This window comes from Phenylobacterium sp., from assembly GCF_036264965.1.
Taxonomy (GTDB): domain Bacteria; phylum Pseudomonadota; class Alphaproteobacteria; order Caulobacterales; family Caulobacteraceae; genus Phenylobacterium.
The window spans coordinates 1-47,321 of the sequence record NZ_DATAPY010000121.1 but is presented as its reverse complement, the minus strand read 5'-3'; the positions used below and the strand labels follow the sequence as shown (position 1 = coordinate 47,321).

The following is a 47,321-nucleotide window of genomic DNA, read 5'->3' as shown; positions in this document are numbered from 1 at the left end:
CTGCTCGCGCGCCTGCTCATCTTCCCTCCGACACAGAAGCCCTACATCATCGCCTGGTCACTATGGCGACGACGACACCAGGCGGCCGCGACCCTCTGCCACTATCAAAGACGCAAATATGCGCAACTGTAGTACTAGGCGGTTCTTAGGCGCGGGCGGCTTCGCGCTTGGCGCAGGCGCGCGGGCGGCCGCCGTCAGCGCGCTGACGTTCGGGATCCTGCTGGCCGGCGAACGGCGCCTGTGGGCCACCGCCGCCGTCCTGGCCGGCGTCGCCGTCCTGGTGGTCCTCGACCTGATGCGCAGCATCCGGGCGGCGGACCGGACGCTCGCGCAATTCGTCGAGGGGGTGACCGCAGAGGGTTATGAGCGGCCGACGACCCCGGTCGGCCTGCGCGCGCTGGGCAAGGCGATCCAGACGGCGCTGGACCGGCTCGCCGCGGTGCGCGCCGAGCGCCAGCAGCGCGCCGACTTCCTGGAAGCCCTGGCCGACACGGTGAGCGCGGCCCTGTTGGTCGTGGACGACCACGGTCTCGTGACAGGCGTGAACCGCGCTGCGCGGATCAGCCTCTCGGCGAGCGCCGGTCCTCTGAACGCCATCCCGGCCCTGGGCGCCGAGACCGTCGAACGCCTGCTCGCCCTGCCGGCCGGGGCGCGGGAGATCGTGCGGCTGGCCGACCAACGTGCGATCCTAGCCACGGTCTCGGGTTTCACCGCGGCCGGCGCGGCGCGCCGCCTGATCGCCCTGCAGAGCCTGGCCGGCGACCTGGACGCCGTGGAGGTGAAGGCCTGGCAGGACCTGGTGCGGGTGCTCGCCCACGAGATGATGAACTCGCTGACCCCGATCTGCTCGCTGTCCGAAAGCATCGCCGCGCGGCTCGGCGAGCCGCACAGCCCCGCAGCCGAGGCTGAGATCATCGAGTCTGCCGAGGTAATCGCCCGGCGCGGCCAGGGTCTGATGGCGTTCGTGGAACGCTATCGGCAGCTGACAGACACGCCGGCCGTGGTGAAGGCGCGCGTCCCCGCCACCGGGTTTGTCCGCCGGCTGGACCGGCTCGCCGAGGCGATGATCGGGGCCGACGCCATCGCCTGGTCCAGCGCCGTGCAGCCCGCCTGGCTGACGCTGGACGCCGATGCGGACCTCCTGGAACAGGCAGCCATCAACCTGATCAAGAACGCCTTCGACGCCGTGCGCGGCCGCCCGGACGCGCGGGTGAGGCTGAGCCTGACGTTGGAGGAGGAACAGGCGGTGCTGAACGTGGCCGACAACGGCCCCGGCCTGCCGACCGACGATCCGGAGGGCGTCTTCGTGCCCTTCTTCACGACCAAAGACGGCGGCTCGGGCATCGGTCTGACCCTGGCGCGACAGATCGCCTTGGGCCACGGCGGACGGCTGGAGCACCGTGCGGCCTCGCCAAACGGCGCCGTCTTCCAGCTGACCCTGCCGGCCGGCTAACCCGAGATCAGGGCCGCGCGCTCGGCGTCGGTGAGCACTCGCCACCGGCCTTCGTGCAGGTCGCCCAGCCGCAGGGCGCCGATCCGGATGCGGACCAGGTCCATGACGTGCATGCCGACCAGTTCGCACATCCGCCGGATCTGGCGGTTGCGGCCTTCCTTGAGGATGAAGCGAAGTTCCTGGCCCTGGACGACGCTGACCTTGGCGGGCTTCAGCTGGCGGCCGTCCATAGTCAGGCCGTGACAGAGCCGGGCGATCTTCTCCGGCGTGATCTTGCCGGTCACCCGGACCAGATATTCCTTCTCCAGGTCGGACTCAGGGCCGATGATCGCCTTGGCCAGCACCCCGTCGTCGGAGAGCAGCAGCAGGCCACGGCTATCCATGTCCAGGCGGCCCAGCGGCGCCAGGCGCGTGTCGCGGTCAGGGATCGTCGGGCTCTCGCCCACCAGGGCCGCCTTGGTCAGCAGTCGCACGGCCGGCGTCTGGCCGGGCTCCGGCTGGGCGGAGACAACGCCCATGGGCTTGTGCAGCACGACGCTGAGCGGCGCGGGGCCCGATCCATCGGCCAGCGTCAGCGTCTGGCCCGGCAGGATCTTGCGGCCGGTGTCGGTCACCACCTCGCCGTCGATGGAGATCAGGCCGCGTTCGATGAAGCCCTCGGCCTCGCGGCGCGAACAGACGCCGCTCTGGCCCAGCCACTTGTTGACCCGCTGCGGCTCGGCCTCGTCGTAGCGCCCGGTCCAGGCCATCAACTGGCGGCTTTCGGCGGATAGGCGTGGCGGCGGCCTGCCGGGTCCTCGACGCTGCCGTCCGCCAGGTACTCCGGTCCGACCGGCACCTTTCCGTGGCCGCCGGGGATATCGAGGATGTAGGTCGGCTGGCAGAGGCCGCTGACGGCCCCACGCATGGCCCGCATGATCGCCTGGCCGGTCTCGACCGAGGTCCGCAGGTGACCGGTGCCCAGCGCCAAGTCCGCGTGGTGCAGATAATAGGGCTTGATCCGCGTCTCGACGAAGGCGCGCATTAAGGCGGTCAGCGTCTCCGGATCGTCGTTGACGCCCGCCAGCAGCACGGTCTGGCCGAGCATGGGGACGCCCGCGTCGACGATCCGGGCGCAGGCGGCGCGGGCTTCGGCGGTGAACTCGCGGGCGTGATTGGCATGCAGCGCGACATAGACCGCCTTGCCCGGCGCCTGGAGCGCGGCGACCAGCTCATCGGTGACGGTCTCGGGCTGCACCGCCGGGACGCGGGTGTGGAAACGGACCACCTTCACGTGGCCGATCTCGCCGAGACGGCCCATCACCTCGCGCAGGCGGCGCGGCGACAGGATGAACGGATCACCGCCGGTGACGATCACCTCCCAGATGTCCGGCCGCTCGGCGATGTACGCCATGGCCGCGTCCAGGGCGGCCGGCGACAGCGAACGAACGCCCTCGGGCCCCACCATCTCGCGGCGGAAGCAGAAGCGGCAGTAGACCGCGCAGGCGTGATTCAGCTTCAGCAGGCAGCGGTCGGGATAGCGGTGCACGATCCCCTCGACCGGCGAATGCGGCAGGTCGCCGATCGGGTCGGCGGACTCCTCGGGCCGAAGCTCCAGCTCAACCTCTGTTGGCATGAACTGGCGCGCGATGGGATCGTGTGCGTCGGCGGAATCGATCAGCTCGGCCATCGGCGCGGTGATCGCCACTGCGTACTGCGCCGCGACCCGCTCCAGCGCCGGCAGGCGATCGGGTGCGATCAGGCCAGCCTGAACCAGGTCCTGCACAGAACGGAGCGTCTTGGTGGTCATCGCGCGGGCTTATGGGCTGCGCGGGGCCCGCCGTCAAAAATGTGCAGTTCACGCGGTGGCCGAAGCGCCTAGCGTAATCGTGGAATTCGCGGGGTTGGTAATGGACGAGGCGCTCGATCAGGTCGCGGACGGCTTCGTGCCGCGCGGGCTCGCGCCCCACTGGTACCTGCCCATCTATCTGCCGTTCGGACTGACCGGCGGATTTGTCGGCGTCACCATGGGCTATCTGCTGGCGCACCATGGGGTCAGCGTCGCCGCCGTGGCCGCCTTGCTCGTGCTCTATGGCCTGCCCACCACGTGGAAGTTCGCCATGGGTCCGGTGCTGGACACCAGCCTCTCGCCTCCCAAGTGGTATCTGATCAACCTGGCGATCGCTGTGGCGGCGTTGGTCGCACTGGCGTTCACCCCGCTGTCCATGTCCAGCATGCCGCTCCTCAGCGGATTGGCCCTGCTGATGGGAGTGGCGATGAACGCGATGACGTCATCGGCGACAGCCGGCATGGCGCTGACCACGCCGAACGAACAGCGCGGCGCCGTCGCGGGATGGCTGCAATGCGGTCAGTTGGGCGGCGCGGGCCTCGGCGGCGGGCTCGGCCTGTGGCTGGCCGAGCACGCGGGCGGACAGGCCACCGCCGCCCTGGTGCTGGCTGGCCTGTGCGCACTCTGCGCCCTGCCGATCCTGCACCTTCGCGTCCCGCCGCGCTTGGCCGGGGTCTCGGTCCGTCACCGGCTTCTGGATGTCGTGGGCGCGCTCTGGACCCTGACGCGCACCCGCACCGGCGTCCTTGCGATCCTGGCCAATGTCCTGCCGGCCTCGTTGGGCGCCGCGACCACCTTGCTGCCGACTGTGGCGGGCGATTGGCATGCATCGGCCGATACCGTCGCCCTGGTGCTGGGCGCCATCACCGGGATCGCGAACCTCCCGGGCTGCATTATCGGCGGCTATCTCTGCGACATCTTCCCGAGGCGGACGGTGTATGTCCTCTCAGCCCTGGCCTGCGCCTTGGGCGAGGCGGCGATGGCCTTTGGACCTCATACGCCGCTCTCGTTTGGCGTTTTCGCGATCCTCAACGCGGTGCTGCTCGGCCTTTCCTGGGCGGCTGTCAGCGCGGTCTGCTTCGAGCAGCTCGGCGCGCGGGCCGCCGCCACTGTGGCCGCCGTGCTCAGCAGCATCTCCAACCTGCCCGTGGTGATCATGGTGGCGATCGTTGGATCCGTGCAGGGCAAGCATGGATCGACAGGCATGTTGTTGGTCGAGGCCGCGTTCGGTGTGGCCTCAGTGGTCGTCTATGTGCTGATCGCTTCGGTCTGGAAATCCGCCCCGGCGGTCAATCTCAACGCGGCTCCGGCTCCCGCCTAGGTCTCCGCCACTGGCCCCCAGAGCACCTGCTCGATGCGCCGCGCGCCAGTCGCCAGCATCACCAGCCGGTCGAGCCCCAGAGCCCCACCGCTTGCCTCGGGCATGGCCCCCAGGGCGGCCAGGAAATCCTCGTCGATGGGGTAGCGCTCGCCGTAGACACGGGCCTTCTCCGCCATCTCGGCTTCGAAACGGCGGCGCTGTTCGTTGGGATCGGTGAGTTCGCCGAAGCAATTGGCGAGCTCGACGCCGCAGGCATACAGCTCGAAACGCTCAGCCACGCGCGGATCGGAGGTCTTGGGCCGCGCCAGCGCCGCCTCGCTGACCGGATATTCGCAAAGGATCGTCGCCCGCTCGCGGCCCAGGCGCGGCTCGATCTTCTCGACCAGCACGCGGCTGAAGACGTCGGCCCAGGTGTCGTCGGGCGCCGTGCGAACGCCCTGCCCCATCGCCTCGGCGGCCAGGGCGTCGCGATCTCCGAGGCGAGCGAGAAGGTCGATCCCCGCGAACCGGTCGAAGGCCTCCGCCAGGGTCACCCGCTCCGGTTCGGCCAGCGGATCGATGCTGCAGTCCCTATGGATGAGCGCCTTCGCCCCGGCGGCCTCGGCGGCGACCGCCAGCAGGCTCGCGCAATCGGCCATCAGCGTCTCGTAGGGCTCACCCGCCCGATACCACTCCAGCAGCGTGAACTCCGGATGGTGCAGCGGCCCGCGCTCGCGGTTGCGCCACACCCGCGCCAGCTCGAACATCCGGGGCTCGCCGGCGGCCAGCAGCTTCTTGGCCGCGAACTCCGGCGAGGTGCGCAGATAGAGCGGCGCCCGCTCGCCGGCGATCCCCACCGCCTCGGTGGCGAAGGCGTGCAGGTGCGCCTCGTTGCCCGGCGAGACCTGAAGGGCGGGCGTCTCAACTTCCACGAAATCCCGGGCTGCGAACCATCCGCGGATCGCCGCGGTGACCCGCGCACGGCTCATCAGATAGGGCCGACGGTCGGCCAGACGGTCGGGCGTCCACCAGGGCGAGGGCTTGAGTTCAGGCAAGGGTGCGACCGCTCTGCGGCTTTGGAGGGGGGTGGCGATTTCGCCGCCAATCGCTATAGGGGCGCGACAAGAAATTCATCAGCGGAATCGCGCGACCTCAGATCGCCGCCGCCGTCATCGAGGAAGACCGACTTTGAAAGTGATCGCCAGCTCGCTGCGCAAGGGCGCCGTCGTCGACATGGAAGGCCGCCTCTATGTCGTGCTCACCGCCGAGAACATCCACCCCGGCAAGGGTACGCCGGTGACCCAGTTGAACATGCGCCGCATCTCCGACGGGGTGAAGGTGTCGGAACGCTGGCGCACGACCGAGCAGGTCGAGCGCGCCTTCGTCGACGACCGCAACTTCACCTTCCTCTACCAGGACGGCGAAGGCTTCCACTTCATGAACCCGGAAACCTACGACCAGGTGGTCTGCACCCCTGAAGTGGTCGGTGACGCGGCGGTCTGGCTACAGGACGGCATGACGGTGATGCTCTCGACCCACGACGGCGTGCCGATTGCGCTGGAGCTGCCGCGCCTGCTCACCTTGGAAATCACCGAGACCGAGCCGGCGGTGAAGAACCAGACAGCGTCTTCGTCCTACAAGCCGGCGATCCTGTCGAACGGCGCGCGCATAATGGTGCCGCCCTACATCGCCGCCGGGACCCGCGTCGTGGTCCTGACCGAGGACTTTTCCTATCACGAACGCGCCAAGGACTGATCAGGCGGGCGCGGGGGCGTCTGGTCTCGGGGCGGCGCAAACCCCACCTAGATCGCATTGTGTTGGAGTAAGCCCATGCGGACCACCCTCCTCGACATCCGCAAGATGAAGGCGGCCGGCCGACGGATCGCCATGCTGACGGCCTATGACTACCCCTCGGCCAAGCTCGCCGACCGGGCCGGCGTGCCGCTGCTGCTGGTCGGTGACTCCCTCGGCATGGTGGTGCACGGGCACGAGACGACGCTGCCGGTGACCTTGGACGACATGGTCCGCCACGCCGCCGCCGTCGTGCGCGGTTCAGAGCGGGCCTTGGTGATCGCCGACCTGCCCTTTCTGACCTACGCTACGGCGGACGACGCGGCGGCCGCGGCGCGGCGGCTGATGCAGGAGGCTGGCGTCCAGGCCGTCAAGCTGGAGGGCGGCGCCCATGTCGCCCCGATCGTGCGCCACCTGACGCAGTTCGGCGTGCCGGTGATGGCCCATCTCGGCTTCACCCCGCAGTCGCAGCACACCCTGGGCGTCCGGGTCCAGGCCAAGGAGGCGGCCTGCGCCAAGCGATTGATCGAGGACGCCCTGGCGCTGGAGGCGGCCGGCGCGTTCGCCGTGGTGCTGGAACTGGTCCCCGCGTCCCTGGCCGCCGAGGTGTCCAAGCGGCTGCGCGTCCCGACCATCGGCATCGGAGCCGGGGCCGGCTGCGACGGCCAGGTGCAGGTCTGGCACGACCTCTTGGGCCTGTTCGAGACCTCGCCGCGTCACGCCAAGCGCTACGCCGAGGTCGGCGCGGCCATCGACCAGGCGCTGCGCGCCTATGTGAGCGATGTCGAGGACGGCCATTTCCCCACCGACGCCCAGAGCGCGCGGATGGACCCCGACGAACTGGCCCGCGCCCTGGCTTGAGCCCGGCCCATGCAAGTCCTCAAGACCGTCGCGGCCTTCCGCGCCGCCCGCGCCGGGTGCGGCGACCTTGGCCTCGTGCCGACCCTGGGTTTCCTCCACGAAGGGCACCTGAGCCTCGTCGCCCGCGCCAGAGCCGAGAACGCCGCCGTGGCGGTCAGCATCTTCGTCAACCCCACCCAGTTTGGCCCGAACGAGGACCTCGCCCGCTACCCCCGCGACCTGCCCCGCGACCTGCGGCTTCTGGAGGCGGCCGGCGTCGACCTGGTCTTCGCGCCGGCGCCCGCGGAGATGTACCCGCCCAGGTTCGACCTCAGCATCCAGGTCGGCGGCGTCACGGACGTGCTGGAAGGCGCCGTGCGGCCCGGCCATTTCGCCGGCGTCGCCACCGTGGTCGCCAAGCTGTTCAACATCGTCCAGCCGACCCGGGCCTACTTCGGCCAGAAGGACGCCCAGCAGTGCGTGGTGATCCAGAAGCTGGTCCGCGATCTGGACATGCCGGTCGAGGTGATCGTCGCGCCCACGGTGCGCGAGGCGGACGGTTTGGCGCTCTCCAGCCGCAACAGCTACCTGACGCCGGAGCAGCGGGCCGTTGCACCGGCCATCTTTCGCGGCCTTCTGGCGGCCGAGGCCTTGTTCGACGCCGGTGAGCGCGACGGTGACGCGCTGCGTCGGGCCGTGCGCGCGGCAATCGAAGCCGAGCCGCAATTCTCCGTCGACTACATCAGCGTCGCCGATCCGGAGACCTTGGCCGAGCTGGACCGCGCAGGCGCCTGCGCTCTCGTGTCGATCGCCGCACGGCTGGGGACCACCCGGCTGATCGACAACATCCTGCTGGGCTAAGGCCGCACGATCGTCCCGCCGGTCATCGGTGTGGGGACGCCCGTCGTCTTGGGGAAGCTGATCGGCAGACCCTTAGCCGTGCGCGCGGCGAGGTAGGCGAAGGCTTCGGCCTCGATGGAATCGCCGCGCCAGCCGTGGTCCTCGGCGGTCTTCACCGGCATCGGCAGGCGCGCGCTGAGCGCCTTCATGATCTCCGGGTTGTGCCGGCCGCCGCCGCAGACGATCACCTCGGTGGGGTTCTGCCCCATCATCTCGAAGCCCAACCGTACCGCCTCGGCCATAAAGGCCACCAGGGTGGCGGCGGCGTCTTCCAGCTCCAGAAGCTCCAGCGGCTCAAGGGAGAAATCAAAACGATCCAGTGACTTGGGTGGAGGTGCTGAGAAATACGGATGCCCCAACAGGCCCGCCAGGACGCCCTCGTTGACCCGGCCCACGCTGGCGTACCGGCCCTTGTCGTCGAAGCGACCGGCGCCCCTGGCCTGCACCATCAGGTCGATCATGCCGTTGCCGGGCCCGGTGTCGAAGGCCGCGATCTCGTCACCGCCGGACCAGAAGGTGACGTTGGCGACGCCCCCGATGTTCAGCACGGCCAGCGGCGCGCTCAATCCTGAAGCGACGGCCCGGGCCAGGTGGTAGATCGGCGCCAAGGGCGCGCCCTCGCCGCCCGCGGCCACGTCGGCGGTGCGGAAATCGTGGGCCACGGGCACGCCGGTCTTGGCTGCGAGCCAGGCCGCGTCGCCCAGTTGCACCGTGCGCCCTACCCGGCCGTCTTGCGGGCGTTCGTGCAATACCGTCTGGCCGTGCATGCCGATCAGGTCGATGTCCGCCCACTTGAGGCCGTTGGCGGCCAGGAACTCCTCGGCGGCGGCGAAATGCTCCTCGGCGCCAGCGCGCGCGGCCTCGGCAAAGATCACCGGCTCCGGCGCGCCCCGCGGCCACGCCAGGGCCTGTTTCGTCGCTTCCAGCATCACGTCGCGGGTAGCGTCGCTCAGCTTGCGCTCGCCCGCCGGGCCGAAGGCGGAAATGGCCTGCCCATCGGTCTCCAGCACCGCCATGTCGACGGCGTCGAGGGAGGTCCCGGTCATGAATCCCAGCACACGCATCCGGCTTGACTGCCATGCGCCGCGCCCGTAGTCAGCCGCCATGTTCGGAAACGCCGCCCGCTTCGGCCGCTACTACCGCCTGCCCTAGCCGCAGGCGACCGATCCCTCGCGCCTGCCCTCACCCGGCTGGCGCTCTCCATCAGATCAGAGACAAAGCGCCGGCCTCCTTCCCACCGGAGTCCCGTGATGTCCCTCGAAACCGCCGACAAGGCCGTGCTAGAGCGCAGCGGCTCGTTCTTAGAGAATCCCCGAATGACCGACGTCGCCTTCCAGTCGAAGTTCCTGCAGGTCCTGCGCGACCGCGGCTACATCCACCAGATCACCCATCCGGAGGAGCTGGACGCCGCGGCGAAAGCCGGCCCTGTCGCCGCCTACATCGGCTTCGACGCGACGGCGCCCTCGCTGCACGTCGGCAGCCTGATCCAGATCATGATGCTGCGCCGGCTGCAGCAGACCGGCCACAAGCCGATCGTGGTGATGGGCGGCGGCACCACCAAGGTCGGCGATCCCTCGGGCAAGGACGAGAGCCGCAAGCTGCTGACCGAGGCGGACATCCAGGCCAACATCGCCTCGATCCGCACGGTCTTCGAGAAATTCCTGAAATTTGGGAACGGACCGACTGACGCAATCATGGTCGACAACGACGAGTGGCTGTCGAAGCTCGGCTACATCGATTTCCTGCGCGACTACGGCGTGCACTTCACGATCAATCGGATGCTGGCGTTTGACAGCGTGAAGCTGCGGCTGGAGCGCGAACAGCCGCTGACCTTCATCGAATTCAACTACATGCTGATGCAGGCCACCGACTTCCTGGAACTGAACCGCCGCTACGGTTGCGTGCTGCAGATGGGCGGCTCGGACCAGTGGGGCAACATCGTCAATGGCGTGGAGCTGATCCGTCGCGTGGACCAGAAGCCGGCGTTCGGCCTGACCACGCCGCTGCTCGCCACCGCGTCGGGCGCGAAGATGGGCAAGACCGCCCAGGGCGCCGTGTGGCTCAACGCCGACCTGCGCAGTCCTTACGATTACTGGCAGTTCTGGCGGAACACCGAAGACGCCGACGTGGGACGCTTCCTGCGCCTGTTCACCGACTTGCCGCTGGACGAGATCGCGCGCCTGGAAGCCCTGCCGGGCGCCGAGATCAACGACGCCAAGAAGGTGCTGGCCAACGCGGCGACGACCCTGCTGCACAGCGCGGAGGAAGCCGCCAAGGCCGCCTCAGCGGCGGAGGCGGCCTTCGAGCAAGGCAAGCTCTCCGACGACCTGCCGACGCACGAGGTCCCAGCGGCAGAGCTCTCGGCCGGCATCGTGCTGGCGACGCTGGCGGCGGACGTCGGCCTGGCCGGCTCACGCGGCGAAGCCCGGCGCCTAGCGCAGGGCGGCGGCCTGCGGGTCAACGACAAGGCCGAAACCGACGCCAACCGTCTGGTGACCGACACCGATCTGGTCGAAGGCGTCGTCAAGCTGGCGGCCGGCAAGAAGAAGATCGTCCTGGTGAAACCGGTCTGAGGAGAGAGACGATGGGCAAGATCGCCGAGGGCGCCAAGGCGCCGGACTTCACGATGGAGAGCGCAGCCGGCCCGATCCGCCTGGCCGACTTCGCCGGCAAGACCTTGGTGCTCTATTTCTATCCGAAGGACGACACGACCGGCTGCACCAACGAGGCCAAGGATTTCAGCGCGCTGAAGCCTGCGTTCGACAAGGCCGGCGTGGCCGTGGTCGGGGCCTCGAAGGACAGCCTCAAGAGCCATGAAAAATTCACCGCCAAGTACGGCTTGACCATCTCCTTGGGCTCCGACCCTGCAGGCAAGGCGATCGAGGCCTTCGAAAGCTGGGTCGAGAAGAAGCTCTACGGCCGCGAATATATGGGCATCGACCGCTCGACCTTCCTCATCGAGGACGGCGTCATCCGGCGCCTCTGGCGCAAGGTGAAGGTGGCCGGGCACGCCCAGGCGGTGCTGGACGCGGCGAGGGCGCTGTAGCGCGGCGTGCGCCCCGTCCGACCTCCGGATTTCGGCGAATCGGATATCCGAAATGCGCGATCCTTAACCTTCCATCAAGCACGAACGTAAACCGTCTTGCGCGCCCCGAATTTCTCATTGCATATCGCCGGGGTTCCACGGGGATGGGGACTTCAGCCACCGCATGCAACGCTTAGCGCGCCTCCGCCGCTCGCTTCTTGAGCTGTTTCCCGAACGCCATCTCTATGTCCGCTCGGGCGGGGAGATGAAGGGCTACGTCCTCACGCCGAAGACCCAGATGCTGGTCGCCGCCGGGATTTCCGCCGCGGCGCTGTGGATGGGCGTCTGCAGCGCGGCCATGCTGGTGAACATGATGTCGGCCTCGTCGACCGACCGCGAGATCGCCCGCACCCAGGCCAAGTACGAACGCTGGATTGCCGATCGCCAGGCGCGGCTCAACTCCGCGGTGGCGCAGCTGAACGCCGGCGGAAACACCGCCAACGCCGGCGTCGCCGCCGACATCGAAAAGCGCCATGCGGCCCTGGCCATGCTGCTGACCGACATGAAGAGCGCGCCCGGCGCAGCCGCCGCCCTGACGCCGGTGATCGAGAAGGCCGTGGCCTCCAACGACCGTAACCCGGCGCACATCGTCGAGGCCGTGCGGGTCAGCCAGGAACAGCTTCTCGACGCCGCCGACACCTTCGCCAAGAGCCGCGCCGACAGGCTGCGCCTGGCCTTCCGGCTCGCCGGCCTGACACCATCGGCCTATGTGCCGCAGGGCGCCGCCCTCGGCGGGCCGTTGATCGAGTCCAAGGACCCCCGCGCGCTCGCCGCCGTGCTCGACGTGGATGAGGGGTTCGCCGACCGCATCCAGCACGCCGCCAGTGACATGAGCGAAGCCCATGCCCTGGAGCAGGCGGCGCATGGCCTTCCCTTCGCCAATCCCACGCCGGGCGCAGAGCGGTCCAGCGGGTTCGGCGTCCGTGTCGATCCCTTCACGGGCCATCCGGCCTATCATTCCGGCCAGGACTTCTCCGGCTCGCGCATGGAGGCGATCCACGCCACCGGCCCGGGCGTCGTCTCCTTCACCGGCGTTCGGTCCGGCTATGGCAACACCGTTGAGATCGACCACGGCAAGGGGCTGAAGACCCGCTACGCCCACCTGGCGGCGATCTCCGTGGCCGTCGGCCAGCAGGTTGCGGTCGGCCAGCGCCTGGGCGGCATGGGCTCGACCGGCCGCTCCACCGGCACACATCTGCACTACGAGGTGTGGCTGAACGGCCGCGCCATGAACCCGGATCGTTTCCTCAAGGCAGGCGACTATGTTCAGCAAGCCGAATAAGCCCGCGAACACCTCCAGCCGCCCGGAACCGGCCGACGCGGCGCGCAAACCGATCGCCATGTCGCTGATCGCCGAGAACGTCAGCGTCGACGGCGACATCGCCAGCGACGGCGACATCCAGCTGGACGGCGCGGTGCATGGCGACCTGAAGGTGGCCCATCTGTCGATCGGCGAGACCGGCCAGGTCGAAGGCGCGATCACCGCCGACGCCGTGGAGATCCGCGGCCGGGTGGCGGGCGCGATCAGCGCCCGGACCGTGCGCCTCTTCGCCACCGCCAGGGTCGACGGCGACATCACCCACAGCCAGCTTTCCATCGACGCCGGCGCCCATTTCGCCGGCCGCAGCGCCAGGCTGGGCGAGCCGCAGCAGGAACAGCTCAGCCTGTCGATGGCGGCGGAATAGCTACTCCCGCGTCACGCCCACGCGCTGGGCGAGCGCCGCGCCCATGAACGGGTCGAGGTCGCCGTCGAGGACGCCCTGGCTGTCGGAGGTCTCCACCTCGGTGCGCAGGTCCTTGACCATCTGATAGGGCTGCAGGACGTAGCTGCGGATCTGGTGGCCCCAACCGATGTCGGTCTTCTGGTCTTCCAGCGCCTGCTGCGCCGCTTCGCGTCGCTGCAATTCCGCCTCGTAGAGCCGCGCGCGCAGCATCTTCCAGGCCTCTTCTCGGTTCTGGTGCTGCGAGCGGCCGGCCTGACAGGCCACCGCGATCCCCGTCGGGATGTGCGTCAGGCGCACGGCCGAGTCAGTCTTGTTGATGTGCTGGCCGCCGGAGCCGGAGGCCCGGTAGGTGTCGGTGCGCACGTCGGCGGGGTTGATGTCGATGACGATGGTGTCGTCCACCACCGGATAGACCCAGACCGAGGCGAAGCTGGTGTGTCGTTTGGCGGCGGCGTCAAAGGGCGAGATGCGCACCAGACGGTGCACGCCCGCCTCGGTCTTCAGCCAGCCGTAGGCGTTGGGGCCCTTGATCTGCAGGGTCGCCGACTTGATGCCGGCCTGGTCGCCGGAGGTCTCTTCCAGGAAGTCGACCTCCATGCCGTGGGCGTTGGCCCAGCGGGTATACATGCGCAGCAGCATGCCGGCCCAGTCGCAGGACTCGGTGCCGCCGGCGCCGGAGTTGATTTCCACGAAGGCGTCGTTGCCGTCGGCCTCCCCGCTGAGCAGGGCCTCCAGCTCGGCGCGGCCGGCGCGCTCCTTGATACCCTTCAGCTGGGCGCGGGCCTCTTCGAGCGAGGCCTCATCGCCCTCGTCGTCGGCCATCTCGGCGTAGCCCAGGGCGTCGGCGAGGTCGCGCTCCAGCCCCTTCACCGCGTCGATCTGGCCGGCCAGCCGGGTGCGCTCGCGCATCAGGGCCTGGGCGGCCTCGGCGTTGTCCCAGAGGGTCGGGTCCTCGACCCGGGCGTTCAGTTCGTCCAGACGGCGGAGCGCGGGCTCCCAGTCAAAGACGCCTCCTGAGCAGTTCGATCGACTGCTCGATGTCGGCCTTGGCGGCCTCGACATCCAATCTCATGGGGACACTCCAGATAGCGGACGCGCCAGATAGGCTGGCCGAGCAAGAAGGTCGAGACCTTCTTGCTCAAGATTCCTGCAAAGATTCGAGCGCGGCCAGCCGCGCTCGGGGCTCAATCGTACAAGCCGTTGACCTCGTCCTTCTTGGCCGGCGGCTTCGGCGGGACCGGCGCCAGAGGGTTCACCGCGGCCGCGGCGTTGGGCGCGCCGGTGACCCCATTGCCGAACACCTGGTCGTAGGGCTGCGGCCCGGTGAGGCTGTCATCGACGAGCTTGGGCTCGGTGCCGGGCTTGAACGCCTCGCGGATGCCGCGGACCATGGCGTAGCGGGCGTTGGGCGGCGCGCGGAAGTCGTCGGGAGCGAAATACTTGTTCGCCTCCTGCATGAAGCCGATGAAGATTGGCAGGGCTGCGCGGGCCCCCTGCTCGCCCTCGCCGAGGCTGCGATTGTCGTCGAACCCGATGTAGGTGCCAACCACGATGTGCGGCGTGAAACCCACGAACCAGGCGGAACGGAATTCGCTGGTGGTGCCGGTCTTGCCGCCGGTCGGCCGGCCGAGAACGCTGGCGGCGGCGCCGGTGCCCCGCTGGACGACGCCCTGCAGCATCGAGGTGATCTGGTAGGCGGTGATCGGGTCCCAGACCTGAGCGCCGCTCGGCGGGACGCGCGGGCTCTCGTCGCCGTTGAAGCCCATCGTGCAGCGGTCGCAGTCGCGCTGGTCGGCCTTGAAGATGGTCTTGCCCTCGCGGTCCTGCACCAGCTCGATCAGGTGCGGCTCGATCTTGCGGCCGCCGTTGACGAAGGCGGAATAGGCTCCGGTCAGGCGGAACACCGTGGTCTCCCCGGCGCCCAGCGCCATGGCCAGCACGTTCTCCATTTTGGTCACCACGCCCAGGCGGATGGCCGAGGCGCTGATCTTCGGCATGCCGACGCCCTGGGCCAGGCGGACGGTCATGGTGTTCAGCGACAGCTCCAGGCCCTTGCGAAGCGGCAGCGGGCCCAGGTACTCGTGCTCGTAGTTCTCCGGTGTCCAGGCTTGGCCGTTGGCGCCGGGCAGCGAAATCGGACCGTCAACGACGATGCTCGCCGGCGTGTAGCCGCTCTCCAGAGCCGTGGCGTAGACGATGGGCTTGAAGGCCGAGCCCGGCTGACGGAAGGCCTGGGTGGCGCGGTTGAAGCTGGAGAGCGAGAAGGAATAGCCGCCGACCATGGCCAGAACCCGGCCGGACTCGGGGTCCATGGCCACCAGGGCGCCGTTCACCGCCGGCACCTGCTTCAGGCGGAAGTCCGCGCCGCCCTTGTCGTCGGGGGCCACGAAGATCAGGTCGCCAGCGCCGATGCCCTTGCCGGCCCGCGCCCAGGCGACATCCTCTGGCGACAGCATTCCGGACTGCCCCTCGACGGTCTTGATCCGCACGCCGCCCTTGACGTCTTCGACCACGGCGGCGCGCCAGGTGCGGCGCTCGGCGGGCGTCACGGTGTTCTTCGCCACTTGCTCCCACCCGGTCAGCGTCGCCACATGGCCCCAGGCCCCGCGCCAGCCGTGGCGATGATCGTAGCGCTCCAGCCCGTCCATCAGCGCCGTGCGCGCTGCGCTCTGCAGGCGTGGATCGAGCGTCGTGCGCATGTAGTAGCCACCCTCGGTCAGCTTCGGCCCGAGCGTGGCCAGCCCCCGGCGGCGGACCTCTTCGACGAAGTAGTCGGCGTCACGGTACTTGGCCCGCGTCGGCTCCGGCTGGACGACCAGGTCTTCCTGCTTGGCGGCGTTGGCCTGGGCGCGGGTCACCCAGCCGGCCTCGGCCATCTGGTCCAGCACCCAGTTGCGCCGCTGCATCGCCTGCGCCTTGCGCCGGATCGGATGATAATTGTCCGGCCCCTTGGGCAGCGAGGCCAGATAGGCCGACTGGGCCAGGTCCAGGTCGGTGATCGACTTGCCGAAGTAGTTGTAGGCCGCCGCGCCCACGCCATAGGAGCGGTAGCCCAGCCAGATCTCGTTCAGATAGAGCTCGAGCACGCGCTCCTTCGACAGCGTGTGGTCAAGCTGCTGGGCGATCAGCGCCTCTTTCAGCTTGCGCCCGATCGTCGCGTCGTTGGTCAAAAGGATATTCTTGGCCACCTGCTGGGTGATCGTCGAGCCGCTCTCCAGCCGCCGCCCTTGCGCCAGGTTGATGATGTCCTTGGCGCTGGCGCGGATGATGCCGGTGTAGTCTAGGCCCGCGTGCTTGAAGAAGTTGCGGTCCTCCGCCGCCAGGAAGGCCTGGGCCAGCTGCGGCGGGATGTTGTCGTAGGGCACGAAGATCCGCCGTTCGCGGGAGAACTCCCCGATCAGGGTGCCGTCCCAGGCATAGGCGCGCGTCGCGGTCGGCGGGCGGTAGTCGGCGAGGTCGGAGGCGTCGGGCATGTCGTGGAACAGCCACGCGGCCCAGATGGCGACGGCGAAGCCCGCCACGGCGATGAGGCTCAGCACCGTCACGCCGGCGATCGCGACCCATCTTTCGCGGGGAAAATCCAATGGACTAACGGCCTCCAGAGGCGCCCCGCCCCTATAGGGCCCGGTCTAACCGGCTTCGGATGCGGCGCCAACGGGCGCGCGCGGCGCCTGCGTCAGCGCGACGCGAGTCGCGTCGCTTCGGCGAAGTAGTCGTCGATGGCGTCGCCGACTGAGCTCATCAGCCGCTTGCGCTGCGCGGGGTCGCGCAGGAACTCTTCGTCCTCGGCATTGGTGACGAAGCCCATTTCCAGCAGGACGGCCGGCACGTCGGGGGCCAGCAGCACCATGAAGCCGGCGTCGCGCTGGCTGCGGCGCAGCAGGGGCGTCTTGCCGTCGATGTGGCTGACCAGGGTGTTGGCGAAGGCCGCCGAGCGGTTCTTGGTGTTGCGCTGAGTCAGGTCGAAGAGGATGTCCTGCACCCCGCGGTCGCCGGTCAGGCTGGCCTTCATGAACCAGTCGTCCTGCTTCACGAAGCGGGCGGCGCGGTTCGAGGCCTTGTCCGAAAGCGTATAGACACTCGCGCCCCGCACGCTGGCGTCGCCGCCCGAGTCGGAGTGTAGCGAGATGAAGAGATCGGCGCCGGCCCGTTGCGCGATCCGCACCCGGTCCTGCAGCGGCACATAGGTGTCGTCGTTGCGGGTCAGCACCACCTGGTAGCGGGTCGAACGTTCCAGCCGCTCCTTCAGCGCCATCGCCGCCGCCAGGTTCACGTCCTTCTCGAAGCCCTGCGCGCCGGACGCGCCGGGATCGTGGCCGCCGTGGCCCGGGTCGATGACGATGACCTTCTTCAGCGAAATCGGCGCGGCGTGGGTGATCGTCGGAATGATCTGCGGGCGCAGCTTCAACGCCACCGGGATCGCGGAGACCTTGGCGCTGGTCATCCGCACCTGGCCCGGCTGATAGATCACATCTACGACATAGCGGTAGTGATCGACGCCGTCGGCCGGCGGCAGCAGGAAGCGGCCCTTGATCCTGGCGTCGGGCGCCAGGTCCAGCTGCAGGCGCGCGCCGCCGGACGTCTGATCGACGGACCAGGCCTTCACCAGGCCCTGGCCCAGCCCCTGAAGCCCGCCCGCGGCGGAAATGGTCGGCAGCACAAGGACAACATGGCCGTCATCGGCGCCGTCGGCCACCAGACGCGCGCTGGCAGCCTGGTCGATATCCATCACGAGACGGGTCTGTTGGGAATCGCCGCCCAGACGCACCTTGAGCAGGCCGCCTACGGCTCCGGCCGCGTGCGAGGCCACGGCGCCGGCCAGGCCCACGGCCACAGCGGCCGCCGCGGCGATCGCCACGCGCCCCCGGTTCCGCATCAGGACCCCTGCCCCCAACCGCATTCGACTTCAGCCCCTGGAGGAGTTCTTCAATTCCTCAATACAACAGCCATATACGCGCTGAGCCGGTGGATAAAAGATTAACCACACCTTGCCGGGTGCGACCTTTGCGGTTCGGCTTTCCTTTTGCCGCCTGGTGTTGCAATGTCCCTTCGCGCGCCAAACCGCCTCTCGCGTCATGCGGGGCGAAGGGTCGCGCGAACAAAAGCCCGCGTCAGCTGACCGTTTTCCGGCGAGCGACGCCCTATCCGATCCGCGCCATTCCGGCGCGCCTAGGAACACACTCGATGGGCAGCGCTGCTCACGCCACATACCGGCCTCAGGCCTCCGGAGACGCCGTTCGCGGCGCCCTCTCCGCCGGCGCGCGCGTCCATCCCACAAACAGCGAGCTGCGCCTGGTCCGAAAGCCCAGAGCGCGCTGCGGAGATAATTTGAATGTCCAAGAACATGTTGATCGACGCTGCCCACGCGGAAGAAACGCGTGTGGTGGTGGTCGACGGAACCCGCGTTGAAGAGTTCGATTTCGAAAGCTCAAACCGTAAGCAGCTCAGAGGGAACATCTATCTCGCCAAGGTGACGCGCGTTGAGCCGTCGCTGCAGGCGGCCTTCATCGAGTATGGCGGCAATCGCCATGGCTTCCTGGCCTTCAACGAAATCCACCCCGACTACTACCAGATCCCGGTCGCCGACCGCGAAGCGCTGATGCGCGAGGAAGCCGAGGAAGAGGACGAGCATCACGAGCCGCGCGGCCGCCGCAAGGCCGCCGACGCCTCTGAGGGCGCGTCCGACGATGAGGACGAGGATCACGAAGCCGCCTCCGAGGACGACGACGACGTCATGGAGGAAGAGGTTGCGCGCCGCCGCCGCCGGCTGATGCGCAAGTACAAGATCCAGGAAGTGATCCGCCGCCGGCAGATCATGCTGGTGCAGGTCGTCAAGGAAGAGCGCGGCAACAAGGGCGCGGCCCTGACCACCTACCTGTCGCTGGCCGGCCGCTATGGTGTCTTGATGCCCAACACCGCCCGGGGCGGCGGCATCTCGCGCAAGATCGAGACCGCCACCGACCGCCGCCGCCTGAAGGGCATCGTCCAGAGCCTGGACGTGCCGCAGGGCATGGGCCTGATCGTGCGCACCGCCGGCGCCAAGCGGACCAAGGCCGAGCTGAAGCGCGACTACGACTACCTGCTGCGCCTATGGGAAAATATTCGCGAGACCACGCTGCACTCCATCGCGCCGGCCCTCATCTACGAGGAAGAGGACCTAGTGAAGCGGGCGATCCGCGACCTCTACGACAAGGACATCGACGGTGTCTTCGTCGAGGGCGCGGCCGGCTTCAAGGAAGCGCGCGAGTTCATGCGCATGCTGATGCCCAGCCAGGCGAAGAAGGTTCAGCACTACACCGAGCCGACGCCGCTGTTCGTCAAGCACCGGGTCGAGGATCACCTCAGCCAGATCTATTCGCCGGTCGTGCCCCTGCGCTCGGGCGGCTATCTGGTGATCAACCAGACCGAGGCCCTGGTGGCCGTCGACGTGAACTCCGGCAAGTCCACTCGCGAACGCAATATCGAAGCCACCGCGCTGAAGACCAACATGGAAGCGGCCGAAGAGGCCGCCCGTCAGCTTCGCCTGCGCGACCTAGCCGGCCTGATCGTCATCGATTTCATCGACATGGATGAGTCGAAGAACAACCGCGCCGTCGAGAAGAAGCTGAAGGACTGCCTAAAGGACGACCGCGCCCGCGTGCAGATGGGCAAGATCTCCGCCTTCGGCCTGATGGAAATCTCCCGCCAGCGCCGCCGCAGCGGCGTGCTGGAGGGCACCACCCATGTTTGCGAGCATTGCGGCGGCACCGGGCGGGTCCGCTCGGTGGAGTCCAGCGCCCTGGCCGCCCTGCGCAGCCTTGAGCTTGAGGCCCTGAAGGGCGGCGGTGAGGCGACGCTGAAGACACCGCGCGCGGTCGGCCTCTATATCCTCAACGAAAAGCGCGCCCACCTGGCGCGGCTGCAGCAGACCCTGGGCCTGTTCGTCACCGTCATGGTCGACGACGACATGACCCAGGCCGACTGCCTGATCGAACGCACCTCGATGGAACAGCGGCCCGACCACGCCGTGGTCGCCGCCCCCGCCGCGGCCTATGCGCCGATGGTCGACGACGGCTACGATGACGAAGCCTTCGAAGACGAGGAAGAGGAAGAAGAAGACGAGGAGGCCCTCGAGCGCGAGGACACCGACGACGACGAGCCGCACGCCCGCGCCGAACACCCGCGCCGCGACGACGACGGCGAGCAGGGCGAAGGCGCCCACCGCGGTCGCCGTCGCCGCCGTCGCGGCCGCCGCGATGGCGAACCGCGCGAGCCGCGCGAAGCCACCGCCGGCGGCGCGCCCCGTCCCGCCGAAGGTCCGCGTGACGACAGCGAAGGCGGCGAAGGCCGCCGCCGCCGCCGCGGCCGCCGCGGCGGTCGCCGGATGCGCGACGACAGCCGCCCGACCGATGCCTTCTCCTGGACCCGGCCCTGGGTGCCTTATGGCGACGATCCGTTCGTCTGGTACGACCCTTCGGAAGACATGAAGAAGGCCCAGGCGCCCGCGCCGGCCCCAAGCCCGGCCAACGACGTGCGCGAGGCCCCGCGGGTGGCGGCGGAGGCTGCGGCCCCCGCCCCGACCACAACGGCCCGCCGCGCCGACGGCGGCGACGAAGAAGTGTGGGTCGAGCTGCCCGCCGCCGACGACCGGCCGAAGCGTTCGCGCCGTGGCCGTGGACGTGGACGTGGCGGCGCTGAGCCTGCCGAGGCCGAGGCGCCGAGGTCCACGCCGGAACCTGAAGCGGTCGCCGCGCCGGAGCCCGAACCCGCGCCGGAACCGGAGCCGATGATGGCCGAGGCGGCGCCGGCCGCCAAGAAGCCGCGCGCCAGCCGCGCCAAGGCCAAGCCGGTCGTGGCCGAGCCGGCGCTGGAAGTGGTCGCCGAGCCCGGGCCGTCAAAGGCGCCGCCGGAACCGGAACCGGCGCCTGTGGCGATTGCGCCGAGCGAGCCGGACCCGGCGGAGATCTCCGCCCCGCCCGTCGCGCCACGCAAAGGCTGGTGGCGGCGCGGGTGACGCGCTAGGTTCCGGACGGGGGGCGTCGTCGAGAGTTGAGCATGGCCGCTCCTGCCCGTCCGGTTTTCCGAATCGCACTCGCCGCGACCCTGGCCTTCAGCACCGTGCTGAGGCCGGGGATCGCCGCGGCGCAGTTCTTGCCGGGCGACAGCCTGATCCGCGACACCGAGATTGAGGAGATCCTGCACCGCGACGCGGCGCCGATCTTTACGGCCGCCGGCATCGACCCCAAGGGCATCCAGGTGGTCCTGGTCGGCTCCAAGGAACCCAACGCCGCCGCCGCTCCCGGGGTGATGATGGTCACCACGGCCCTGATCCTCGAATCGGACAATCCCAACCAGCTTGAGGGCGTCATCGCCCACGAAATCGGCCACCTGGCCGGCGGCCACAGCTTCCGCTCCGGCGACTATCAACGAGCCGGCATGGTGCCGATGATCCTGACCATGGGCCTGGGCGTCCTGGCGGCGATCGCCGGGTCCGGCGAGGCCGCTGCCGGCCTGATTTCAAGCGCGCCCTATTTCGGTGCCCTGGGCGCGGCCGGCTTTGGCCGCGAGCAGGAGGCCCGCGCCGACCAGGCCGGCGCCACCTATATGGAAAAGGCCGGTCTGTCCGGCCGCGGCCTCGTCGAGTTCTTCGACAAGTTCCGCTACCAGGAGGTCTTCGCCCAGTATCGTCGCTACAAGTTCTTCATCGACCACCCGCTGTCCTCGGACCGGATCGAGGCGCTGCAGGTCCGGGTGTCGGCCATGCCGCACTACTACAAGAAGGACAGTCCCGAGGCGGTCTCCGAGCACGAGATCATGAAGGCCAAGCTGGAGGGGTTCATCAATCCGCAGGCCTCGCTCAACAAGTTCGACGAGAAGGATATGTCCTATCCCGCGCGCTACGCCCGGGCGATCGCCTACTACCAGTTGAAGGAGCCGGAGAAGGCCCTGAAACGGGTCGACGCCCTGATCGCCGAGCAACCGGACAACGCCTTCCTCTACGAGCTGAAGGGCCAGATCATGTTCGAGTTCGGCCAGGTCGAAGGGGCCGAGGCGCCGCAACGCAAGTCCGTGGAATTGCGTCCCGACGCGCCGTTGCTGCGGATCAACCTCGGCCAGACCCTGATCGCGCTCAACAGCCGGCCGAAGACCGAGGAAGCCATCGCCGAGCTCAAGAAGGCCCTGACCCAGGAGCAGGACAACGCCGCCGCCTGGCGGGTCCTCGCCGAGGCTTATGACAAGCACGGCGACGAGGGGCTGGCCCGTCTCGCCACAGCCGAGTTCCAATTCAACGTCGGCAACATGGTCCTGGCGCGCCAGTTCGCCATCCGCGCCCGGGACCGGCTGCCGAAGGACAGCGCCGACTGGCGGCGCGCCACCGACATCGTGCTGGTCGCCCAGCCCACCGGCGACGAGCTGCGCCGCGGCGGCGGCCAGGGCCTGACGATCACCAGCCAGGTCCATTGACGGCGAAGCTGGATCGCCTCGCAAAAGGCGCCGATCCGTCCTATCTGGCTGGCATGAGACCTTTGCTTCGCGGCCGCCTGGCCCCTGCCCTCGCCATTCTGGCCCTGTCCGCCGCCGGCCTCTCCGCCTGTCAGAAAGTCGATGACGCCGCCTTCGACAAGCGGGTCCACGCCTATCTGCTGGCCCACCCGGAGGTGCTGCGCGAGGCCGGCGAGAAGCTCGCGGAAAACGATCGTCTCGCAGCGACCAAAGCCTCCACCGACGCCATCGCCAAGTTCCGCGGCCAGCTGGAGCACGACCCGCGCGACTTCGTGGCCAATCCCAACGGCAAGGTCACGGTGGTGGAGTTCTTCGACTACCGCTGCGGCTACTGCAAGCTGGCCGCGCCGGAGGTGGTCAAGCTGATCGATCAGAACCCCGACGTGCGCTTCGTCTTCAAGGAATTCCCGATCTTCGGCGAGGTCTCCGACACCGCCGCCAAGGTCGCCCTGACCCGTGAGGCCAAGGCCAAGGGCGTGCAGCTCTACCAGGCGCTGATGAGCGAGAAGGCGCTGGACGACGCGGCCCTCGACCGCCATCTCGCCGAGATTGGCGTCGACGCCGCCGCGGCCCGCAAGGACGGCGAACATCCGCTGATCGAGCGCCAGCTGCTCGACACCCATGCGCTCGCCGTGAACCTGAAGATCGAAGGCACGCCAGCCTTCATCGTCGGTGACGTCATGATCCCCGGCGCCGATATTCCCGCGCTCAAGGCCGCCATCGCCGCGGCCAAGGGTGGCTCCGGGCCGGTGAAGAGCGCCAGCTGAGTGAGACGCGGCGCCTTGACCCAGAGGCAGGCCCAACTTGGCGTAGTCTGCGTCCCTGAGACGCGGGAGCGGGCGAAATGACCCAACGGGTGCTGGTGATCGGCGCCGGCATGGCCGGGCTCTGGACGGCGCTGGCGCTGGCCCCGACCGGGCGGCAGGTCACCTTGCTGGAGCGCGATCCGCCGCCGCCGGAGGGCGGCGCGGACGCGGCGTTCGACAACTGGGCGCGGCGCGGCGTCGGGCACCTGCGCCACAGCCACGCCTTCCTGGCCCGCCTGCGCCTGCTGATCCGCAACCAGCATCCTGAGTTGCTGGAGGAGCTGCTCACCGCCGGCTGCCGCGACCTTGGGTTCGAGGGCGGCCTGACCGATATCCACAAGCGCAGTTACGCGCCCGAGCCGGTGGACCGCGACCTGGCGGTGCTGACCAGCCGGCGCACCACGCTCGAACTGATCATGCGCCGCTATGTGGCCCGCCAACCCAATCTGGTCATTCGTTCGGGCGCGTTCGTGAAGGCGCTGACGATCGCCCCGGGCCCGATCCCAAGGGTGACCGGCGTGGTCGTAGAAGACGCCGAAGGAACGCACGAACTCTCTGCCGACATCGTCGTCGACGCCGCGGGCCGCACCTCCGACGCCATCGAGCAACTTCGCGAAGCCGGCGCCGCGATCTCCGAGGAATCTGAGGACTGCGGCATCCTCTACTTCACCCGCCACTATCGGCTGAACCCTGGCGTCGCCGAGCCGCCGCGCGGCAAGGCGCCGCTGACCGGCGATCTGGAATACCTGAAATTCGGGGTCTTCCCGGCGGACAACGGCTGTTTCTCAGTCACGCTCTGCGTGCCGCAGGTCGAGGAAGAGTTACGCAAGAAGATCGTCGATCCGGTGACATTCGACGGCGTCTGCGCCCGGTTGCCGGGCCTGGAGCCGTGGGTCGATCCTGCAACGGCGACGCCGATCAGCCGCGTCTTCGGCATGGGTGACCTGCAGAGCCGCTGGCGGGACTTCGCGCCGGGCGGCAAGGCCGCAGTCCTCGGCTTCTTCCCGGTCGGCGATAGCCATGTGCGCTCGAACCCGCTCTATGGCCGCGGCTGTTCGTTCGCGGCGGTCAGCGCGCATCTGCTGCGTGACGCGGTGCAGATGTTCGAGGATCCCGCCGCGCGGCTGGAGGCCTATCAACGCCGCGTCGAGACCGAGCTTGGCCCCTATTACAAGGCCATGCGCGACGCCGACCGCAGCGCCATCCGCCGGGCCCGCCAGGCGTTGACGCCCGGCTATCAGCCCAGTCTGAAGAGCCGCGTCACCAAGGCCTTCCTGGAGGACGGCGTGGCCATCGCCGTCCGCTCCGACGTCGACCTGTTCCGCGCCGCCCTGCGCGGCTTCCACATGCTCGAGGACCCGCAGGCCTGGCTGAAGCGGCCCAGGAACCTGGTCAAGGTGCTGGGTTACTGGGCGCGCGGCAAAGCCCGCAACGCCGCGGCCTACCGCCCGCGGGGCGGGCCGGAGCGCCAGGAGATGCTGTCAGGTCTCGGCCTGTCGCCGGACCTCGACATCCAGCGGGTCGCCCAGGGCGCGCAATCCGCCTAAGCTCGGCCGATTGTCCCCAGAGGTTCGCCCGATGCGTCGTGTTTCCTTGATCGCCGCCCTGACCCTGTCGCTCGCCGGCGCCGCTCTGGCCGCGGGCGCCGACATCAAGGCCGAGATGAAGGCCGTGGTCGATCCGGCCACCACCACCATCTTCGCGGTCGGCGGCGACGTCGATCCGGCCAACGGCCCGGACGCCGCCAAGGTCTCCGCGGCGCGCTGGGCGGAGGCCCTGGCGGCGGCTCAGAAGCTGAAAGCCCCGGCTGCCAACCTGAACAGCGCCGAGAACAAGGCCAAGGGCCCGGTCTGGGCCAAGTCCGCCGCCGATTTCGCCAAACTGACCGGCGACGCCGAAAAGGCCGCGATGACGAAGGACGGCGCGGCCTTCTCCAGGGCCGCCAACGACCTCGGCGACACCTGCACCGCCTGCCACTCGAAGTTCAAAACGCAGAGCTAGATCAGCCCCGCCATCGGCGAGGAGGGATCGGCGTAGGACTTCCTGGCCATCCGTCCGGCGAGGAAGGCTTCGCGCCCGGCGATCACCGCGTGCTTCATGGCGACCGCCATGCGGATCGGGTCCTTGGCGCCGGCGATGGCGGTGTTCATCAGCACCGCGTCGCAGCCGGCTTCCATGGCCAGCACCGCGTCCGAGGCCGTGCCGACGCCGGCGTCGACCAGCACCGGCACCTTCGCCTGCTCGATGATCAGCCCGAGGTTCAGGAAATTCTGGATGCCGCGGCCCGAGCCGATGGGCGCCGCCGCCGGCATGATCGCCGCGGCCCCGGCCTCCTCCAGCTTCAGCGCATAGACCGGGTCGTCCGAGCAATAGACCATCACCTGGAAGCCGTCGGCGATCAGCAGTTTGAGCGCCCGCAGCGTCTCTTCCATGTCCGGCAGCAGGTGCTTGGTGTTGGACAAGACCTCCAGCTTCACCAGGTCCCAGCCACCGGCCTCGCGGGCCAGGCGCAGGGTGCGGACCGCCTCCTCGCCGGTGAAGCAACCGGCGGTGTTGGGCAGGAAGGTGAAGCGGTCGGGCTTCACATAGTCCACCAGCATTGGCTGGCTGGGATCCGAGAGGTTCACGCGGCGCAGCGCCACCGTGACGATCTCCGCACCCGCGGCCTCCGCGGCGGCGGCGTTCTCGGCGTAGTCCTTGTACTTACCGGTGCCGACGATCAGCCGCGAGGTGAAGGTGCGGCCGGCGACGGTCCAGGTGTCCGGCGCTGCGTGGGTCGATCCGTCCATGTCAGCCGCCTCCGATGAAGTGCACGATCTCGATCCGGTCGCCGTCGGCGAGCGCGGTCTTCAGATAGGCCGAACGCGGCACGATCTCCAGATTGCGCTCGATCGCCACCTTGCGCCCATCGAGCCCCAGCGCCGAAACCAGAGCCGCCAGGTGCGGCAGCGGCTCGAAAGTGCGGGGCTCTCCATTGACGGTCAGGTTCATGCTTGGCCCTCGAAATCCACTAAGCTTGTGACCCCGACGCCCTACCGGTACAAGACGGCGGAATCGACGGCGGAGCCGAATGTCGAAACCGATCTATGTGCTGAGCGGGCCCAATCTCAACCTCCTGGGCGCCCGCGAGCCGGAGATTTACGGACATCAGACCTTGGAAGACGTGCGCAGGCTCTGTGAAGCCCGCGCGTCGGCCTTGGGCCGCACCGTCGTGTTCCGGCAATCGAACCACGAGGGCGAGTTGATCGACTGGATCCAGGAAGCCCGCGAGAAGGCCTCCGCCGTGGTGATCAACCCGGCCGGCTATGGCCACACCTCGGTGGCGATCCTCGACGCGCTGAAGATGGTCGGCGTGCCGGTGATCGAGTGCCACCTGTCGAACCCCGCCGCACGCGAGGCGTTCCGCCACCAGACCTACGTCTCCCTCGCAGCGACCGGTGTCGTGTCGGGTTTCGGCGCCGCGAGCTATGAACTGGCCGTCGAGGCCGCCGCGGGCCTCACCCGCCAAGCTTAAAAGATAAGAAGCGAAGGTATTTCCATGGCTAGCCCCCCCAAGGCCCCCGCCGCCGATCCGATCGACGCGCGCTTGGTGCGCAGACTGGCCGACATCCTGACGGAAACCGGCCTGTCGGAGATCGAAGTCGAGCATTCCGGCCTGAAAATCCGCGTCGCCAAGACCCTGACCGCGGCGCCGATGGCCTATGCCGCCGCGCCGGCCGCGCTCGCTGCGCCTGCCGCCGCCGCAGCGGCTCCGGCTATGGGCGTCGAGCCTGCCGTGCCCGCCCGCGCCAGCGGCGACGAGGTAAAGTCGCCTATGGTCGGCAGCGTCTACCTGCAGCCCGAGCCCGGCGCGGACCCCTTCGTCAAGGTGGGCGACACGGTGGCCGCGGGCCAGACCCTGATGATCATCGAGGCCATGAAGACTATGAACCCGATCCCCGCGCCCAAGGCCGGCAAGATCGTGGCGATCCTGGTGGAGGATGGCCAACCCGTGGAGTTCGGCGAGCCGCTCGCGGTCATCGGCTAAGCTCATGTTTGAGAAGATTCTCATCGCCAACCGAGGCGAGATCGCCCTTCGCGTGCACCGCGCTTGCAAGGAGATGGGCATTTCCACCGTCGCCGTGCACTCCGAGGCCGATAGCGGCGCCATGTGGGTGCGGCTCGCCGACGAGAGCGTGTGCATCGGCCCGCCGTCCGCGGCCAAGAGCTATCTGAACATCCCCTCGATCATCGCCGCCGCCGAGATCACCGGAGCTCAGGCGATCCATCCAGGCTACGGTTTTCTTTCGGAAAACGCGCGTTTCGCCGAGATCGTCGGCGCCCACGGCTTCACCTTCATCGGGCCCAAGCCCGAGCACATCAAGATGATGGGCGACAAGATCACCGCCAAGCAGGCGGTGAAGGCCGCCGGCATCCCGGTGGTGCCCGGCTCCGACGGGGCGGTGACCACGGAAGAGGAAGCCTTCGCGGCGGCCAAGGACATCGGTTTCCCGGTGCTGATCAAGGCCGCGGCCGGCGGCGGCGGGCGTGGCATGAAGGTCGCCCAGACCCAGGACGATCTCTACGAGGCGGTCTCCACTGCCCGTTCCGAGGCCAAGGCGGCGTTCGGCGATGACGCGGTCTATATGGAGCGATACCTCCAGACGCCGCGGCATATCGAGGTGCAAGTGATCGCCGACAGCTTCGGCAATGTCTGCCACCTGGGCGAACGCGACTGTTCGCTGCAGCGGCGCCACCAGAAGGTGCTTGAAGAGGCGCCCTCGCCCGCCATCGACGCCGAGACTCGCGCGAGGATTGGCAAGGTGGTCGTCGACGCCATCAAGGCGATCGGCTACCTCGGCGTCGGGACCATCGAGTTCCTCTACGAAAACGGCGAGTTCTTCTTCATCGAGATGAACACCCGCCTACAGGTGGAGCACCCCGTCACCGAGGCCATCACCGGCATCGACCTGGTGCGCGAGCAGATCCGCATCGCCGCAGGCCTGCCGCTCTCCTTCGCTCAGCGGGACGTGGTCTTCGAGGGTCACGCCATCGAGTGCCGGATCAACGCGGAGAACCCGAAGACCTTCGCCCCTTCGCCGGGCCTGGTCACCGACTACCACGCCCCCGGCGGTCTGGGCGTGCGGATGGATAGCGCGCTTTACGCCGGCTACACGATCCCGCCCTTCTACGACTCCCTGATCGGCAAGCTGATCGTCCACGGGCGCGATCGCGCCGAGTGCATCGCCAGGCTGAACCGCTGCCTGGGCGAGATCGTGGTGGCCGGCATCGACACCAATATCCCGCTCTTCCAGGAGCTGCTGGCCCAGCCGGACATCATGACCGGCGACTACAACATCCACTGGCTGGAAAACTGGATGAAGGCCCAGTCCGCGGCCTGACCGGTCGGCCTTCCGGCGCACGACGCCTTGCCTTACGTTCGCGGAAACTCTGGGGGCGGACGATGAAGACAGTGCTGGCGTGGATTGTGGCCGTGGCCGTGGCTGTGGCCGTTCTGGCCGGCGGCGCCTCAGCGATCGCCCAGCCCACCGCGCCACCCATCGTCGTCAAGGGAACCGTTCCGGCGCCGCTGTTCACCTACCAGGAAATCATGGTCCCGATGCGCGACGGCGTGCGGCTGCAGACCGTGATCATGGCGCCGACCAACGCGACTGGCCCCCTACTGATCCTGCTGCGCCGCACACCCTACGGCGTGCCGGACAAGGCCTATACCGAGGTCCCTCACGGCCTCGCCTCGCTCTACGCCGACGGCTACATCTTCGTGATCCAGAACATCCGCGGGCGCTTCAAGTCCGAGGGCGAGTTCAGCCTCTCGGAGGACTCCAAGGTCGAACCGGGCAAAGGCACCATCGAAACCCGTGACGCCTATGACACCGTCGACTGGCTGGTGAAGAACGTCGCCGGAAATAACGGCCGCGTCGGCATCTACGGCGTCTCCTATGACGGCATGACCGCCGGCGTGACCCTGCTCGGCCCGCATCCGGCGCTGAAAGCCGTCAGCGAGCAGGCCTCGCCCGTCGACCAGTGGATGAACGACGACGATCACCGCTTTGGCGCGCTGCGGCTCAGCTACGACTTCGAATATGCGGTCTATGAAGAGGCGGACAAGAACGCCAACACTCACTTCGCTTTCGACAAATGGGACACCTACGAATGGTACCTGGCCGCCGGGCCGCTCTCGACGCTCAACGACGCCTACACCCACGGCAAGATCCGCTACTGGAACGAGACGATCGAGCACCCGGACTACGACGACTTCTGGAAGAACCAGGCCTGGGTCCACGCCCTGCACGCCTCGACCGTTCCGAACCTCAACGTCGCCGGCTTCTGGGACCAGGAAGACCCCTGGGGTCCCTGGCAGATCTTCCGCCACGCCGCGGAGAACGATCCGAAGCACACTAACCTGATGGTCGCCGGGCCCTGGTTCCACGGCGGCTGGCGGGCCGGCGTCTCGACCCTCGGGGCGATGCCTCTGGGACAGGACACCAGCCTCGCCTTCCGGGAGAACATCGAGGCGCCGTTCTTCGCCTACTGGCTGCATGACAAGGGCCAGAAGCCGGCCTGGGCGGCGACCATGTTCCAGACCGGGTCGAACACCTGGAAGACCTACGCCGCCTGGCCGCCGGCCGCCGCCAAGCCGACCAGCCTCTATCTCCACGCCAACGGGACTCTGAGCTTCACGGCCCCTGGCCCAGGCGAGGCCGGCGCGCACCGCGCTTACGTCTCCGATCCGGCCAATCCCGTGCCCTATCGGGCCCGTCCGATCTCGCCCACCTATCCTGGCGGCGATTGGCGCTATTGGGAATCCGCCGACCAGCGGTTTGTCGACCATCGCCCCGACGTGCTGACCTATGTCAGCGCGCCACTCACGGAGGACCTGACCGTCTCCGGACCCGTGGCGGCGGAGCTCTTCGCCTCGACCTCGGGCAGCGACAGCGACTTCGTGGTCAAGCTGATCGACGTGACGCCGGAGGCCGGCCAGAAGGCCCCCTGGTCGGCGGACGACGGTCCCCTGCCCGGCATGTTCGCCCGTAGCGCCAACGGCTATGAGCTGCCGATCGCCATGGAGGTGCGTCGCGGACGCTATCTGGCGAGCTACGAACACCCGCAGGCGCTGACCCCCAACAAGCCGGTGAAGTGGGACGTGCCGCTGCGCGACCGCGACCATGTGTTCAAGGCGGGCCATCGGATCATGGTGCAGATCCAGTCGAGCTGGTTCCCGCTGATCGACCGCAACCCGCAGACCTTCACGCCCAGCATCTACGCCGCCAAGGCCGGTGACTTCGTCACCGCGACCCAGAAGGTCTACGCGGCGCCGGACATGGCCTCGCGAATCGTCCTGCCCGTCGTTCCGCCCGGCGGCTAGGCTCGCCCCGCGCCGCCGAAGCCCTGTAGAGTTTGGCCATGGCGCAGTTCGACGCCCGCGATCTCCTGTCCTGCTACGCGCGCGGCGTCTTCCCGATGGCCGACGCGCGCGAGGACGAGCGCGTCTTCCTGATCGACCCGGAACGGCGCGGCGTGATCCCGCTGGATGGGTTCCACGTCGCCCACCGCCTGGCGCGGACCGTACGGGGCGAGCCCTTCGAGGTCCGGACCGACACCGCCTTCCGCGCGGTGGTGCAGGCCTGCGCCGCCGCCGGGCCGGGGCGGCTGGAGACCTGGATCAACCATCCGATCGAGGACCTCTACGTCCAGCTGCACGAACGGGGCTTCGCGCACACCGTCGAGTGCTGGCGCGACGGCGAGATGGTGGGCGGGCTCTACGGCGTGTCGCTGCATGGCGCCTTCTTCGGCGAGAGCATGTTCTCCCGCGCCCGCGACGCCTCCAAGGTGGCCCTGGTCCACCTAGTCGCTCGGCTGATCGCCGGCGGCTATCGGCTGCTGGACGCCCAGTTCATGACTGCGCACCTGACCCAGTTCGGCGCGGTGGAGATCTCACGGCGCGACTATCACCGGCGGCTGGCGACGGCGATGTCGGCGGAGGGTGATTTTCAGGGCGCCGGCGCGCTCGGCGGGGTCGCGGCCCTGCAGGTGATCAGCCAGGCGTCGTAGACCGGGTGCTCCAGCGGATGCAGGCCGGGCGATGAGGCGTACATCCACCCCTTGAAGGCCTGGCGCGGCGCCAGCGGCGACTTGCCGGGCTCCGGGCGCGGCTGGGAGTCGACGGTGACATAGGCGATGGCGTCCTCGACCGCCTCCTCGGGCGCCGAGCGCTCGCAGGCCTTCACGGTGAAGACCAGGCTCTTGTAGCGGACCGGCCGGCCCACGGCGGCTTCGAAACGCAGGCTTTCGGCGGTCACCTTGTCCAGCGCCTCGATCACCGCAACGTCGTAGCGCGCGCGGCGCACAGGGACCGGCGGCGGCTTAGCCTCGGTGGACGGCGACGGGGCCGCCTCCACAGCCTTGTCGGAGACCGACGGCGCCGGCGCCGGGGCGCTGGCGGGCGGCGCAGGCTCGGCTGGGATCGCCTTGGGCGCGGCCTCGGTCGGCGCGGGCGCAGGCGCGGGTTGCGCGACGGCCAACCCGGCCATGGCGACGCCGGCCAGCGCCGCCAGGCGGAAAAGCGATCTCGATGTCGGTCGGGGGGACAGCGGACCTGACCTGACTAAGGGACCCAGGCCTCGTAGTCGCCGGTGGCCTTCTGGCGCTCGCCGCCCCGCGAAAGCGCGCCCTGCGGCCGGTAGGCGTGGATCGTGCCGGTCATGTTCGGCAGATGGTCCTTTTCCCAGGACTTGATCAGGAACGGTTCGACGGTCGGCGGCTCGTCGAAGGTGTAGTGCAGCCAGCCATGCCACTCCGCCGCCACCTTCGAGGCGTCCGCGTAGCCCTTGTAGAGCACCCAACGGCGCTTGCGCCCGTCATAGCTGTCGGAGTTGTCGCGCGCTTCGAAGTACCGGTTGCCGCCCTCGTCCTGGCCGACATAGACGCCGCGGCGGCCGATGTGGAAACGCGCGCCGATCGTGGCGCCGTTCCACCAGGTGAAGATCGACTTCAGGAAATTCAGCACAGGCGACGTCTCTGGGAGGGGAGGAGTTGCGGCCGGACTATAGGCGGGGCGATTTGGAGCGTCCAGCGCCACGCCGGACCATCGCGGACTGCAAGATGTTGGGGATGAACCCGCCCGTGACCGCAACATCTATTGCTCGCGCCCACCGGAGCGCCCTAGGCTCACCCGAGGGAGTCGTCGGATGGCGCGCGAAGCATCGCGGACGAGAATCGAGGCGCGGATCGTGGAACACGGCGGACGCGTCGTGGAGGCCCAGGCGCCAGCGCACTGGACCAATGCGCGGCTCGACGCCTGGATCGACTGGGCCAGCGGCGAAACCGATCTCCCCGCCGCCATCGCCGAAGTTGTCGAGCAGCTCACCGTCCGCGCCCAGGCCAAGGGGCTGGTCAAGGACGTCCGCGCTCGCACGCACTTTCGCGACAGCCTGACCGAGGCCCTGCTGAGCGGGACCATCGCGATCTCGCCGCCGGCGGCGCACGCGGCCACGCCGGTGGTGGACGCCGGCTCGCCGCTGATCCCACAGGCGGTCGCGGCGCACCGGGGCCAGGTCGCGGCTCAGGCGTCCGCGCTGGAGCTTGGCCGACGGCTGCAAGCGGTGATGGACGCCGTCCTGCGCTGCGAGGGCGACCGAGAGGCCTGCGCCGACCCGCAGGCCAACCCGAGCCTGGCCCGCGCCGCCGAGGCGGCCCGCGCTGCCGGCGCTCCGGACGGCATGATCCTGGAGGCCGTGGCGCTCGCCCGTGACGGCGAGAGCGCCTGGGACGCCGCCGCGCCCGAGATCGCCATCGAGCCGCGCCTGGTGGTCGTGGGTCCCGCCGACGCCGGCGTGGCGCGGGCGGCCTGGGCGACCGGAGCCGTGGTGCTGGCGCAAAGCCGCTCGGCCGCCGAGACGATCGCCGCGGCCAACACCGCCTGGCGCGGCGGCGTCGACCTGATGGGCTTCTGGTCGCCGGACGGTTTCGACATCGACGCCTTCGAGGCCGCCACGGCGCTCCTGGCTGCGGCCCTGGCGGCATCCGGCGACGGCGAGGCGGTGGTCGGGCTTGGCGGTCTGGGCGAATGGCTGGTGGCCCACGGGCTGGACTACGACAGCGACGCGGCCCGCGAGACCGCCCGCGAACTCTACCTCGCCGCTGCCGCGGCCATTGAGGGCGCCGGCGCGAACCTGGCGCTGTTCTGCGATCCGGAGCTCGAGCTGCGCCTGGGGGGCGGACGGCTGTCCGGTGAACCCTGGGGCGGTCCGGTGTCCTTCGCCGAGAGCGCCGACGGCGAGCCGGTGCGGAGCCTGAGCGAGGCCGCCACCCGCGGCCTGGCGCTGGCCGGCGTCGAGGTCGCCGAGGCCCACGCCCTGCTGCTCGGCCGCGCCGACCTGAGCGCCGCGCCGGGCGTCAATCACGCGGCCCTGCTGGCCCGTGGCTTCACCGATCACGAAATCGCCGCCGTTGAGGCCGCCTTGCCTCTGGTCGGGCGTCTGCCCGCGGCCTTCGTCCCGGCGGTGATCGGCGAGGGCTTCCTGCGCGACGTGATGGGCGCCACGCCCGAGCAGCTGGCCGACCCGCAGTTCGATCTCCTGGCCCTGATGGGCTTCAGCCTCGCCGATGTCGCCGCCGCCGAAGCCCACGCGCTGGGCGGCGACAGCCTGGCGGAGGCGGAATTCCTCACGCCGATCACCCGCGCGGTCTTCCGCAGCGCCGCCGAGCTGGGCGAAGCGCCGGTGCGCGCCATGGCCCAGGCGCTGGACCTGGCGCTGGGTGTTCCGCGGATCGCCGAGGTGGAGCTGACCTGGAACGCCACGCCCGCCGAAGCGCTGGCGGCCCTCAACAACGCGACCGGCGCGGTTCTGGTGCGCCGCGCCGCGCCGCCCGCCGACCTGTTCCTCGACCTGCCCAGCCTCGGCGATGCGCGCCCGTCCCGCGCCGCGCCGGAGCCCGAGGAACGCATCGTCGAGCGGGTCATCGAGCGCGACCGCACGCGGCGCAAGCTGCCCGACCGCCGGAAGGGCTATATCCAGAAGGCCGCGGTGGGCGGTCACAAGGTCTATCTGCACACCGGCGAGTATGACGACGGCGAGCTCGGCGAGATCTTCATCGACATGCACAAGGAAGGCGCCGCCTTCCGCTCGCTGATGAACAATTTCGCGATCGCGATCTCCATCGGCCTGCAATACGGCGTGCCGTTGGACGAGTTCGTCGACGCCTTCGTCTTCACCCGCTTCGAGCCGGCGGGGCCGGTGACCGGCAACGATACGGTCAGGTCCGCGACCTCGATTCTCGACTACATCTTCCGCGAACTGGGCGTCTCCTACCTGGGCCGCAAGGACCTGGCGACGAGCGATCCCGGCGAGCTGAACGCCGACGGGATGGGCCGCGGCAAGGCCGACGCGCTGGACGGCGAGGCGCCTGAGCCCGAGGGTCCGCAGCTGGCCTCGCGGTTCATTTCGCGCGGTTTTTCGCGCGGCGCAGCTCCGGACAACCTGGTCTTCCTCCCCAGCGCCAACCGCGCCAGCGGCCCGGCGGCGCACGAAGCGGCCGACGTCTGCGCGGCCTGCGGCGATGTGTCCGTGGTGCGCAAGGGCGTCTCGCTAATCTGCGAGAGTTGCGGGGTCCGCGCCGGCCGCTTGGGCGAGGATCTGGGCGCCTGAAGCTTAGACCCTGTCCCGGCTGACTTGAATCAAGTCAGCCGGGATAAAACAGGGTCATCGTCTACGCCTGGAGCCCTTCTTGTCCACTCACGATGATCCATCGTGAGTGGGAGGGGCTCTACCTAGTTGATAGGCGTTCGCGGCTAAGCCCTTAACAATTACCGCGAATTAAGTGGCGTCCTGGATCACCGGCGGGCACATGGAACCTGCAAGTTCAAGGATAGCTGCCGAGTGGCTAAGACGACCTTACCCCTGCTGATCGCACTGACGGCCCTGACGTTGGCCGCGCCGATGGCCGCCCAAGCCGGCGGCGGCGGCGACCGCGAAGTGCCGCGCTCCAACACCTTCGGCGGCGATTGCGTGAAGTGCGAGTTGTCGGGCCGCCGGCTGCACGGCGCCCATTTCATGAACGCCAATTTCTCCGGCGCGGCCCTGGTGGGCTCGGACCTGCGCGAGGCGCACTTCATCTCCTCGACCTTCACCGGCGCCGACCTGACACGCGCCGACCTGACGGATTCCCAGATCCTTGGCGTGAACTTCTCCAACGCCATCCTGACCCACGCGAAGCTGCGCGACACCCAGGCCAGCGGCAGCATCTTCTCCGACGCCAATCTGTCGGGCGCGGACTTCACCGACGCCGCGGCCCAGGGCTCGAACTTCAACCAGGCCCAGATGGTCGGCGCGATCATGCGCAACACCGACCTGACCGGCGCGAACCTGAACAAGGTGGTCGCCCACGGCGCAGACTTCCATGATGCGACCCTGCGGGCCGCCAACCTGAGCTATGGGCGCTTTGAAAAGGCGATCTTCCGCGACGCCGTGCTGGAGATCGCGGTGCTGATGGGTGGGAATTTCGACGGTGCAGACTTCAAGGACGCCGACCTGCACCGCGCCCAGATCGGCGACGCCGACCTGTCACATGCGCGCGGCCTGACCCAGGATCAGCTCGATGACGCCTGCGCCAACAGCCGCACGCGCGTCCCCAGCGGACTGGTCGCCAAGCCCTGCTCCGGCTCGGTGCACATTCCGATGCCGCATATCCATGTGACGATCCCGGCGATCCCGGCGCCGCCGGCCCCACCCGCGCCTCCGGCGCCGCCAAGCCCATACCGCTATCTCGCGGCGCCGCCGCGCCTCGTGCTCTAGCTCGACGCCTTGATCGGCGGCGCGAGCCGGATACTCAGCTCTTTCAGCTGCTTGTCGGAAACTTCTGAGGGCGCGTTCATCATCAGGTCCTGACCCTGCTGGTTCAGCGGGAAGGCGATGACCTCGCGGATCGCCGTCTCGCCGGCCAGTAGCATGACGATGCGGTCGATGCCCGGCGCCAGACCCCCGTGCGGCGGCGCGCCGTGACGGAAGGCGTTCAACATTCCGCCGAATTGCTCCTCGACCACGTTGGGGCCATAACCCGCGATCTCGAAAGCCCGCAGCATGATCTCCGGCAGGTGGTTCCGCACTGCGCCGGAGCACAGCTCATAGCCGTTGCAGACGATGTCGTACTGGTAGGCCAGGACGTCGAGCGGGTCCTTGGCGTTCAGGGCCTTCAGCTCGCCCTGCGGCATCGAGAACGGGTTGTGGCTGAAGTCGACGCGGTGGGTCTCTTCGTTCATCTCGAACATCGGGAAGTCGACGATCCAGACGAACTCGAAGCGGGCCTCATCGATCAGGCCCAAGTCGGTTCCCACCTTGGTCCGCGCGGTCCCAGCGAACTTGGCGAAGGTCTTGGGGTCGCCAGCCACGAAGAAGGCCGCATCGCCCTGCCCCATGCCGATCTGGCCCATGACCGCGGCCGTCAGCTCGGGCCCCAGGTTCTTGGCGATCGGGCCGCCCCAACCACCCTGGTCCTCACTCCAGAAGATGTAGCCCAGGCCCGGCTGGCCTTCGCCCTGCGCCCAGCTGTTCATGCGGTCGCAGAAGGCGCGGCTCCCGCCCGTCGGCGCGGGAATCGCCCACACCGCGTTCTTGGGGTCTTCGAGGATCCGCGCGAACAGGCCGAAGCCGCCGCCGCGGAAGGGCTCGGAGACGTCCTGCATGACGATCGGGTTGCGCAGGTCGGGCTTGTCGGTGCCGTACTTGGCCATGCACTCGCGGAACGGGATGCGCGGGAACGGATACGGCGTCACCGGCTTGCCGTCGGCGAACTCCTCGAAGACCCCGTGCATGACGGGCTCAATGGCGGCGAACACGTCTTCCTGGGTGACGAAGCTCATCTCGACGTCGAGCTGGTAGAACTCCAGGCTGCGGTCGGCCCGCAGGTCCTCGTCGCGGAAGCAGGGGGCGATCTGGAAATAGCGGTCGAAGCCGGAGACCATCAGCAGCTGCTTGAACTGCTGGGGCGCCTGCGGCAGGGCGTAGAACTTGGTCGGATGCAGGCGCGACGGCACCAGGAAGTCGCGCGCGCCTTCCGGAGACGAAGCCGTCAGGATCGGCGTCTGGTACTCCAGGAAGCCCTGGTCGATCATCCGGTTGCGGATGGAGTGGATCACCTTGGAGCGCAGCACGATGTTGCGGTGGAGCGTCTCGCGGCGCAGGTCCAGGTGGCGGTTCTTCAGCCGGATCTCTTCCGGGTAGTCGGGCTCGCCGAAGACCGGCAGCGGCAGCTCGCTGGCTGCCGATAGGACGTCGACATGCCGCACCCGGATCTCGATCTCGCCGGTGGGCAGGTTCGGGTTCACCGTGTCGCCGGAACGGGCCACGACCTCGCCATCCACCCGGATCACGCTCTCGGCGCGGACGTGCTCAACCAGGTCGAAGCCGGGGGTTTCGGGCGAGAGCACCAGCTGGGTCAGGCCGTAGTGGTCGCGCAGGTCCACGAACATCAGCCCGCCGTGGTCGCGCTTACGGTGGATCCAGCCTGAAAGGCGGACCGTCTTGCCGGTGTCGGCGGCGCGAAGCGCGCCGCAGGTGTGGGTGCGGTAGGCGTGCATTTACCTGGAAAAATCGGCTGTTTTACGAGGCGCGGAAGGGCGCACGGAGGGGGGCGAAAGTCAAGGCGGTGGGCATTCCCTCCCCTTCATGGGGAGGGTGGCCGAGCAACGCGAGGTTGGGTGGGGAAGTATGAGCCGGAGTGCGGACTCAGGACTCGAACGGGACTTCCCCACCCCGGCCAGCTCCGCCGGCTCGACCCTCCCCATGAAAGGAGAGGGAAAAGGCCTCTACTTCTCCGGATGCAGCAGCGCCTGATAGGTCAGCGTCCGGGCCATGGTGCCCAGGTCATCCCCGCCGGTGCCGCCCATGCGCTGGATCATGCCTACGAACAGGACGTCGTTGGTGGGGTCGATCCAGAACCAGGTGCCGGCCGCGCCGCCCCAGCTCATGGTGTTCTTGCCCTCCAGCGAACCGGCCCGGCGCGGGTCGTTCTCCACTTGGAAGTCGAGGCCAAAGCCCACCGCCTCGTTGAAGCGGATGCCGCTTGTTCCGTTGGTGGTCACCAGCACGTTGTGCGGGATGACGTTGGTGTCCATCAGCTCGATGGAGGCCGGCGAAAGCACACGCACGCCGTCCAGCTCACCCTTGTTGAGCATCATCTGGCAGAAGCGGGCGTAGTCGATGGTGGTCGAGGTCAGACCGCCGCCGCCAGACTCCATCGCGGGGGGCTTGGAGTAGTCCGGCATCTTCTGGCCGAAGAGCTCCTTGGCCTCGTGGATCTTGGTTTCGCCCTTTTCGGCGACGTAGACAGCGGCCAGGCGGTTGGCCTTGGCGGCGCCGGTGTAGAAGGCGGTGTCCTTCATCTTCAGGGGCGCGAAGACGTTCTCCTGCAGGAACTGGCCCAAGGTCTTGCCGGTGAGTTTCTCGACGATATAGCCCTGAATATCGACGGCGCTGGAATAGGACCAGCTGGTCCCCGGCTGGTACATCAGCGGGATCTCGGCGGTTCGCTCGATCATCTGATGCAGGCCGGCCGAGCCCAGCACCTGGTTCTTGCGATAGAGCTTGTCGACCGGATGCTCGTCGCCCAGGCCGTAACCGAAGCCGGCGGTGTGGCTCATGATCTCCCGCATGGTCGGCGGGCGTTTCATGGGCTCGGTCTTGGTGATGTTCCCGTCCTTGTCGGCCTCGACCATCACCTTGAGGTTCTTGAACTCCGGCACGTAGCGGGTGACCGGGTCGTCCAGGCGCCATTTGCCCTGCTCGAACAGGATCATCATGGCCACGCCGGTCAGCGGCTTGGACATGGAGTAGATGCGGAATATCTCGTCCTTCGGCATGGCCTGGCCGGTCTCGAGACTGGTCTTCCCGTACGTCTTGAACTCTACGACCTTGCCGTGGCGGGCGAGCAGCGTGGTCATGCCGGCCACGCGGCCGTCAGTGACCACCTTGGCCATGTAGTCATCCAGGGCCGTCAGGCGCTTGGAATCGAAGCCCACCGCCTCCGGCGCGGTGGTCGCGGACAGGTCGCGGACGGCCGAGGCCTTAGCGGCCGGCTTCGCAGCGGCCGGCGCATCGGCGGCGGCGCAGGCGCCCGCGACCAGCAGAGCCGCGGTCAGAGCCGAGGCGAAATAGGATTTGCGGCGCATATTTGAAATTCCCCCAATATTATCCGCCGAGCTTAGAGCCGCGCAGGTCCCGCGCAAGCAGGGTTGCGTTTCGCTGCCGTAATGCGCGGCGCGCGGCGGATCGCGCCGCGCCAGCAAAGAGCTTCGCTCACCCCTGTCGCTTGCACGCGCCTGCCGGAGCGGAGGTTGCGCGACCAGCGCGAAGGCTTTGGCTCCGGGATTCGCTACATCTGACGTGGAGGATTGACACGGCAAGCCCGGTGATGACCAGTTTAGTTGTCATTTTGAAAAAGATACATGTCATGGCCAAAGCGCCAAAATTGGTGCGGGGCGCGCTTTGGATTTTGCCCCTCGCGCTCGTCCCGGTCGCATTCGTTGCGGCCATTCCGTGGCTCAGGACGATCAGCCACCCGATGGCCATCCTGGTCGCCGCCGCGTTGGTGATCTTCGGGATGAGCTACGCCAACTACCTCTCATTCCGCGCGCAGCGCGGGCTGGACGAAGTGCAGAAGGCGGGCGGTGCGTTCGCCGGGCAATGGGGCGCGCCGGCCGGGCAGGCCGCATTCGGGCTGCTCCTGGTGCTGCCGCCGTTCAGGGACTTCGCGGTCGCCGTCGTCAGCAAGTTCCCAGTCCGTCCCGGCATGACCGTGGACGGGTCCGTCGTCGTCGTCTCATTGGCGTTCGGGCTCTGCGGGATCGTGTTGTTGCAGGCCATCGGAACGGTCGTCGTCCATACGATCTGGTGGAGGGTCAAGCGGTGAGCCCACGGCCCCGGGGCTCGACATGAAGAACCGCATCCGCGTCCTCAGGGCCGAGAAGGGCTGGAGCCAAGCCGAACTCGCCGAAAAGGTCGGTGTTTCGCGCAACTCGATCAACGCGGTCGAGAACGGCAAGTTCGATCCGTCCCTCCCCCTTGCGTTCCGCATCGTCGAGCTCTTCGAGCTTAAGATCGAGGACGTGTTCCTGAGGGAGGAATAGGTCACAAGAGCCTGAGGGGTCAGTTTCCCACCGAGGCTGTGTAAAAACGTGGATCGCGCAAATTTGGAAGCAACAGTTTGCCCGGTATGCCGACGGTAAGCCTCGCACACGCAAGGCCTGACTCAGGAAGGTTCGACTGGCGGTAGAATCTTGCGCGGGATTTTCGTCCGCCCGAGTTTTTACACAGCCTCCACCCATTGCCGACCTTCCGAGAGTCCGCGATCCCGCCTGGCGGCCGGCTTGCCGGCGGCGAGTGAGCTTTGTTTTTGGAAGGAATGCCCCGGCCGAGGTGTGACGGCTCCAGCCGGGGCAATATCTCGCGCCAGCGACTGGGATGCTGGCGGGCCGATTGCTCGGCCTTCATCCGTCGTGCGCAGAAGGCGGCCACGCCCGACTGCTACAGTCTAGCATCGCCGAGCGCCCACGCCAAATGGTCCCGTGAAACAGGCGGCACGGCGCGACCCTAGACGTCTCTCCTCGTCAGGGTCGCGCAGGCCGGACATAGCGCGGTTTGGGCTCGGGACGCGCTACGTTGCCTAAGACCTGCACACTCGGGGAAGCGTGAGGGTCGCAGCTGAGACGTCGCGGGCCGCGCCAACCCCTAGGTCGGGCACGAAAAAATCAGTGGGCGGCGAAAAGCGTGAAGCCAAGCGTCCGCGGGCGCTGCGGCGTGACCTGCTGGGTGAGGTTCGGATTGAAGGGGTTTCCGAAGGCGAAGGTGTCGTTGAAGGCGTTGGTCGGGTTGGTCAGAAAGACCTGCAGGCCGACGGCCTTGCGGCGGATCTCCACCAGCAGTTTGGTGCGGACATACCCGCCCATCTCTGGGAACCGGGTGTCGAAGTTCACGTGGCTGCGGCCGACGTAGGTGGTTTCGCCGACCAGGGTCAGGCGCCAGTCGCCGCCCAGGGTGCGCTTGTAGGTCAGCACGCCGCCGCCCGATGCGTTCGGGGCGTCCGGCAAGCCATCGACGAAGGCCGAGGTGAAGATCGGGTTGGCGTTGGTGAAGCGCGTACGATCGATACGCCCGTTGAGCACCGCCGACAGGTTGTCCGTGAGCTGGATTTGCGCCTCGGCCTCGAGGCCCAGGATGCCGGCGTCGCCAGCGTTGGTCGTGAAAGGGATGCCCGAGGCGCGGAACTGGTCGGTCTGGATATCCTTCCACACATCGTAGAAGACTGCCGAATTGAGCGCGACGCGGTCGTCCCAGAGCCGCAGCTTCACGCCCACCTCGTAGTTGGTCAGCTTATCGGGCGCATAGGTCTCCTGCAGCGCCGGCAGCGGCACTGCCCCGCCCGAGTTGATGCCCCCTGTGCGCTGGCCTTGCGACATGACCGCGTAGATCAGATCGCCGGCCGAAAGCTCCCGCTGCACCGATATCTTGGGCGCGAAGCCGCTGAAAGTGACCTGCTGGTCCAGGCTGCGCGGGGCGAAGTTTTCCGAGACCACCTCCGAGGTCGTACGGGTGTGGATGTTGAACGCCCGGCCGCCGACTGCCGCCAGCCAGCGAGGCGCGAAGGCCCAGGAAGCCTCGCCGTAGGCCGCGATCTCGTCGATCTTGTCGTGGCGGTCGTCGCCGTAGACCGGCACACCCTGCGGGACGAAGGAAAGCTGGGCCAGGAACTCGGTCGGCGAATGCTCCTGGGTGCTCGAGCCGTAGACGCCGGCCAGCCATTGGAACGGTCCGGCCCCGTGCGAGGTCAGGAAGGCGTCCTGGACGTACATCGTGACCCGCGCCTTCTCTGAGTAGGCGGAGGTCTCGGCGTGGGTGGTGTAGAGGTTCTGCACCGCCGTCGCGTCGTAGAAGCTGGCATAGTCGTGGCGCACCACGCCGCTCGTGGAGGTGAGATCACCCCAACCCCAGGATTTCCGCACGGTCGCGGTGACGAGGCCGATGTCGTTGACGTGGGGCTCGGCGATGCGGTTGTCGCGGTTCAGGCCGAGGCCTGGGGTCGTGTACTGGGTGTCGTTGGAGCGCAGATGCTGGGCGGCGACGGTCAGCTCCACCGACCAGTCGCTCTGCGGCTGCAGCAGGAAGATCGAGCGCACGCCGCGCCGTTCGGTGCGGTTGGCATCGTCCTTTTTCAGGACCACGTCGTTGAGGTAGCCGCCATCGAGTTCGTCGTAGGCCGACACCCGCATGCCGACCACGTCGCGCCAGAGTGGGGCGTTGACATAGCCCTCCACGTCGCCGCTGGGGCTGCCGTGTTCGGTGATCGAGCTGGAGGCGCTCAGTTCGGCGGAGAAACGGCTCAAGTCCGGCTTGTGAGCGACGATGCGGTAAAGGCCGCTCAGGAAGCCCGCGCCGAACAGGGTGCTCTGCGGGCCGCGCGCGATCTCGACGCGCTCGACATCCACCAGGCGCAGGTCCGGGTCCGGCGCGTTGTAGTTGATCGGGAGGTCGTCGAGGTAGGTCGCGACGGTGGAGCGGGCCCGGCCCGTGTAGGCGCCGTCGGAGAGGCCGCGCAGCAGCAGCTTGTCGCGGCCGGGGCCGAGGTTGGTCGACAGGATGTCCAGCTGGGCCGCGCCCTCGGCGGCGTCGCTGGCCCCGGTGGCCTTCAGGTCGCTGCCGCCGACCGCGGTCATCGAGACGGCGAGCTGGCGCGGGTCGCGCACCCGCTTGGTGGCGGTCACCAGGAGTTCGGAGACGGCCGGCGGCGCCGCCGCGGTCCCGGCGGTCCGGGCGAGCGGGCGGATCTCGACCGCGTCGGGCGAAAGCAGCTTCCAGGCGCAGGGCGCGCCGCCGAGCAGCTGATCGAGAGCCTGTTGGACGGTGAAGCTGCCGGCCAGGGTGGTGTGCAGCGCCGCGCCGTCGCAGGCCCCGGCGCCGATCAGGGTGACGTTCGCCTGCTGGGCCAGGTCGAGCAGCGCCTCGGACAGACGCTTGGGCTCGATGTGGAAACGCACGCGCGGGGCCCCCGCCTGGGCGGCGCCGGCGGCTGCCACGACGGCGATGGCCAAAGCGGCCGCAAATCCCCGACGCCCCACGCTAGACAGCTTCGCCCCCGAATCTGGGCCTCACTTCCGAAGAAGGGTCAGCCCTTTGTCGGAAACTACCGTCCTGATCGGAAGCATCAAGCTCAGGCGCGCCATGACAGCACGCGGATTATCCAGAACGACCACACCGGTGATGGGCGTCTTGCCGAGTTCGGGGTCGGAAATCTGCGTCTGCTCGACGAACTGGCGGTTCAGATCGGCCACAACTTCGTCGAGCGGACGGTCGCGGTAGACCAGGCGCCCGGCGCGCCAGGCGAAGGTCTCCGCCGGGTCGACCAGGCTCATCTGGGCGGCGCCCGAGGGCGCGATCTCCACCCGCTGGCCGGGGTCGAGGACGATGGCGCGGCTGAGGGTCGCGCCGCCCTCGGAGCTGATCTCGACCCGGCCCTTGGCGACAGTCACGGTGACATCGGCGCCGCGCTTACGCACGTCGAACTGGGTGCCGACGTCGCGGACCACGCGGCCGCCGGCGTGGACGGTGAAGGGCCGCTTCTCGTCGTGGACGACGTCGAAGATGGCCTGGCCCTCGGCCAGCGCGACCCGGCGCTCGGAGCCGGACATGGTGACGCTGATCTTGGTTTCGGCGTCGAGGTCGATGCCCGTGCCGTCGGCCAGGGCGACGTGCTGATGCTGGCCTTTGGCGGTGGTGAAGGTCTGCACCGTCGGCTGCGTGAACACGTTCGGCATGACCGCGAGCGCCAGGCCGGCGGCGAGCGCCGCGCCGCCGGCGCCGACCCACCAGCCGGACGCCACGGACCGGCGCGCCGCGCGCGGGACCAGGGTCACGACGGGCGCGGCGGGCATTTCGAGATCGGTGTCGGGAAGCTCGGCCAGCACGTCGCCCGCGCGGGCGCCGAACTCGTGCCAGAGGCTGAGCGCGCGGCGATAGGCCGCGGCGTTGGCGGGGTCGGCGGCCAGCCAGGCGTCGAAGGCCTCGCCGTCGGCGGCGTCCAGCGACAGGCGCGCAATCCAGGCGCCGGCCTGAATCATCGCGTCTTCGTCTCGCGGCACTGCACTGCTCATCGGCTTACCCGCCCGTCCGGCGCCGAACACGCGGGACAGTCATGCAGACGGCGCCAAGCCGACATATCCCTAGGTGGCCGCCCAAATTCCGCGCGCCTCATGACCGGAGCCTCTCGGCCAGGCGGCGGATGGCGACCGCGATGTGCTGTTCGACCATCTTCTGGGACACCCCCATCGCCTCGGCGGTCTGGGCCTGGGAGCGGCCTTCCAGCTTGTGCAGGCGGAAGGCGCGGCCCATCTGCGGCGGCAGGTCGGCGACCGCCTCGGCCAGCAGCCGTGCGCGGTCCTTCTCCATCAGCTGCTCGTCGGCGGCCGGCTCGGAGACCAGGTCGAGGCTGCCCAGGGTCACCCGGGTGTCCACGCGCCACTGGGCGTTGCGGCGCGAGGCGCGCTGGTCGGAGCGCACATGGTCGACCACCAGATTGGCGGCCATCCGGTAGAGCAACGCGGTCGGCGACTGGACGGCTGCATCCGCCGGCATGGCGGCGATCTTCAGATAGAGGTCCTGCACCAGGTCCTCGGCGGCCGCCATCGAACGCATCCGCGCGGCGACGAACAGCACGAGGCTCCCGCGCTTCTCGAGGAAGGCCGCCAGCAGCGGTCCCGCCGCTGCGCGCCGTTCGGACGGCCCAGACGAGGCCAACGCCATCTCCCCCGCTCTTCCCCGCCGCGATCTCGCGTCGCGAGCGGGCAAGTCTGCGATATGGCGCGGACGGAAGGAATAGCCAACCTTGTCGCGGGCCGTCGGCGCGCCGGCGGCGCCAAATATGTGCAGGTGCGGCGACCGAACCGGGTTCTATGATGGCGCCGGGCCAGGGAGTCGGGGCGGATGATCGACAGGCGTAGTCTTTTCGCGGCGGCCGGCGCGCTGGCGGCCTGGCCGGCCGGCGCGAAGCCCGCCCCTGCCCCGCCCGCCGACCTGACCGGCGCCTGGACCAACGCCTGGTACACCAAGCTCCAGCGGCCCAAGGCCTTCACCGCCCTGGTCGCCACGCCCGCCGAAGCCCAGGCCTATGAGACGCCCCGCCGCAAGCTCAGGGGCGAACTCAGCGTCAAGGAAGACGAGCTCGGCCAGAACGAGAGCGAAAACCCGGACAACGGTCCTGGCCTGGCCCGCATCGGCGGCCAGATCCGCACTTCCTGGATCACCGATCCGGCCGACGGGCGCATCCCCTACCGCCCCGACGTCCCCAAGGCCGTGCACCTGGACCTGGATACCGGCGACTATGACAACGTCGAGGCCCGCGACACCGACGAACGCTGCCTGACCAACGCCAGCGGCGCCGCCCCGCTGGTCAATTCGCACGACGCCAACCTGATCCAGATCGTACAGACGCCGTCCTGGGTCGCGATCGTCGGCGAGAAGGATCACGAGGCCCGCATCGTCGAGATCGCGGGCCCCGGCCGCGACCCGCCGCGCCGCGCGGGCCGAGGCAGTTGGACCGGCGCCTCGGTCGGCCATTGGGAGGGCGCGACCCTGGTGGTAGAGACCACGGACCTGCGTCCCGGCCTCACAAAGATCGGCCTCGGCCTCTTCCTGTCGGAGCATTCCCGGGTGACGGAGCGCTTCACCCGCACCGGCCCGACGACGGTCGCCTACCAGTTCGAGGTGAGCGACCCGACCCTGTTCACCCAGGTCTGGCGCGGCGAGGAAGTGTTCCGCACCGCCGAGGGCCTGATGTACGAATACGCCTGCCACGAGGGGAACTACTCGCTGCCGACCATCCTGCGCGCGGCGCGGGCGGCGGACGGCAAGCCGGCGGCGAGCGGCAAGTAGCGTCCACCTATGTCCCTGAGGACACGGACAAGACCCACGGCCAAGCTTCCGCCGTCGCCAAATTGCGTATTCGCGGCATCGTAGCATCCTCATCTTCACGGCAGAGCTTGATTTCATCTGCCGGTGAAATCTTTTTCACCTCCCCGCCCCGCATCCCACCCCGTTCTATTCAGCCAGCGTTCAGCCGAAGACTTCCAACCTTGCCTCCAACATCGGTTCACGCGCGCCTCGTCCCCCTGACATCGGACGGCGCGTCACGGAGGCATCCTATGACGACCAGAGTCTCGAAACCCGGCCGGATCGCGGCGATCGCGGCGGGCTGCATGATGGCGATCGCCGCCCCGGCGTTCGCCGAGGGCCACGGCGGCGGCCACGGCGGCGGCGGTGGCGGCGGCGGCCATGGCTTCAGCGGCGGTGGCGGCCATAGCTTCAGCGGCGGCGGCGGACGCGGATTCAGCGGTGGCGGCCGTGGCTTCAGCGGCGGCGGCGGGCACTGGGGCGGCGGCGGCTGGCGCGGCGGGCGCGGCGGCTACGGCGGCTGGGGCTACGGGGGCGCCTTCGTAGGCGGCCTGGCCCTCGGCTACGCGCTCGATGCGCCCTACTACGGCGGCTATTACGACGGCTACTATGGCGACTACGGTCCGTGCCTGGTCGAACGCCGGATCTGGGACCCGTACGCCGGCCGCTACATCCTGCGCGAGATCCCCTGCTAGGGCCCACGGGATAGTGAAATCCTTTTCACTCGCCACCGGCAATCGCGGGCGTAGATTCCGGACCTAGGTGGGCAACCACCTCTTTTCCGGTCCTTCCCCCTCTGGCACGGAAAGGCGCCCGCTCCGGCCACCACCCCCACGCAGGGCCGGAGCGGGCTTCCGTCGCGGCGACAGTCGCGATCAAGCTTCCGAGGCTCCGCGTGAGCGGAGGCTCAGCTATTTTGAACCACCAAGGACACCAAGTTCGCCAAGGGGCCGCGGGTCTATCAGGCTCCATGCATGCGTCATCACCGCCCTCTTGGCGATCTTGGTGTCCTTGGTGGTTGAATGACTCGCGCGCTGCCGCGCGCAGTTAGCCGGTGTCGGCCAGCGGGGGCTGGCGCGATCCTTCTTCCCCACGCTCGGTAGACGTCTCGCAGAGGCTTAAGGTGAGGTCGCCGGAGAGGTTCATGTCGGCGATCATGCGGCGGGCCAGGACCTCG

The 47,321-nt window shown here is 68.6% G+C and carries 41 protein-coding genes; 25 read left to right on the top strand and 16 right to left on the bottom strand.

Annotation, left to right across the window (positions count from 1 at the left end; all coding sequences use genetic code 11):
* Positions 1-118 precede the first annotated feature (118 nt).
* A complete protein-coding gene (locus VHS75_RS16190) occupies positions 119-1,453 on the top strand; it encodes a sensor histidine kinase (RefSeq protein ID WP_329639646.1) in 1,335 nt (444 codons plus the stop codon).
* Here VHS75_RS16190 and VHS75_RS16185 read toward each other — a convergent pair.
* Together VHS75_RS16185 and VHS75_RS16180 are read right to left on the bottom strand one after the other, a co-directional pair.
* Positions 1,450-2,202 carry a pseudouridine synthase gene (locus VHS75_RS16185; RefSeq protein WP_329639645.1) on the bottom strand — a complete coding sequence of 251 codons (753 nt, stop codon included), beginning with the start codon at positions 2,200-2,202 and terminating at the stop codon, positions 1,450-1,452. The genes VHS75_RS16190 and VHS75_RS16185 overlap by 4 nt on opposite strands.
* Positions 2,202-3,242, bottom strand: a complete 1,041-nt coding sequence (locus VHS75_RS16180; RefSeq protein ID WP_329639644.1) for a lysine-2,3-aminomutase-like protein — start codon at positions 3,240-3,242, stop codon at positions 2,202-2,204. The genes VHS75_RS16185 and VHS75_RS16180 overlap by 1 nt, the downstream gene beginning before the upstream one ends.
* A gap of 100 nt (positions 3,243-3,342) precedes the next feature.
* On the opposite strand from VHS75_RS16180, the gene VHS75_RS16175 reads away from it, so the two are divergent.
* Positions 3,343-4,602, top strand: a complete 1,260-nt coding sequence (locus VHS75_RS16175; protein WP_329639643.1) for an MFS transporter — start codon at positions 3,343-3,345, stop codon at positions 4,600-4,602.
* Here VHS75_RS16175 and epmA read toward each other — a convergent pair.
* Positions 4,599-5,570 (bottom strand): EF-P lysine aminoacylase EpmA, encoded by a 972-nt coding sequence (epmA, locus tag VHS75_RS16170; protein ID WP_329639648.1) that lies wholly within the window; start codon positions 5,568-5,570, stop codon positions 4,599-4,601. The two genes, VHS75_RS16175 and epmA, sit on opposite strands and share 4 nt — an antisense overlap.
* A gap of 199 nt (positions 5,571-5,769) precedes the next feature.
* On the opposite strand from epmA, the gene efp reads away from it, so the two are divergent.
* From efp to panC, 3 genes are all read left to right on the top strand, one after another.
* Entirely contained in the window at positions 5,770-6,336 is a 567-nt protein-coding gene (efp, locus tag VHS75_RS16165; RefSeq protein ID WP_329639642.1) for an elongation factor P, read from the top strand.
* Positions 6,337-6,411: 75 nt separating this feature from the next.
* A complete protein-coding gene (panB, locus tag VHS75_RS16160) occupies positions 6,412-7,233 on the top strand; it encodes a 3-methyl-2-oxobutanoate hydroxymethyltransferase (RefSeq protein WP_329639641.1) in 822 nt (273 codons plus the stop codon).
* 9 nt (positions 7,234-7,242) lie between these two features.
* Complete coding sequence (gene panC, locus VHS75_RS16155) at positions 7,243-8,073, top strand: pantoate--beta-alanine ligase (RefSeq protein WP_329639640.1); 831 nt, start codon at positions 7,243-7,245, stop codon at positions 8,071-8,073.
* On the opposite strand, the gene VHS75_RS16150 is transcribed toward panC, so the two are convergent.
* A complete protein-coding gene (locus VHS75_RS16150; RefSeq protein ID WP_329639639.1) occupies positions 8,070-9,176 on the bottom strand; it encodes an anhydro-N-acetylmuramic acid kinase in 1,107 nt (368 codons plus the stop codon). The genes panC and VHS75_RS16150 overlap by 4 nt on opposite strands.
* Before the next feature lie 252 nt (positions 9,177-9,428).
* Between VHS75_RS16150 and tyrS the strand changes: the two genes are divergently transcribed.
* The 4 genes from tyrS to VHS75_RS16130 all read left to right on the top strand — a co-directional run bounded on the left by tyrS (position 9,429) and on the right by VHS75_RS16130 (position 12,882).
* Positions 9,429-10,685 (top strand): tyrosine--tRNA ligase, encoded by a 1,257-nt coding sequence (gene tyrS, locus VHS75_RS16145; RefSeq protein ID WP_414694345.1) that lies wholly within the window; start codon positions 9,429-9,431, stop codon positions 10,683-10,685.
* Positions 10,686-10,696: 11 nt separating this feature from the next.
* Entirely contained in the window at positions 10,697-11,158 is a 462-nt protein-coding gene (locus tag VHS75_RS16140; RefSeq protein WP_329639637.1) for a peroxiredoxin, read from the top strand.
* 163 nt (positions 11,159-11,321) lie between these two features.
* On the top strand, positions 11,322-12,479 hold the full coding sequence (locus tag VHS75_RS16135; protein ID WP_329639636.1) for a M23 family metallopeptidase: 1,158 nt from the start codon (positions 11,322-11,324) through the stop codon (positions 12,477-12,479).
* Positions 12,460-12,882: a polymer-forming cytoskeletal protein gene (locus tag VHS75_RS16130; RefSeq protein ID WP_329639635.1), complete on the top strand. Its 423-nt coding sequence runs from the start codon at positions 12,460-12,462 to the stop codon at positions 12,880-12,882. Before VHS75_RS16135 ends, VHS75_RS16130 begins: the two co-directional genes overlap by 20 nt.
* Here VHS75_RS16130 and prfB read toward each other — a convergent pair.
* The 3 genes from prfB to VHS75_RS16115 all read right to left on the bottom strand — a co-directional run bounded on the left by prfB (position 12,883) and on the right by VHS75_RS16115 (position 17,797).
* Positions 12,883-13,993 (bottom strand): peptide chain release factor 2 gene (gene prfB, locus VHS75_RS16125; RefSeq protein WP_329639634.1). Its coding sequence is split into 2 segments (ribosomal slippage): positions 12,883-13,923 and positions 13,925-13,993, totalling 1,110 coding nucleotides; the frame shifts between segments, so codons are not numbered across the junction. It lies immediately after the preceding gene.
* A gap of 112 nt (positions 13,994-14,105) precedes the next feature.
* A complete protein-coding gene (locus VHS75_RS16120) occupies positions 14,106-16,466 on the bottom strand; it encodes a penicillin-binding protein 1A (protein ID WP_414694344.1) in 2,361 nt (786 codons plus the stop codon).
* A gap of 131 nt (positions 16,467-16,597) precedes the next feature.
* Entirely contained in the window at positions 16,598-17,797 is a 1,200-nt protein-coding gene (locus VHS75_RS16115) for an N-acetylmuramoyl-L-alanine amidase (RefSeq protein ID WP_329639632.1), read from the bottom strand.
* 456 nt (positions 17,798-18,253) lie between these two features.
* Here VHS75_RS16115 and VHS75_RS16110 point away from each other — a divergent pair, with 456 nt between their 5' ends.
* The 5 genes from VHS75_RS16110 (at position 18,254) to VHS75_RS16090 (ending at position 25,211) form a co-directional block, all read left to right on the top strand.
* Entirely contained in the window at positions 18,254-20,914 is a 2,661-nt protein-coding gene (locus VHS75_RS16110) for a ribonuclease E/G (RefSeq protein WP_329639631.1), read from the top strand.
* A 41-nt stretch (positions 20,915-20,955) separates the two neighbouring features.
* Complete coding sequence (locus VHS75_RS16105) at positions 20,956-22,365, top strand: M48 family metalloprotease (protein ID WP_329639630.1); 1,410 nt, start codon at positions 20,956-20,958, stop codon at positions 22,363-22,365.
* Positions 22,366-22,418: 53 nt separating this feature from the next.
* A complete protein-coding gene (locus tag VHS75_RS16100; RefSeq protein ID WP_329639629.1) occupies positions 22,419-23,171 on the top strand; it encodes a DsbA family protein in 753 nt (250 codons plus the stop codon).
* A gap of 77 nt (positions 23,172-23,248) precedes the next feature.
* Complete coding sequence (locus VHS75_RS16095; protein ID WP_329639628.1) at positions 23,249-24,757, top strand: FAD-dependent oxidoreductase; 1,509 nt, start codon at positions 23,249-23,251, stop codon at positions 24,755-24,757.
* 31 nt (positions 24,758-24,788) lie between these two features.
* Positions 24,789-25,211 carry a hypothetical protein gene (locus tag VHS75_RS16090; protein WP_329639627.1) on the top strand — a complete coding sequence of 141 codons (423 nt, stop codon included), beginning with the start codon at positions 24,789-24,791 and terminating at the stop codon, positions 25,209-25,211.
* On the opposite strand, the gene VHS75_RS16085 is transcribed toward VHS75_RS16090, so the two are convergent.
* Both VHS75_RS16085 and thiS read right to left on the bottom strand, forming a co-directional pair.
* Positions 25,208-25,999: a thiazole synthase gene (locus tag VHS75_RS16085; RefSeq protein WP_329639626.1), complete on the bottom strand. Its 792-nt coding sequence runs from the start codon at positions 25,997-25,999 to the stop codon at positions 25,208-25,210. The genes VHS75_RS16090 and VHS75_RS16085 overlap by 4 nt on opposite strands.
* Before the next feature lies 1 nt (position 26,000).
* Complete coding sequence (gene thiS, locus VHS75_RS16080) at positions 26,001-26,201, bottom strand: sulfur carrier protein ThiS (protein WP_329639625.1); 201 nt, start codon at positions 26,199-26,201, stop codon at positions 26,001-26,003.
* A gap of 79 nt (positions 26,202-26,280) precedes the next feature.
* Here thiS and aroQ point away from each other — a divergent pair, with 79 nt between their 5' ends.
* The 5 genes from aroQ (at position 26,281) to aat (ending at position 31,262) form a co-directional block, all read left to right on the top strand.
* On the top strand, positions 26,281-26,724 hold the full coding sequence (gene aroQ / locus VHS75_RS16075; protein WP_329639624.1) for a type II 3-dehydroquinate dehydratase: 444 nt from the start codon (positions 26,281-26,283) through the stop codon (positions 26,722-26,724).
* A 24-nt stretch (positions 26,725-26,748) separates the two neighbouring features.
* Positions 26,749-27,237, top strand: a complete 489-nt coding sequence (accB, locus tag VHS75_RS16070; RefSeq protein WP_329639623.1) for an acetyl-CoA carboxylase biotin carboxyl carrier protein — start codon at positions 26,749-26,751, stop codon at positions 27,235-27,237.
* A 4-nt stretch (positions 27,238-27,241) separates the two neighbouring features.
* Positions 27,242-28,591, top strand: a complete 1,350-nt coding sequence (gene accC, locus VHS75_RS16065; RefSeq protein ID WP_329639622.1) for an acetyl-CoA carboxylase biotin carboxylase subunit — start codon at positions 27,242-27,244, stop codon at positions 28,589-28,591.
* Between the two features lie 62 nt (positions 28,592-28,653).
* Positions 28,654-30,576, top strand: coding sequence for a CocE/NonD family hydrolase (locus VHS75_RS16060; RefSeq protein WP_329639621.1), 1,923 nt, complete (start codon positions 28,654-28,656; stop codon positions 30,574-30,576).
* Positions 30,577-30,614: 38 nt separating this feature from the next.
* Entirely contained in the window at positions 30,615-31,262 is a 648-nt protein-coding gene (aat, locus tag VHS75_RS16055; protein ID WP_329639620.1) for a leucyl/phenylalanyl-tRNA--protein transferase, read from the top strand.
* On the opposite strand, the gene VHS75_RS16050 is transcribed toward aat, so the two are convergent.
* Both VHS75_RS16050 and VHS75_RS16045 read right to left on the bottom strand, forming a co-directional pair.
* Positions 31,202-31,741 (bottom strand): DUF2155 domain-containing protein, encoded by a 540-nt coding sequence (locus VHS75_RS16050; RefSeq protein ID WP_329639619.1) that lies wholly within the window; start codon positions 31,739-31,741, stop codon positions 31,202-31,204. The genes aat and VHS75_RS16050 overlap by 61 nt on opposite strands.
* A gap of 74 nt (positions 31,742-31,815) precedes the next feature.
* Positions 31,816-32,205 carry an NADH:ubiquinone oxidoreductase subunit NDUFA12 gene (locus tag VHS75_RS16045; protein ID WP_329639647.1) on the bottom strand — a complete coding sequence of 130 codons (390 nt, stop codon included), beginning with the start codon at positions 32,203-32,205 and terminating at the stop codon, positions 31,816-31,818.
* A gap of 193 nt (positions 32,206-32,398) precedes the next feature.
* Between VHS75_RS16045 and VHS75_RS16040 the strand changes: the two genes are divergently transcribed.
* Together VHS75_RS16040 and VHS75_RS16035 are read left to right on the top strand one after the other, a co-directional pair.
* Positions 32,399-34,858, top strand: coding sequence for a ribonucleotide reductase (locus VHS75_RS16040; RefSeq protein WP_329639618.1), 2,460 nt, complete (start codon positions 32,399-32,401; stop codon positions 34,856-34,858).
* A gap of 231 nt (positions 34,859-35,089) precedes the next feature.
* A complete protein-coding gene (locus tag VHS75_RS16035; protein ID WP_329639617.1) occupies positions 35,090-36,004 on the top strand; it encodes a pentapeptide repeat-containing protein in 915 nt (304 codons plus the stop codon).
* Here the strand turns inward: VHS75_RS16035 and aspS are convergent.
* Entirely contained in the window at positions 36,001-37,785 is a 1,785-nt protein-coding gene (gene aspS / locus VHS75_RS16030; RefSeq protein WP_329639616.1) for an aspartate--tRNA ligase, read from the bottom strand. The genes VHS75_RS16035 and aspS overlap by 4 nt on opposite strands.
* A gap of 228 nt (positions 37,786-38,013) precedes the next feature.
* Positions 38,014-39,375, bottom strand: a complete 1,362-nt coding sequence (locus VHS75_RS16025) for a serine hydrolase domain-containing protein (protein ID WP_329639615.1) — start codon at positions 39,373-39,375, stop codon at positions 38,014-38,016.
* Between the two features lie 281 nt (positions 39,376-39,656).
* Here VHS75_RS16025 and VHS75_RS16020 point away from each other — a divergent pair, with 281 nt between their 5' ends.
* Positions 39,657-40,115, top strand: coding sequence for a hypothetical protein (locus tag VHS75_RS16020; RefSeq protein WP_329639614.1), 459 nt, complete (start codon positions 39,657-39,659; stop codon positions 40,113-40,115).
* A gap of 22 nt (positions 40,116-40,137) precedes the next feature.
* A complete protein-coding gene (locus VHS75_RS16015) occupies positions 40,138-40,332 on the top strand; it encodes a helix-turn-helix transcriptional regulator (RefSeq protein WP_329639613.1) in 195 nt (64 codons plus the stop codon).
* Between the two features lie 621 nt (positions 40,333-40,953).
* Here the strand turns inward: VHS75_RS16015 and VHS75_RS16010 are convergent.
* From VHS75_RS16010 to VHS75_RS16000, 3 genes are all read right to left on the bottom strand, one after another.
* Positions 40,954-43,290, bottom strand: coding sequence for a TonB-dependent receptor (locus VHS75_RS16010; protein WP_329639612.1), 2,337 nt, complete (start codon positions 43,288-43,290; stop codon positions 40,954-40,956).
* Positions 43,291-43,347: 57 nt separating this feature from the next.
* Positions 43,348-44,316 (bottom strand): FecR family protein, encoded by a 969-nt coding sequence (locus VHS75_RS16005; protein ID WP_329639611.1) that lies wholly within the window; start codon positions 44,314-44,316, stop codon positions 43,348-43,350.
* Positions 44,317-44,446: 130 nt separating this feature from the next.
* The gene (locus VHS75_RS16000; RefSeq protein ID WP_329639610.1) at positions 44,447-44,998 is read right to left on the bottom strand and encodes an RNA polymerase sigma factor; all 552 of its coding nucleotides are present in this window, start codon (positions 44,996-44,998) and stop codon (positions 44,447-44,449) included.
* 180 nt (positions 44,999-45,178) lie between these two features.
* Here VHS75_RS16000 and VHS75_RS15995 point away from each other — a divergent pair, with 180 nt between their 5' ends.
* Complete coding sequence (locus VHS75_RS15995; RefSeq protein ID WP_329639609.1) at positions 45,179-46,126, top strand: hypothetical protein; 948 nt, start codon at positions 45,179-45,181, stop codon at positions 46,124-46,126.
* A gap of 269 nt (positions 46,127-46,395) precedes the next feature.
* Positions 46,396-46,839 (top strand): hypothetical protein, encoded by a 444-nt coding sequence (locus tag VHS75_RS15990; RefSeq protein WP_329639608.1) that lies wholly within the window; start codon positions 46,396-46,398, stop codon positions 46,837-46,839.
* Positions 46,840-47,321 lie beyond the last annotated feature (482 nt).

Bases quoted from the DNA above. Each gene is read 5' to 3' on its own strand.
- VHS75_RS16190 (WP_329639646.1), top strand. From the start codon at position 119: ATGCGCAACTGTAGTACTAGGCGGTTCTTAGGCGCGGGCGGCTTCGCG.
- VHS75_RS16185 (WP_329639645.1), bottom strand. From the start codon at position 2,202: ATGGCCTGGACCGGGCGCTACGACGAGGCCGAGCCGCAGCGGGTCAAC.
- VHS75_RS16180 (WP_329639644.1), bottom strand. From the start codon at position 3,242: ATGACCACCAAGACGCTCCGTTCTGTGCAGGACCTGGTTCAGGCTGGC.
- VHS75_RS16175 (WP_329639643.1), top strand. From the start codon at position 3,343: ATGGACGAGGCGCTCGATCAGGTCGCGGACGGCTTCGTGCCGCGCGGG.
- epmA (WP_329639648.1), bottom strand. From the start codon at position 5,570: ATGAGCCGTGCGCGGGTCACCGCGGCGATCCGCGGATGGTTCGCAGCC.
- panB (WP_329639641.1), top strand. From the start codon at position 6,412: ATGCGGACCACCCTCCTCGACATCCGCAAGATGAAGGCGGCCGGCCGA.
- panC (WP_329639640.1), top strand. From the start codon at position 7,243: ATGCAAGTCCTCAAGACCGTCGCGGCCTTCCGCGCCGCCCGCGCCGGG.
- VHS75_RS16150 (WP_329639639.1), bottom strand. From the start codon at position 9,176: ATGCGTGTGCTGGGATTCATGACCGGGACCTCCCTCGACGCCGTCGAC.
- tyrS (WP_414694345.1), top strand. From the start codon at position 9,429: ATGACCGACGTCGCCTTCCAGTCGAAGTTCCTGCAGGTCCTGCGCGAC.
- VHS75_RS16140 (WP_329639637.1), top strand. From the start codon at position 10,697: ATGGGCAAGATCGCCGAGGGCGCCAAGGCGCCGGACTTCACGATGGAG.
- VHS75_RS16135 (WP_329639636.1), top strand. From the start codon at position 11,322: ATGCAACGCTTAGCGCGCCTCCGCCGCTCGCTTCTTGAGCTGTTTCCC.
- VHS75_RS16130 (WP_329639635.1), top strand. From the start codon at position 12,460: ATGTTCAGCAAGCCGAATAAGCCCGCGAACACCTCCAGCCGCCCGGAA.
- VHS75_RS16115 (WP_329639632.1), bottom strand. From the start codon at position 17,797: ATGCGGAACCGGGGGCGCGTGGCGATCGCCGCGGCGGCCGCTGTGGCC.
- VHS75_RS16110 (WP_329639631.1), top strand. From the start codon at position 18,254: ATGTCCAAGAACATGTTGATCGACGCTGCCCACGCGGAAGAAACGCGT.
- VHS75_RS16105 (WP_329639630.1), top strand. From the start codon at position 20,956: ATGGCCGCTCCTGCCCGTCCGGTTTTCCGAATCGCACTCGCCGCGACC.
- VHS75_RS16100 (WP_329639629.1), top strand. From the start codon at position 22,419: ATGAGACCTTTGCTTCGCGGCCGCCTGGCCCCTGCCCTCGCCATTCTG.
- VHS75_RS16095 (WP_329639628.1), top strand. From the start codon at position 23,249: ATGACCCAACGGGTGCTGGTGATCGGCGCCGGCATGGCCGGGCTCTGG.
- VHS75_RS16090 (WP_329639627.1), top strand. From the start codon at position 24,789: ATGCGTCGTGTTTCCTTGATCGCCGCCCTGACCCTGTCGCTCGCCGGC.
- VHS75_RS16085 (WP_329639626.1), bottom strand. From the start codon at position 25,999: ATGGACGGATCGACCCACGCAGCGCCGGACACCTGGACCGTCGCCGGC.
- thiS (WP_329639625.1), bottom strand. From the start codon at position 26,201: ATGAACCTGACCGTCAATGGAGAGCCCCGCACTTTCGAGCCGCTGCCG.
- aroQ (WP_329639624.1), top strand. From the start codon at position 26,281: ATGTCGAAACCGATCTATGTGCTGAGCGGGCCCAATCTCAACCTCCTG.
- accB (WP_329639623.1), top strand. From the start codon at position 26,749: ATGGCTAGCCCCCCCAAGGCCCCCGCCGCCGATCCGATCGACGCGCGC.
- accC (WP_329639622.1), top strand. From the start codon at position 27,242: ATGTTTGAGAAGATTCTCATCGCCAACCGAGGCGAGATCGCCCTTCGC.
- VHS75_RS16060 (WP_329639621.1), top strand. From the start codon at position 28,654: ATGAAGACAGTGCTGGCGTGGATTGTGGCCGTGGCCGTGGCTGTGGCC.
- aat (WP_329639620.1), top strand. From the start codon at position 30,615: ATGGCGCAGTTCGACGCCCGCGATCTCCTGTCCTGCTACGCGCGCGGC.
- VHS75_RS16050 (WP_329639619.1), bottom strand. From the start codon at position 31,741: ATGGCCGGGTTGGCCGTCGCGCAACCCGCGCCTGCGCCCGCGCCGACC.
- VHS75_RS16040 (WP_329639618.1), top strand. From the start codon at position 32,399: ATGGCGCGCGAAGCATCGCGGACGAGAATCGAGGCGCGGATCGTGGAA.
- aspS (WP_329639616.1), bottom strand. From the start codon at position 37,785: ATGCACGCCTACCGCACCCACACCTGCGGCGCGCTTCGCGCCGCCGAC.
- VHS75_RS16025 (WP_329639615.1), bottom strand. From the start codon at position 39,375: ATGCGCCGCAAATCCTATTTCGCCTCGGCTCTGACCGCGGCTCTGCTG.
- VHS75_RS16020 (WP_329639614.1), top strand. From the start codon at position 39,657: ATGGCCAAAGCGCCAAAATTGGTGCGGGGCGCGCTTTGGATTTTGCCC.
- VHS75_RS16015 (WP_329639613.1), top strand. From the start codon at position 40,138: ATGAAGAACCGCATCCGCGTCCTCAGGGCCGAGAAGGGCTGGAGCCAA.
- VHS75_RS16005 (WP_329639611.1), bottom strand. From the start codon at position 44,316: ATGATTCAGGCCGGCGCCTGGATTGCGCGCCTGTCGCTGGACGCCGCC.
- VHS75_RS16000 (WP_329639610.1), bottom strand. From the start codon at position 44,998: ATGGCGTTGGCCTCGTCTGGGCCGTCCGAACGGCGCGCAGCGGCGGGA.
- VHS75_RS15995 (WP_329639609.1), top strand. From the start codon at position 45,179: ATGATCGACAGGCGTAGTCTTTTCGCGGCGGCCGGCGCGCTGGCGGCC.
- VHS75_RS15990 (WP_329639608.1), top strand. From the start codon at position 46,396: ATGACGACCAGAGTCTCGAAACCCGGCCGGATCGCGGCGATCGCGGCG.